Genomic DNA, 56,312 nt, shown 5'->3' on the forward strand with positions numbered 1-56,312 from the left:
TGCGCTCAGGATCTACGAACAGGCCCTATGAACCAGCAGACTGCGAAAGACCCGAAGACGGAAACCCGCGCCGATTATCGCCACAGCCTGATGATTCCGGTGCGGCTCGGCGATGTCGACGTCTACCAGCATGTCAACAACGTGATCTACTACTCGTATTTCGACACGCTGGTGAACGACTACATGATCCGCTTCGGCGGCCTCGACATGGTGAACGATCCGGTGATCGGCCTGGTGGTCGAGACCGCCTGCCGCTTCCACCAGTCGATCAATTTCCCCGAAACCGTCGAGGCCTGCCTGCGCACCGCGAAGCTCGGCAATTCCTCGGTGCGGCACGAGATCGGCCTGTTCCGCGACGGCCAGCAGCATCCCGCCGCCACCGGGCATTTCGTGCATGTCTTCGTCGCGCGCGGCGTACAGAAGCCGGTACCGATCCCGCCTGCCATCCGTGCCGCGCTGGAGAAGCTGCTGGTCTAGGGGCGGCCTGGGGCCTGCGTCACCGGCCTGCGTCTATTCTTCGCGACATTCGTTGCTCCAGTTGTAGATGACCGGATACTGCTTGCCGCGAAAGACCTCGTATTCGCCCTGCGTGACAACGCGCAGGCATTGCTTGCCGCGGCGATAATAGAATTCGCAGTAACAGGCCCCCTGGGTGCAGAGGCCGACTTCGACATAGCCTGCCTCGTACAGCACATGGGCTTCGCTGTAGTAACCCATGGATGTGTTGTCGTTCATGTCTTCATGTGTGGGGTCCAGCTTCCATCCTTGCCGGAGCAATTCGGGCCGGACTTTCGAGAATTCCCGCCCCTTTACGAGGGAACTTTTCTTCGTCGGCGCCGCCATCGCCTGCTGCTGTGTGAGCAGGCAGGCCAGCAGTAGCAGTATCGCGGCAGTGATGCGGCGCATGTCGAACATGCTGGTCTTCCTGCAGTTTCGTTGCATCAGCGCAGCTCCTGGAGCCTTTTGTTGTACTGATCGACAATCGGTTGCAGCGGGCGGGTATGACTGGTCATGCTTTCCCCGTTTGCTCTCTTTGGAAAGGCATCCCACTGATTGCCGGCAACCAGTATAGCGCCTTCGATGTCGCCACGCTGCAATCGCGCGATTGCATTTGTGTCTTTCATGCCGTTCAGGTCGGTCGTTCTCAGCAGATGCAAGGCGGCCATATCCTGTGAGGCAGGCGAGAAATCCGGCAGGCCGAGTTCCCTGGCCATCCTGGCCCAGGTCTCGGGGATAAACTGGTATGCGCCGGCGGCCTTGCTGTCACTGCCGCTGACATTCGGGTGCTGCGTATAGTCGTCGAACCGCTGGCCGCCGTTGATGACATTGTATCGGCCGCTGCTTTCCCGGCTGGCCAGCGTATCGAGGAAGGCCTGCACGCGGGGATCATCCAGCAGGTCGCCAACGATGGCGCGGTTCTGCGCAATCTGCGCCTCGCTGGGTCGTTTCGTGCCGGCGGCCGGTCGAGTGCCGGCCGGTGCGCCGGTGCGGGCCTGGTCGGCCAGGGTGACGATGCCGGATGACGAGGCCGCGGATTCATCGCCGGCCCGCTGTCCGTGTTGGGCATGGAAGCGATCGACCTCCTCTGGCGTTGCCGCGGCATGGCCGTCGAAGCGCGGCCCAATGGCATCCTTCAGGTGCCGCATTGTCTCACCTTCGCCATTCGCGCCGATGCCGCTGTCCGGCAAGGGCAGCAGGATGCCATCGGCCGCGAGGCCATTGTCCTTCTGCAGGCGGGTGATGCCGGCGAAAAGATCGGAACTGGGCCAGCCGGTCGGCACACCGGGTGCGGGCAGGTCGAGATAGCCGGTGTTGGCCAGCAGGGTCTGGGCCTTGATGACGTCGGCGCGATCATTGGCTCCGTTGCGGCCGACGGGGCCGGACAGCCAAAAGAGATCGGACTCTTCCGACGCGCGGGCGTTTTCCATGACGGATTCTCGATGGGGAAGGGCTTGATTTTATGTACACTATTTGTTCTCTTACGTCAAGAGTGATTCCGGTGCGGAACTGGCAGGCCGGTTGTGACGGGGAGGCCTACGGCTGCAGGCGGTAGCCACGGCGCAGCAGGGCGTAGGTCAGCAGCCAGAGCGCCGCCGCGGTCACCGCCAGCACGGCGGCGCCGAGCAGCGGATTGCCGTCGGTATGGCCGATCATGCCGAAGCGGATGCCGTCGATCATGTAGAAGAACGGATCGGCATGGGCGACACCGTACCAGAAGGGCGGCAGGCGCTGCACTGAGTAGAAGGTGCCCGACAGGAAGGCGAGCGGGGTGACGACGAAATTGGTCACCGCCGCCAGATGGTCGAATTTTTCGCTCCACAGGCCGGCGAGGATGCCGGTCAGGCTGAGGATCAGCGAGCCGCAGAGCACGAAGTAGATCGTCGCCACCCAGGACTGCACGCCGAAATCGGCGAACGGCCACATGGCGAGGCCGACAGCGGTCGCCACCACCACGCCGCGGGTCACCCCGGCCATGGCATAGGCGAACAGGAATTCGCCGGCCGAGATCGGCGGCATCAGCATGTCGATGATGTTGCCCTGGATCTTCGAGATCATGATCGAGGACGAGGTATTGGCGAAGGCATTCTGCGTGGTGGCCATCATGATCAGGCCCGGCGCCAGGAAGGTGATGAAAGGCAGGTCGTCGACATGCCGGGTATTGCCGCCGAGCGCCAGCGCGAAGACGGCAAAGAACAGCAGGGTGGTCACCACCGGCGCCAGCACGGTCTGGGTGATCACCTTCAGGAAGCGCTGGACCTCCTTGTGGTACAGCGTCCACAGGCCGAGCCAGTTGACCGGGCCATACTGCCGCAACGCGACCGGGGCATGGCCGCTCTCGGCGGGACGGATGGCATTGTTCTGCATGGGAAATTCCGGTTCCGGCGCCGCAGGGCGGCTTGTTTGGGCGTCTACATAGCGCGTAAGCTGCCGGAATGCAAAATCCCACCGCCGATTCCGTGACGGCCGCCGCGCCGGACTGGCTGCAGGCTCTGCTGGCCGGCGAGCGGGCGGCGCTGGCCCGCGCCATCACGGCGGTAGAAAACGAGACGCCGGAGGCGCGCGCCGTGCTGCAGGGCATCCGTGGCCGGCTTGGCCGGGCGCTGGTGGTCGGTTTCACCGGTGCGCCTGGCGCGGGCAAGTCGACGCTGGTCTCGGCCTATGTCGATGTGCTGCGCCGGCGCGATCTCACTGTTGGTGTCGTCGCCGTCGATCCCTCCAGTCCGCTCACCGGCGGCGCCATCCTCGGCGACCGCATCCGCATGACGCGGCATTCCGGCGATGCCGGCGTGTTCATCCGCAGCCTTGCCAGCCGCGGCCATCTCGGCGGCCTGTCGCGCACGGCGGCCCGCGTGATCGACGTCTTCGACGCCTCGGGCCGCGACGTGGTGGTGGTCGAGACGGTCGGCACCGGCCAGTCGGAGGTCGAGGTGGCGGAGATCGCCGATGTCCGCGTGGTGGTGAACGCGCCGGGACTGGGCGACGACGTGCAGGCGATCAAGGCCGGTATCCTCGAGATCGCCGACGTGCTGGTGATCAACAAGGCCGACCTGCCGTTTGCCGAACGTTCGGCGCGCCAGCTCGCCGCCATGTCGGCCCAGCGCAGCGGCCAGCCGGTGCCGGTGCTGCAGACGAGCGCCAGTTCCGGCCAGGGCGTCGAGGAGCTGGCCGACGCCATCGCCGCCATCGGCCGGCGCAAGCGGCCGGACCCGCGCGCCCGCACCCGCCGGCTGCTGCAGACCCTGGCGCTGGATGCCGTCCGCCGCCGGCTGGCCGGCCTGCCCGACGCGGCCGTCGACGCGCTGGCCGACGATGTGCTATCCGGCGCCCTGGATACCGAAACCGCGCTGCGGCGCATGATGGACCTGCTTCAGGAAGACCCGTCCCGATGAGCGAAGTTCTTAAGCGCGAAGCCCGCATCTGCCAGCCGATCCTCGACCTGCCCGGGTCGCGCATCCGCGTCGTCACCCGCGCCTCGGCCGATATTCCGGACATGATCAAGCTGTGGTTTGGCGAGGGCGACGAGCCGACGCCGGAATTTATCCGTGAGGGTGCCAAGGCTGCGCTCGATCGGGGTGAGACTTTTTATGCCGCCAATCGCGGCATACCGCCGCTGATGAAGGCAATCCACGATTATATGCTGCGGGCCTACGGCGCCGAGATCGGCCCCGACCGCATCGTGACAACCGCCTCGGGCATGAACGCCATCATGATCACCGTGCAATGCCTGATCGAGCCGGGCGACAGCGCCGTGGTGATCGGCCCGATCTGGCCGAACGGCCGCTCGGCGATCCGCGCCATGGGTGGCGAGCCGCGCGACGTCTTCCTGCAGCCGCAGGAAGACGGGCGCTGGACGCTCGACATGCAGCAGCTGTTCGATGCCTGCGACGACACCACCCGGCTGATCATGATCAACAGCCCCGGCAATCCGACCGGCTGGGTCGCCAGCGCCGAGGAGCTGAAGACGATCCTCGATTTCGCCCGCGAGCGCGGCATCTGGATCCTGTCCGACGAAGTCTACGGCCGCATTATCTATGGTCCGGCCACCCATGCGCCGAGTTATTACACGCTGGCCCAGCCGGAAGATCCGGTGGTGATCATCAATTCGTTTTCCAAAAGCTGGTCGATGACCGGTTGGCGGCTCGGCTGGATCGTGGCGCCGCCGCGGCTGTGTGCCGCGGTCGAAAAGATGACCGAGTTCAATATCTCGCACCCGACTACCTTCGTGCAGTGGGGCGGTGTGACCGCGCTGAACGATGGCGATGCCTATATAGAGGGGCTGGTCGAGCGTTACGAGCGCGCCGCCGATCTGGTCTACCAGGCGCTGGCGCCGTTGCCACGCGTGCGGCTGGCCAAGCCGGAGGGTGCCTTCTACGCCTTCTTCTCGCTGGATGGCGTGACCGACAGCCTGCAGACCTGCATCGACCTCGCCCGCAAGGCGCGGGTCGGCATGGCGCCGGGCATTGCCTTCGGCCCTGCTGGCGAGGGTCGCATCCGGCTGTGCTACGCGGCTTCGCTGCCCAAACTGTCGGAAGCCATGGAGCGCCTGATTCCGCATCTGAAATAGAAAACGAAAACATCCGGGAGGAAAATTGAGAACCATATACGAGACGGACGAGCATGTGGCGCTGCGCGAGCAGGTCGCCCGCTTCGTCGACAACGAGGTCCGCCCGCATGGGGCCGCCTGGGAAGAAACCGGCATGGTGCCGCGCGCCGTGCTGCGCCAGATGGGCGCACTTGGCTTTTTCGGCATCCGCTATCCGGAAACCTATGGCGGCAGCGAGCAGGGCCAGATCGCGTCCGCGATCCTGGCCGAGGAATGCGGCCTGTCCGGCTTCGGTGGCTTTTCTGCCACCGTGCTGGTGCATACCGACATGGCCTCGCCGCATCTCGCTCATGCCGGCAATGCGCAGCAGCTCGACCGCTGGTTCGCCAAGGTCATCGCCGGTGAACTGATCACTGCCGTGGCCGTCACCGAACCCGATGCCGGCTCGGACGTGGCCGCCATTCGCACCCGGGCGCGCCGCGACGGCGATGCCTATGTGCTGAACGGCAGCAAGATGTTCATTACCAACGGCGTGCATGCCGACCTGTATTTCGTGGCGGCCAAGACCGACCCGGAAGCGAAAGGCTCGCGGGCGATCTCGATCTTTGCCGTCGAGAAAGGCACGCCGGGGTTCAGCGTCGGCCGCAGCCTGAAGAAGCATGGCTGGCTGTGCTCGGACACGGCGGAGCTGGTGTTCGACAATTGCCGCGTGCCGGCAGAGAACCGCCTCGGCGACGAGAATCGCGGCTTCTACGCCATCATGCGCAATTTCCAGAACGAGCGCCTCGTGCTGGGCGCCATGGCAGTCGGCGAATGCCGCCGCGCGCTGCAGATCACCCGCGAATACGTGACGACCCGCAAGGCCTTCGGCGGCGTACTGGCCGACAAGCAGGCAATCCGCCAGCGCCTGTCGATGCTGGAAGCGCGCACCGAGGCCGCCCGCCAGCTCGTCTACCACGCCGCCTGGCTGGCCGAGCAGGGGGGAGACGCCGTCCGCGAGGTCTCGATGGTCAAGGCGCTCTGCGGCGAACTGGTCAATGCCGTCACCTATGACTGCGTGCAGTTCCATGGCGGTGCCGGTTATCTGCGTGACAGCGAGATCGAGCGCATGGCCCGCGACGCCCGTATCCATCCGATCGGCGGCGGCGCCACCGAGGTCATGCTGGAGGAAATCGCCAAGCGCTGGCCGGCCTGAAATCGCAGCCTGACGTTTACGGCAGGCTGCCGTTACGGAAGGCCGCTGCGGAAGGTTTGCGCCGCAAAATATTTGGCGCTAGCGTGCCGGCCAGACCGGTATAACGGAGGAAACCAGAATGCGTGAAGCCGTCATCGTCTCCACCGCCCGCACCCCGATCGGCAAGGCCTATCGCGGCGCTTTCAACAACACCGACGCCGCCAGCCTTGGCGGCCATGCGATCCGCGAAGCGGTGAAGCGCGCCGGCGTCGAGCCGGGCGAGATCGATGATGTGGTGATGGGCGCCGCCCTGCAGCAGGGCGCCACCGCGAGCAACATCGCGCGCAACTGCGCCGTGGCCGCCGGCCTGCCGGTATCGGTCGCCGGCATGAGCGTCGACCGCCAGTGCGCCTCGGGCCTGATGGCGATTGCCACCGCGGCCAAGCAGGTGATCCATGACAATGTACCTGTGGCAGTGGGGGGTGGCCTCGAATCGATCTCGCTGGTGCAGAACGAGTATATGAACACCTTCCGCGCCCGCGATGCTTGGCTGATGGAACACAAGCCGGACATCTACATGGCGATGATCGACACCGCCGAGGTGGTGGCCAAGCGCTATGGCATCAGCCGCGAGGCGCAGGACGAATATGCGCTCGAAAGCCAGAAGCGCACCGCCATCGCCCAGCAGGCCGGCAAGTTCGACGACGAGATCGTGCCGATGCCGACCAAGATGGCGGTGGTCAACAAGGAGACCAAGGAGGTCTCCTACAAGGACATCGCGCTCGTCAAGGACGAGGGCAACCGGCCGGAAACCAATGCGGAAGGTCTCGCGTCGCTGCAGCCGGTGCGCGGTCCCGGCAAGTTCATCACCGCCGGCAACGCCAGCCAGCTTTCCGATGGCGCCTCGGCCAGCGTGGTGATGGAAGCCAGGCTCGCCGAGAAGCGTGGCCTGCAGCCGCTCGGCTATTACCGCGGCATGGCGGTGGCGGGCTGCGAGCCCGACGAGATGGGCATCGGTCCGATCTACGCCGTGCCCAAGCTGCTGCAGCGCTTCGGGCTCAAGATGGACGACATCGGCCTGTGGGAGCTGAACGAGGCTTTCGCCGTGCAGGTGCTGTACTGCCGCGACAAGCTCGGCATCCCGAATGAACTGCTCAACGTCAACGGCGGCGCCATCTCGATCGGCCATCCTTACGGCATGTCGGGCGCGCGCATGACCGGCCATGCCCTGATCGAGGGCAAGCGCCGCGGCGCCAAGTATGTGGTGGTGACCATGTGCATCGGTGGCGGCCAGGGCGGCGCCGGCCTCTTTGAAGTGGCTTAACGCTGCGAGGTCGCCTGACGCCTCAGCGCCGGGCGAGCCGGGTCAGCAACAGGTCCGCTGTCTCGCCGCGCCGGTAGCAGACCACGGCATACTGGCCATACGTCTCGCCGAGACGTATGGCCTTTTCCGTTTCGAGGTCGAGTACCGCGAAGCCCGGTTCCGGCTGCCAGTGCGGATTGTCGGGGATGCCGGTATGGGCGAGCGCGTGCAGGCCGCGGGCGGCGAGATCGCGCTTCAGCCGCAGGTGCGCCGCCATGTTGCGGGCGGCCGGCAGGCGGCGGCTCAGCGGGTTCCAGGCATTCAGGCAGCACAGTGACGCGGCGCCGAGCTGCCGCAGCAGGCGGTCGGTCGCAGGGCTGTGGCTGCCCAGCCGCAGGCCGAGCAGCGTGCCGTCGGGCCCCGTCACGCCATAGGTGGTCGCCGCATAGCCGCGCAGCGTCGCATTGGAAATCATGCGGCGGTGATTACGGCATCTCGGCCGCGGCCAGCGCCTGGCGCAGTTCCAGCGTGCCGCGGTTGGAGACGGCATTCTCGTAAAGGATGGCGCGCGGATGCGCCTGCTTGCCGTAATAGGCTGCATTGCGGCTGTGCCGCGCGCTGATCACCGCGCCCTCGATGGAGATGCCGGCGGCGAGGCCCTTGACCTTTGAATAGGACAAGATGTCGGCGCCGAGATTGGTGGTGGTCGCCGCCTCGATGCCGGCACCGACCGGTCCGGCCGCGACCGAGGCGTCGGCGCCGAGCTTGAACTCGTTGCGCAGGATCGCCTCCACGGCCTTGTCGGACATCAGCAGCAGCATCACTTCGGACGCCTCGCCGCCGATTTGCAGGCCGATCGAGCCGGCGCCCATGGTGTAGATGGCGGGTTCGCTCCAGCCGGTCTGCGTCTTGGCCAGCAGGACGCCCGAGCCGCCTTCGCCGCCGATGATGAAACTGGCTTTCAGCAGTTGCGGCACGATGAACACGCCCTTGGCGCGGGCCAGCTTGCGGCGCATGTCGGTAAACTGGGTGTCACCGGTGAAATCCTGCACGGTGATGCGGGCCTCGTCGACCAGGCCCTGATCGCTGGTTGCGGCCAGGGCGGTGGCGTTCGGGGTGGCGAGGCCCAGCAGGGCGATGCTGGAACCGGCGGCGGCAGTCAGGAGCAGGCTGCGACGGGTATGCATGGCGATCTCCGGGCGGGCTGGTTGGCAAAGTCTCAACAGCAAGATATTGCTTCCCGCCTCCGCATGCAGCATCTACATGCGGGGCAGGGCGGGTTGTCGGCAGTCCAGCCAACCCTTAAACTGTGGCGGCTTTGTGAAACGGAGGCGGCATGTCGAAGTCGAAGGAGACGGCCGAAGGCGCGGCAGAGGCGATTCCGGCCGATATTGCGGCGATGAGCTTCGAGGCCGCGCTGAAGGCGCTGGACGAAATCGTCTCCAAGCTGGAAAGCGGCCGCGTCGACCTTGAGGAATCGATCGCCCTCTATGGTCGCGGCGCCCTGCTGCGGCGCCATTGCGAGGCCAAGCTGAAGGCGGCCGAGGAAAAGATCGAGAAAATCGTCGTCGGCGCCGACGGCCAGCCCGCCACCCAGCCCTTCAAGGCGGCCGACTGACATGACCGAATCGTCGCCCGCGCTGGCGGCAGCGAGGGACGAGGTGGCGGCGGCCGTCGAGACCATGCTCGACCGCCTGCTGCCGCAGCCCGAAGGCTCTACTGCCAGGCTCGACGAGGCCATGCGCTATGCCTGCCTTGGCGGCGGCAAGCGCTTCCGGCCCTTCCTGACGGTCGCCTGCGGCGACCTGTTCGGCGTACCGCGCCCCCGCAGCCTGCGCGCCGGGGCCGCCATCGAGATGCTGCACGGCTATTCGCTGGTGCATGACGACCTGCCCTGCATGGACGACGACGACCTGCGCCGCGGCCGGCCGACCGTGCACCGCGCCTTCGACGAGGCGACCGCCGTGCTGGCCGGCGACGGGCTGCAGGCCGAGGCTTTTGCCGTGCTGGCCGATCCGGCGACCCACCCGGACCCGGGTGTGCGGGCCGAACTGGTGGCCGGATTGGCCGCTGCGGCCGGGGCCCGGGGCATGGTCGGCGGCCAGGCCATCGATCTGGCCGCCGAGGTGCGGACCGCCGCCGGCCGGCCGCTGGATTACGCCGAGATTGCCGGCCTGCAGGCACTGAAAACCGGTGCCCTGATCCGCTTTGCTGCCGAGGCCGGGGCGGTTCTCGGCCAGGCACTCCTCGAAGAAAAGGCGGTTTTGCGCGATTATGCCGCCGAAATGGGGCTTGCTTTCCAGATCGCCGACGACATCCTTGACCATGAGGGCACGGTCGCCGAACTCGGCAAGGCGATCGGCAAGGATGCCGGTGCCGGCAAGGCCACCTTCGTCAGCCTGCTGGGGCTGGAGGAGGCCCGGGCCAAGGCACGGGCGTTAACCACTTCGGCCCAGGCCCGGCTGGACCGTTTTGGCCCCCCGGCGGCTGTTTTGCAGGCGCTGGCAGAGTTTGTTATAACCCGCCGCTCGTGAGACGATCGGGTCTGAAATGATCAGTAACCGCACACCCCTGCTGGACACGGTGCGGACGCCGGCGGATATCCGGCAGTTCGATATCGACCAGCTCAAACAGCTCGCTGACGAAGTGCGTCGCGAGATGATCGATGCCGTGTCGGTGACCGGCGGTCATCTCGGCGCCGGCCTCGGCGTGGTCGAGCTGACGGTGGCGGTGCATCACGTCTTCGCCACGCCGGACGACAGGCTGATCTGGGATGTCGGCCACCAGGCCTATCCGCACAAGATCCTGACCGGCCGGCGCGACCGCATGCGCACCCTGCGGCAGGGCGGCGGCCTCAGCGGCTTCACCCGGCGCAGCGAAAGCGAATACGACCCCTTCGGCGCCGCGCATTCCTCGACCTCGATTTCCGCCGGCCTCGGCATGGCGGTGGCCCGCGACCTCAAGGGCGGCACGAACAACGTCATCTGCGTGATCGGCGACGGCGCCATGTCGGCCGGCATGGCCTATGAGGCCATGAACAACGCCGGCTCGACCGATTCGCGGCTGATCGTCATCCTCAACGACAACGATATGTCGATTGCGCCGCCGGTTGGCGCCATGAGCGCCTATCTGTCGCGGCTGCTGTCCTCGCGCTCCTATATGGGGCTGCGCCAGCTCGCCAAGCAGCTCGGCCAGAAGATCCTGCCGCGCGGCCTCGCCTCGGCGGCCGAGAAGGCCGAGGAATATGCCCGCGGCATGGTCACCGGCGGCACCCTGTTCGAGGAGCTCGGCTTCTATTACGTCGGCCCGGTCGACGGCCACAACCTCGAACATCTCGTGCCGGTGCTGAAGAACATCCGCGACAACGACAAGTCCGGCCCGGTGCTGATCCATGCCGTCACCCAAAAAGGCAAAGGCTACGCGCCGGCTGAGGCGGCCGACGACAAGTATCACGGCGTCGCCAAGTTCGATGTGGTCACCGGCGCCCAGGCCAAGCCGAAAGCCGGACCGCCGAGCTACACCAAGGTGTTCGCCCAGAGCCTGATCGCCGAGGCCGAACATGACGACAAGATCGTCGCCATCACCGCCGCGATGCCGTCGGGCACCGGGCTCGATCTGTTCGCCAGGCGCTTCCCGGATCGCTGTTTCGACGTCGGCATCGCCGAGCAGCATGCGGTGACCTTTGCCGCCGGCATGGCCTGCGAGGGCTACAAGCCGTTTGCCGCGATCTATTCGACCTTCCTGCAGCGCGCCTATGACCAGGTCGTGCATGACGTGGCGATCCAGAAGCTGCCGGTGCGCTTCGCCATCGACCGCGCCGGTCTGGTCGGTGCCGACGGCGCCACCCATGCCGGCAGTTTCGACATCGCCTATCTCGGCTGCCTGCCCGATATGGTGCTGATGGCGGCCGCCGACGAGGTCGAACTGATGCATATGGTGGCGACCGCCGCCGCCATCGACGACCGGCCCTCGGCCTTCCGCTATCCGCGCGGCGAGGGGCTCGGCCTTGTGCTGCCCGAACGGGGCAGCGTGCTGCCGCTCGGCAAGGGCCGCATCCTGCGCGAGGGCGGTTCGATCGCCATCCTGTCATTCGGCGCGCGGCTGGCCGAGGCGCTCAAGGCCGCCGAGGATCTCGGCGCCCATGGCCTGCCGGCAACGGTGGCCGATGCGCGGTTTGCAAAACCGCTCGATACCGATCTGATCCGCCAGCTGGCCCGCCACCACGAGGTGCTGATCACCATCGAGGAAGGCTCGGTCGGCGGCTTCGGCAGCCAGGTGATGCAGTTCCTCGCCATGGAAGGTCTGCTCGATCACGGGCTGAAGGTGCGGCCGATGGTGCTGCCCGACAGCTTCATCGACCATGACAGCCCGGCGAAGCAGTATGATGTGGCGGGGTTGAACGCACCGCAGATCGTCGCCATGGCAATGTCGGCACTCGGCCGCGCCCACGAACTCACCGCCCGCGCCTAAGCAGGACAGATCCGATGATCCTCCAGGAAGCGCGGGCAACGCTCACGCTGGCGCTGCCCATTGTTGGCACCCATCTGGCGCAGGTGGCGGTGCATACCACCGACGTGCTGATGCTGGCGCGACTGTCGGACCATGCGCTTGGGGCCGGCGCGTTGGCATTCTCGCTGTTCTCGTTCTTCTGGATGCTCGGTATCGGGCTCGGTATCGCCGTTGCCGCCCTGGTCGCGCAGGCGGTCGGCCGCGATGCGAAGGACCATGCCAGCGTGCGCGCGGCGGTGCATGACGGCCTGATCGTCACTGGCCTCGGCTTCGCGGTCAGCCTGGCCATTCTGGCGCCGGCACGTCCCCTCCTCGTGTGGTTCGGCCAGCCGCCGGAACTGGTTGCCGATACCGTGCTGTTCCTGCACCTGCTGATGATCGGCTACCTGCCCTCGGTGTGGTTCTCGGTGCTGCGCGCCTTCTCGGCGGCGCTCAGCCGGCCGCGGCCGGCGCTGGTGTTCATGATCCTCGCCGTGTTGCTCAATGCCATCGCCGTCTACGGGCTCACCTTCGTCGCCGGCCTCGGCATTGTCGGTGCCGGTCTCGGCTCGGCGCTGTCGAACTGGCTGCTGTTCCTCGGTTTTGCGGTCTACATGACCCGCGACCCGGGCTTCGCCCGCTATCGCCTGTGGGCATCGAACTGGTGGGCCTCGGACTGGCATAGTTCGTGGTGGCGGCTGCGCGGTTATCTGCGGATCGGCGGGCCGATTGCGCTGACGCTGGCGTCCGAGGTCGGGCTGTTCTCGCTGGCGGTGCAGCTGATGGGGCGGCTCGGTGCCGACGCGGTGGCGGCGCATCAGATCGCCCTGCAATGGGCCACCATCGCCTTCATGGTGCCGACCGGCCTGTCGCAGGCCGCTACCGTGCGGGTTGGACTCGCCGCCGGTGCCCGCGATGCCGAGGGGCTGGTCCGCGCCGGCTGGATCTCCGTCATCATGGCCATCTGTTTTGGCACCTGCTCGGGCAGCCTGTTCTGGCTGCTGGCGCCGCAGCTGATCGGCCTGTTCGTGCCCGATGCGGCCTCGCCGGTCTTTGCCCTGGCGGTGTCCTATCTGGCCATGGCGGCGCTGTTCCAGATCGTCGATGGCGCCCAGGCGGTGACCAACGGCGTGCTGCGCGGCCTGCGGGATACCGCCGTACCGATGCTCTGCGCCGCCGTCGGCTACTGGCTCTGCGGCCTGCCGGCGGCGCTGTGGTTCGGTTTCCACAGCACCCTGCGTGGCCAGGGCGTCTGGCTCGGCCTCGTGGTCGGGCTGGCCGTCGCCGCGGTCATGCTGGTCTGGCGCTTCATCTGGTGGACGCGTAGGCTGCGACCCGACCCGCAGCAGGAGCGGCCGGCATGAAAACAGCGAAACTCCGTCTCGACCAGGCGCTGGTGGAGCGCGGGCTGGCGGAAAGCCGGGCCAAGGCGCAGGCGGCGATCATGGCTGGCCTGGTCTTCTCCGGCGAGAAAAGGCTCGACAAGCCGGGCCATACCATTGCCGCCGATGCGCCGCTTGAACTGCGCGGCAAGCCGCATCCCTGGGTCAGCCGCGGCGGCGTCAAGCTGGCCCATGCCATCACGCATTTCGGCCTGTCGCCGGAGGGCCGCATCGCCATCGATGTCGGTGCCTCGACCGGCGGTTTCACCGACGTGCTGCTGCAGCATGGCGCGGCGAAGGTCTATGCCGTCGATGTCGGCGAGGGCCAGCTCGACTGGCGTTTGCGCAATGACGACCGCGTCGTGGTGCTGGAAAAAACCAATGCCCGGCATCTGACGGCGGAACAGGTGCCGGACCCGATCACCTGTGTCGTCTGCGATGCCAGCTTCATCGGCCTGCAGACGGTACTGCCGGCGGCTCTGGCGCTGGCGCAGCCGGGCACCTGGGCGGTGGCGCTGATCAAGCCGCAGTTCGAGGTCGGCCGCGAGCGGGTCGGCAAGGGCGGCGTGGTGCGCGACGCCGCCCTGCATGATGAGGTCTGCACCCGCATCGGCGACTGGTGGGCCGGGTTGCCGGGCTGGCAGGTGCGCGGCATCGAGCCGAGCCCGATCCTCGGGCCGGAAGGCAATCGCGAGTTTCTCATAGCGGCGGATTATAACGATGCGTGATGTTGAAGGCGTGATTGCCCGCATGGGCGGACAGGGCCATGGCGTGCTCGACAAGGATGGCGAGCGCTTCTATGTGCCGTTCACCGTGCCGGGCGACCGCGTCTCCGCCAAGGTCGGCGAGGAGCGCGGCGACGGCTTTGCCGCCCAGCTCAGCGTGCTGGAAGACGCTGGCCCCGATCGCGTCGAGCCGCCCTGCCGGCATTTCCAGGCCTGCGGCGGCTGTGCCCTGCAGCATTGGGCCGATGCGCCCTATCGCGACTGGAAGCGCGACCGGCTGGTCAGCGCCCTGCAGCGCCGCGACTTCACCGATCCGCCTGCTGCCGATCTGGTCGATGATCTGGTGGAGGTGCCGGACCGCAGCCGGCGCCGTGCCGAATTCGTCGCCCGCCGGGTCAAGAACCGCGTGCTGATGGGCTTCCATGAAGCGGCCAGCCGCAAGATTGTCGATCTCGAAGACTGTGTCGTGTTGCGGCCGGCGCTGTTTGCGGTGCTGCCGGCCCTGCGTGCCATGATCATCGAGGTGCTGGGCGACGGCTGGGCGGTCGACCTGCGGGTGACCGAAACCCTGACCGGCCTCGATGTGGTGATCATCGGCAAGCTGAAGATGCGGGTGCAGGAACGCATCGCGCTCAGCCGCGCCGCCAAGGCCGCCGCCCTCGCGCGACTGAGCTGGCGTTTCGATATGAGCAGCGAACCGGAAATGCTCTATCAGGGCGAGGCGGCCCCGCTGGTGAAATTCGGCGATACGGTCGTGACGCTGGCACCGGGCGGCTTCCTGCAGGCCACGGCGGAAGCCGAACAGGCGATGGCCGATCTGGCGCTCGATGCCCTGAAGGACGCCAAACGCGTGGCCGACCTGTTCTCGGGCTGCGGTGCCTTCGCGCTGCGGCTCGCCGCTGCCGGCAAGAGCGTGCTGGCCGCCGATGCCGACCGGCCGGCGATTGCGGCCCTGACCGCGGCGGCCAAGGCCGCCGGCCTGGGCGGACGGCTGACCGCCGAGATGCGCGACCTGGAGCGCCGGCCGCTGACCCGCCAGGAGTTCAAGAAGCTCGATGCCATCCTGCTCGATCCGCCGCGCGCCGGCGCCCGGGCCCAGGTGCAGCAGATCGCCGAGGCGACCCAGGCCGGCGCCGGCGGCGGCGATACGGCCCCGCCGCTGGTGGTGATGGCCGCCTGCGACCCCAATTCCTTCGCCCGCGATGCCCGGGTGCTGGTGGATGCCGGCTACCGGCTGGAGCGGGCCACGCCGATCGACCAGTTCCGCTGGTCGCCGCATCTGGAAATGCTCGGTATTTTCAGGCGTTAACCCGGACCGGGGTTAGGGGTTGCAAAGCCCGGACGGGCGGGCTATATCCCGGCCCCGATCCCTGCTGGGGGATCGTCTAACGGTAGGACCCCAGACTCTGACTCTGGTTGTCTAGGTTCGAATCCTAGTCCCCCAGCCAATCCCCTCGATATTAGGTAGCAAACGCACCTATGTCAGATATGTCGGTTACCGAAGAAGTTGGCAATTTCTCCGATTGGCCGGCAATTTCGACCATACATTCTGACAATTGGTGAGTCTCGCTGCCGCGCTTCGCGCTAGGGCGCGCGGGATAGCGTGGTAAAATCCTTTTTGCATCGCAGGCAGGGTTTGGCTGCCAGCACGCGGTCCGAAAGGATCCCAGGATGTACTTGCCGCGGACTTGGCCCGTCGGCATCCCGCTACAGACCGATGAGAGTTTTTCGTCCTGGTTTGCTCGCATCGCTTGGGCGCATGGTGCCACGCCATCGGAGCTCTACCGTATAGCCCTGCCCGGTGGGCGAATCGGCGGGATCGATCTCGATCGCCATGCCTGTGACGACCTGATCCTTAACCTCTCTCGGGACGCCGGCGTCCCGGCCGGCGACCTGGAGGCTGCCACGCTGAGGCGGTGGCGCGGCTCGGTCTATGATCGGGATGACGGTAAGGCCCACATTGCCTGGTTGCCACCCGCCGGCCGGGCCTATGGTCGGAGCTCGTTCGGGCAGCAGGTTTGTCCGTCCTGCCTCGCGGAAGACGCGGAGCCGTACTTCCGAACCACCTGGCGTCTCAGCTTCTATAGCGTCTGCTTCCGGCATCGGCAGATTATGGTCGACCGCTGCCCCGGCTGCTCCAGCCCAATCCATCTGCCGAACGTGGCTATGGGGGCATCGCTGGCCCGATGCGGTTCATGTGATTTTGACCTCCGCTCGATAGCGGCTCCGAAGGTGATAGATCGCGATCTCACCACCCAGAAAAGGCTCATGAGGATCGCTGGCGGCGATTGGCAGTCCATGGGTGCCTACGGCTATATGCATCCGGTGCTGTTTTTCAAACTATTCGCATTGCTCTACCGGCTGCTCGCATCAGGCCGGCGGGCTCTGCCGCTCAGGCGAGCACTGCTATCGGAGCGAAGCGAATTGCGGGTGGAGGCTATTCCACGTATCCGAGAGATACATCGGCACACCGCTAGGGTTCGTCACATTCTGGTTGGAATGACCTGGCAGCTTGTTCAGGATTGGCCTGTTCGATTCGTGGAGGTGTGCGACGAAGTAGGATTGCATCGTTGGCTCTTGGTCAGAGAACCGGACAACGTCCCCTTCGTGTATGCGGACACTGTATTGCGGCACTTGGTAAGGCAGATGCACCACGTCGGGGTGGAGGAAATCGATACTGTGTCGCGGCATCTTTCGACTTCCGGCCAAGTGCCGACTTACGAAGCATTGAAGGGCATCCTTGGGGTCAAATTCCATGCCGCTCGCAAGCTTTCTGCTCCCGTGAGGCCGCATAAAGCTTATGGCACTCATCGGTACTGGAAACTCGATGGGGTCTCACCGGCTACCCGTGCTGCCGTAAAGAAGGCTGCTCACAGGGCAGGCGAGAGCGTCGGGTCGTGGGTGGACCTGGCGCTACAGACTGCCCTGAAGCCCAAAGCGAAAGGCAAATAGCAATGCCTGTTCGCCGTATCCGGGGCAATCCGCGCAGCGTCACCGGCGCCGTCACAGGAGCCGATGGCAACTACATCGATTTTGAGTCTCTGCTGGAGCGGGACTACCTCATCCTGACGCGCTTCTGGCACCCGAGCGCCAAAATCGAAGAACAGCCGGTCAAGATCCCCTATGTCACCGACCGCGGACGGGCGAGCAACTACACACCAGATTTTCTGGTGGATTTCGGAACGGGTACCAGTGATCTGGTAGAGGTAAAGCCTGCCGAGGTGCTGATCGAAGAGAAGGAAAAGTTCCGCGCGCGATTCGCGGCTGCTGCGGACTTCGCGTCGGACAAAGGCTGGAGATTTGTCATCAAGTCAGAGATAGACATAAGGCTCCCGGTTCTGCCGAATGCCCATTTCCTGCTGCATTACCGGACACTCAAGCCTAAGCCAGACCTCTGTGCTCGACTGATGCGCGCGGCGGAGAGCGGTCCCAAGTCAGTCGGAGACCTGATAGCGGCCACGATTCGTGAACCCTCGGAACGGTACGCAGCCATACCGCAAGTCTGGCATATGCTTGCGACCGGTATACTCGATACAGATTTGAACACTCCTCTGAACCAATCTTCTTTTGTTTGGGCAGCAATGAGGTAGTTCAGGTGAAACGGCTATCGACATTCCGCAAGGGGACATATGCATATCTGCACGGACGGCGGTGTACCATCATTGGGACTGCCGGAGCGAAATCAGTGCGTGTTGTCTTCCTGGACGGAGGGGAGACCGTCCAGACAGATATCGAAAATCTATGGGAAGATATTTCTCCGGATGCCTGCGCCGCCGATATCTCGATCGACATTCTCCATCCTGAAGACCTCGAGATCGCTCGTGAGCGGCTCGCGGCCATTGAGCCAATCGTCGCGCTACTCGACAAGCCGGTTAAGGAGGAGGCGTTCAAAACGCTATACAAGACAGTTAGTCAAGGCACCGGCCATAGCGTGCGTACCTTATACCGCTGGGTCTCCGATTATACAGCGCGGAATATGCTGACGGATCTCGCGCCGCGCCGTCGACGGCGTCATAAGCGGCGCCTGGACAGCAGGTCGGAAGAGATCATTCAGGATGCCCTGAAAAAGTACTTAAGCGAGCGAAGGCCGTCGATTAAGGCAATCCATAAGCATGTCGCTCAGTTGTGCAGGAATATTGGCACCGAGGTGCCGCATATCAACACAATCCGCAGACGAGTTAAGGAACTTCCGCCGAAGGAAATCGTAGCGGCACGTATTGGGCCGAAAGCAGCCAGAGATTTGTATGAACAGATACGTGGGCATTATCCAGGCGCCGACTACCCGCTTGCCTATGTCCAGATCGATCACACATTGCTGGACATCCAGGCGGTAAGTGCGGGGGATCGCCTTGCTATCGGCAAGGTATGGCTGACTTTGGCAATCGACGTGTATAGCCGGATGATTGTCGGCTTTTACATCACCATCGAAGCGCCAAGTGCCTTCTCTACCTGCATGTGCATTCGAAATGCGGTCTTGCCGAAGGAAAGCTTCCTGCTCGGACTGGATGTCAAAGGTGAATGGCCTGTATGGGGCTTCATGCGCCACCTGCATGCCGACAATGGCCCTGACTTCCGCAGTGAAGTGTATAAGGCGAATCTCCAGCAATATGGCTGCTGGCCGCTATGGCGAAAACTTCGGAAGCCTCATTACGGCGCCCATATCGAGCGCCTCATCGGGACCATAAATCGTGATTTTCACGATCTGCCGGGAACCACATTTTCCAACCCCAGAGAGCGTGCGACTTACGATTCGGAGGGCAATGCGGTCTTCACGATCGACGAGCTGGAGCAGGTCGTCGCTCACTGGGTGGTAAATATTTACCACAAGTCCTTTCACGAAGGCATTGGATGCACGCCGCTGGAAAAGTGGGAGGCCGGCATTCTGGGTACCGATGGCTCGCCGGGCGTCGGCCTGCAGGATCGAGTTGAAGACCCGGAGCGCGTGGCACTCGATCTTCTGCCGTTTACTGAGCGCACCGTCCAGCGGGACGGCATCTCCTGGGACAGTATTACCTACATCTCAGAAGCGCTGATTCCCTGGATCAAGGCCGACGAGGGACGCAGTCGCAAGAAGTTCAAAGTGCGGCGAGATCCGCGCGACATTACCTGCATCTGGTTCCTCGATCCAAAGTCAGGAGCCTATCATCGCATTCCGGAAGAAACCCGGCAGATGAAGCCGATCTCGATCTGGGACCATAGATTGGCCCGCAGGATTGCCGCTGCACGTGGCAGCAGGACGGCAAGCACTCTGGATACACTCGACGCGCATCGCGATCTTGAACGTATGGTGCAAGCAGCTGAAGAGCAGACGATGACAGCTAAGAGTGCGCGCAAGAGCACAAGGCGCAGAGCTGAACGTCAGCGTCGAAACCAGAAGACACTCGAAGGAGAAGCTTACACTGGGAAGGCGTCTGAATCATCAGCGTCATCTGCGGGCAAGGTGTCGACGCGGCCGCGGCTGATTGTCGACAATGAAAAGCCAAATAAGAAGCCGGCACGTCAAATCAATGAGGACAATGATCTCGATCTTTCGATTGATGACCTGACGCCACGTGCGGAGGAGCTATGACGGAACTCAATGCGGCCATTGATCCTATAAATGGAAATAGCGCCGGCTTGCTCATAGAGGATCTGAACGATCTGCGTCGGCCTTGCTGGATACCGTATCCACGTGCAGAGCAGGGTTTTCAGAAGCTTCTCGACCTATTGCGTTCGCCGCCGAGTCATCGACCGGGCGGTATGCTTTTGTACGGGGATTCGAATAGTGGGAAGACAACACTGACCCGTTACTTCCAAGCTCATATGGCGAAGGTAGGTAAGGTCGGTGACGCAGACTTCTCCTTCAGGGGACCAAATTACATTCTAACAGTACAATGCCCACCATATTCATCAACTGGTGCACTCCTATCTGGAACCTTGAGGACTCTCAAAGCGCCGCACCAGGATTCGTGGCACTGGGAAAAGAAACTGGGGGCAACGGTTTCAATTCTGTCGAAAACCAATGTTCGTATGGTGATCATTGATGAAATCCATAACGCGCTGACAGGATCTCACGACAAACGCGTCCACTTCCTGAACACGATAAAGTACCTCTCCAATGAGCTGTGCGTCCCAGTTGTTGCTGTTGGGACGAGTTTGGCGCTGACCACAATTCAAACCGACCAGCAACTTGGAAGCCGTCTAGAGCCTTTCAAACTACCGAAATGGGATGCCGACAAAGAGTTTGCGCAGTTTCTCGGACGAATTTTCCTGCACCTGAAGGTCAAGCCAGTGCCTGCAGTGAACTCACGGAAGTTCCGTGAAAGGTTTGTGCATATGACTGACGGCTTGACGGGCGAAGTCTGGAGCTTGGCGCTGAAAGTAGCGGAGGGCATGCATGCCAAAGGGCAGGAAATCGTAGACGAGGATATCGTGGTCGAGACACCCTGGGTGCGACCTCAGGATCGACGTAGTGAGAGGTAACTGTGGCGCTCCAGGGCCTTGTATTTGCCGACATTGAAACTTCGGGGCTTCAATACTTGAGCTTTCCGATAGAGTTTGGCTGGGCGTGGATTGAAAATGACCATGTTGAAGCCCGGAGTATCCTGATTAAGCCAACTGATGAATGGATGAGTTGGGAATCAGGTTGGAGCGAAGAGGCCGAACAGGTCCACGGCATTTCTCTCGAACAACTCCTAATGACCGGTGTTGAGCCTTCTGATGCCTGCGAAATGCTCAACCGGGAACTACGGGAGGCAGAAATCGCCTTCGATACTGGCCCATCTGCACATGATGCTCGGTGGCTATCGATCCTATACAAAGCGGCATCAGTAGAACCGTCCTTTGCTCTGGCGAAGCTTTCTTCAGATCTTTTGATACTTGGCTACGCGGGAATGGCGAGGGTGCCAGATGCCGTTGTTCTGAAGCTTGAGAGATTGGCGCCGAAGGTTACGCACAGGGCGGCAAATGATGCCGCTCATTGGGCATGGCAGCGGCTAGCGTTGCGGATGATCGGGGAAGCCGGCATCCAAAACCCGGATGACGTTTCCGGGCTAGTATCGTCGATCGCCATAAAATACAGGTGACCCGCTCAACTCTGTCCATGTATGCGTGGATGGAATGGCCTAGATGCATGGCATTGATTGAGGGGAGGCGGTAATGACTTGGTCGATCGTCACCCGAGGCACTAAAGCTGCAACCACGTTGTCAGGTAGGCACGTGCCATCAAGGACCGGCGTCCCCGACAGGATTTTTGGGTCAGAAACGATGTGTTGTTCGTAACAAGGGGATCAGTCATTTCTGCAGGATACCCCTAAAATGGGCTTATCCTCATATAGGGAGGGGCGATTTAGGCGGAAATCGGACTAAATGCATTATTATAAACGGGGGTATTCGTGTTTTCGGCCGCAAAATTAACTCGCTCTTAGGACTAAGAACGCATGGTGATTCTGGACACGATTCGCTATGATTCGCTCGGCAGATTCGGGAAATAAGATGGCGCGCGGCGAATTAATGAAAAAGTTGCTCGCGAGCTACGGGCGCGATGAAGAATTCCGCGCAGTAGCAGAGCAAATTATTGTCGAAGAAGAGCAGAAGAATAACCGAGTCCTGGCGCGCAGCCTTCGCAAAACTCTGGATAATTCTGCTCCATCTACTGGTGCGCCGAAGGCGCTGGCCCCTCTCATCCCGTTCCCAGACGCTGCAGGCGACTTTGTAGAGCGCATTGAGCCAGTACATACAAAGAATGACATCATTCTTAGCGCATCTAATATCAATGTTTTCCAAGGTTTGATTCAGGAATTCAAACGCGGGGAAGACATTCGTCGGCATGGATTGGCGGTAAGGTCAAAGCTGCTTTTCTGTGGTCCACCAGGCTGCGGTAAAACGCTCTGCGCTGAGGTATTCGCAAACGAGCTTGGGCTTCCAATGTTCGTAGTGAAAATTGATAGGGTGATTTCATCGTATCTAGGTGAAACCGCCGCGAATGTCCGGAAGGTGTTTGAGTTCGCCAGGAAACAGCCATGCGTGCTTTTCCTTGATGAGTTTGACGCTTTGGCTCGATCACGCGAGGACAGCACAGAACATAATGAGCTGCGGCGTGTCGTGAACAGTTTGCTCATTTTTATCGATCGTATTCGACCCAAAGGCTTTCTTGTCGCCGCGACGAACTTGGATCAAACACTCGATCCTGCTGTTTGGCGCAGGTTTGATGAGGTTATTTGGTTCGACAAGCCAAATGCGGCAATGATTGATCGCTACCTGAAACTCAATTTCAGGAACATCGAAATTGATTTCGATCTGCACAAATATGCCTCCCATCTAGAGGGATATTCCTATGCAGAAATCGAACGTATAAGCACGCAAGCCATAAAATCGTCGATTATAGATCGTCGTAAAAAAGTAAGTGGGGACGATTTTAAACAGGCACTCAATGACGAAGTTCGTCGGCGGTCCGGGCTTGCGAGGTTGAACCAAGCGGATTAGCGACGTGAGATATGCCGCAATATGAACACCTGCGGCTTGTCCGCCTTCCCGAGCGATTCGAACGGCGCAAAACAGGGGGCGGCGGCCCTCCTCCAACACGGAATTATGGAGCGCATAGTCGCAAGTTGGGCGACGAGCTCACTAATGCGATAGCGGCCCAGCGTCAACGGCGCGTTCCCAGCTATGTGAATCCAGCGCTGATCCTCCGCGTCCACATGACTGGCGCCCTGCAAGAAGATCAGTGGGAGAGTCTTGGGCTTACGCTACTGTCGAGTGATGAAGATCGGACGCTGGTCCTGTTCTCCACCACAGAGGACATGCAAGGATTTCGAGAACGTCTGGCGGCTTATGCTGGTGGACCTCGCGCCAATCATAAAAGTGCACCCTATGCGGGTTTTCTTAGCAATATCGAAGAGATTGGAGATGTTCGCCCTCAGGATCGGATTGGGATTCGCCTAAGAGAGGACGGCGTGACAAATCCCGCTGATTTTCAAGACGCTACCAGCTATTTACTCGATGTTGAGCTCTGGGAGCTAGGAGGTCGGCAAGCTCGAAGCCAAAAAGCCGATCAAATAGCCGAGTACATTGAAGCGATGAACGGCCAAGTATTTGACCGATACGTTGGGCCTTCTATTACGATGGTTCGAGCTCGTGTAGGCGGTGCTCTAGCAAGAACGCTCCTCAATATCGAGGACGTTTCCAATATTGACAGGCCGCCGCAACCAGATTTTTCAACGGCCGACATTCTCGATGCTACTCTGCCAGAATTGCCCGAGCTGACCCAGGCATCCGAGAATCTTCCGGTGATCGGGGTAATTGACAGCGGCGTCAATGCGCATCCGCTTATCGATGACATAGTCGTAGGATCAATAGCAATTCCGGCCCGACTCGGGATTGCTGATGGTCACGGCCATGGAACTAGAACCGCCGGTTTTGCTGTATTCGGAGACCTGCGCGGGCAATTCGCAGCCGGTACTATGACGCGTTATGCCCGCATCGCCTCCGCTAAGGTCTTGGATGACACGGGCAATTTTGACGAAATGCGGCTCGTTCCAAAGCAGATGCGAGAAGCGCTGACGGAGTTGTCACAGTCGTACGGCTGCAGAGTATTCGTCATCTCTCTGGCGGATACCCATCAGCGGCATCAGGGCGCAAAAGTCGGCGCTTGGGCGGCTACCCTCGATGAACTCGCGCGGGAATTAAATGCGGTGATAATTGTCGCTGCCGGCAACAGGCAGCCGCGACCTCAGGCACGATTGGAGGAGACAATTACCGCGTACCCCGGATACCTGACCGAGCCTCGCAATAGACTTTGTGAGCCGGCCGGCGGCCTTAATCTGATTAGTGTCGGATCCTTGTCTCACGGCTCAGGAATAGGCCCTGAGGATATCGAGAATGCTCACTTGAGGGCGGTTACAGCCGCCAATGAGCCATCCCCATTTACAGCAATTGGGCCTGGCGTTGGTGGTGCAACAAAGCCGGATCTCGTCGACATCGGCGGCACTTTCGTTTTTGACGCGGTGGCTGCAAGACTCCGCCGAGGAGCTGACTACCCTAGTGCTGGCATTGTAACCCTGCATAACTCGCCGCGAACTCGGCTATTTGCATCTTCATCCGGCACTTCATGTGCGGCGCCAATAGTGGCGAATAAAGCTGCTCGAATCCTCGCTAGATTCCCAAATGCATCAGCCAATTTGGTTCGGGCGCTACTTGTCGGATCAGCGCATATCCCAGACGAAGCAGCCTTGAGGCTTCAGCCTCTCGGGGATGTAAACACTCGTCTGATTTGCGGTAATGGCGTGGCAGATCCTGAGCGTGCATCGTATTCCGACGATGACAGGGTAATCCTATATGCAGAAGACAATCTGCAGATCGATCATTTTGCGGTATACCACGTACCCGTGCCGCCGGAATTCCAAACCGGCGGAAAGCGTTCCATTAGAGTTTCGCTGGCCTTTGACCCGCCAGTGAGGCACACCCGCTTTGATTATGCTGGTGTTGGAATGAGCTTCCGGCTCTTGCGTGGCTGCTCCTCAGATCTAATTTTTGAACATTACAGATCCAGGACGCAGGCGGATGGTCCTGTGCCGGCGATACTAGGTCGATACGATTGTAAGCTTCAACCTGGCTCAAGAGAGCGCGAAAAAAACAGCGTTCAAACTGCCGCGATCACGTTCACTAACGACACCACCGAGTACGGAAACGATTACTATTTGGTTGTTCGTTGCGAAGGTGGGTGGGCGGCTGGGACGGAGGCCAGCCAGAACTTTGCCCTGTTGGTTGAGATGGCGCATCAGCCGGCGACGCAATTGTACGCAAGACTGCGTGCACGCATTCGCGTGTGATCTGCACTCTCTGAATCCGGTAAGCGTTATTAGGTCAGGGATCTTTCCGAGCCCCTTGGAGCCCTGCATGTTGACCCAGCCATAGGTCAGGAAGAAGGAGGGCGGGAAGGGGTCAAAGCCGAGGCAGCCGCCAGGGACCACCGGAGGGAGCTCCTGAACCAACGACCATTGGTTCCACCCGACGACCGCAGGAGGCCATCCAGCGGCCACGGGAGTCACACCGGAGCCGGTGGAGCCGCCGGGTCTGGGACCTGCTTGTCCTTGGTGCGGTACTTAATCGTCAGAGTCACCCAAAGGAGATTGGACGCGACGGCGAAGACGCAGATCGACCTGCTCAGCCATGGATCGATGGCTGGCCCATTCCAGATTGTGTAGATGACGAAACCCATCAGCCCGACATTGGCGACAACGAAGCATCCCAGGCAGAACAGGGCGACCAATGCTATGATGATGGCGCGCCATCTGTTCCAACCTGAGTCCAGCTCCGGCATCAGCAGGCTGTGGGCTGGAAGATGCTGCATGTATGTGTCCATGTGCCTCAATCCGATGGCCTCACGGATGCGTTCTTGGAAGAGGGCATCGGTGAAGGGCCCCTCGTCGACCGTCAGCCTGATCCGGGCGTTAAGCATTGACTTCATCAGCAGGACGTCGTTGTGGATCAGCGCCAGGAAGGTGGAGATCACGGTGGCGATGAACAGGAGAAGCTCCCGGGCCAGATCGACATTCACGGTCACCCCGAACTGCGACACCTCGGGCTTGAGACCGAACGCTGACATCGCGAGGATGATCATGAGCGCCGTGTATGCGATCATCAGCTTCGTCATGACGGCGAACTTCGCCTCGTACCGCCTCTCGACAGCAGAAAAGTAGGCGTCATCGAATGGGTTGTGTGCACCCGAATCCCGGTACTGCATCAGGATCGTCTGGTACTTGATCTGCGCCCATGTCTGCCTGTCGAACTTCGTCATCTCGTCCCCCGCAGAGTCGTCCCCATCCCCAATCTGTCACGGATCGACCGCACATCCCAAGCACTCCGCGCGACGAGCCGCTCCTCTCCATCCGTCGACCGGCCGATTCAACCTTCTCCCGAAACTGCCCCTCCGTGCCTGCCCCCACGTCCGGACGCTCGCGTACCCGTCCGCGACCATCTCGTGCCACCCAGCGCCACCCGATTCCATCCCGTAACCATGACTACCATGGCATTCACCACGGCTAAGCCCATGCGGCATCCTTACAGTCTGTCCAATCTGTAACGATGCCGTCCGGTCCCGAGGGACCAAGCCATTGATCCGCCATCGGTCGGCCATGGTCCACCGGTCGGGCTGATCGGTACCGGCCCGGGGGGCACGAGCGGGACACGAGCGCTGGCCGCAGGGCCACCCCGAAAAAGTGCGGCGGCTCGTCTTCTTCCAGGTTGCGCTGTAAGTGCGGGCGGCTTTTCTGGAAATCCGCACCGTCCTTCTGGCAGACTTGCGCCGGCTTCTGGGAGGGCATCATCGTGTCGCAGATCATCGTCATCGTCGTCATCATCGTCGCGCCGTTCGTGGCGGCCTGGCTCGGCGCCCTCATGGAGCGGTCCGGTATCAGCATCGCCCGGCCTGCATACCTGCTTAGGCTGGTGGTCCTTTGGGTCGTCGTGTACGGCGTCAGCTACTATGGCGGGGCCCACTTGTTCGCCCTCGGCATGGGCGGTTGGCATCCCGGCACCTTGGCGGCGACGGTCGGCCTAGTCGTCTTCCAGTGCGTCGCCTTCTGGTACACGGGCCTGCTGATGGCCAGGAGGCTCAACGACATCGGCACTCCCCGGTACCGGTGGCTGGCCGTGCTGACCGGCTTCCCGATCATCGGCCTGCTCGTGGCGCTGGTGCTCGGGTTCCTGCCGCCGGCTGGTCGAGGAAAGCCACTGGCCGAGGTCGGTTAGGACGTTCTTGTTCGGGCTGGATGCGGGCGGCTTTCTGGACCTCGTCCCGACCGGCTACACTCCGCCCCACGAATCGACGGGGGAAGATACATGGACAGACGAAAGTTCGAGCTAGCCATCGACAGGAAGCTGGAGGCCATCGAGGACGATCAGGTCCAGTTCGAGTACGACTACATCGCGCTGAGGCTGGCGTACTTCTTCGTGGCCAAGGGGAAGGTCCATGGCAAGAGGGTGGCCCACTACGGCTATCTAGAGGACGACTTCGACTCGGAGGTGGTTGAGGAGTGGATCGACGCGGTCCGGGAGCAGTTCTTCCAGCCCGGGCGGCTGAACTTCGTCATCCTGGACAACAAGCAGCCCGACTGGCTTCTGGAGGACTGCGAGCAGGTAATCAGCACCCTGGATGGATTTAAGGTTGTCCGTCCGGCTAATCCTACCGGAAGATGATCGTGGACTGGGGCGGCTTCGGTCAATTCATTGCATCCGCGCTCGGTGGCGCCACCATCCTCGGCGCATCCAAGTTCTGGTACGATTACAGGAGGGAGCAGACTCTCAGATCAGAGAGGCAGAGGTTCCTTGCCGTCCAGATCGTGTATCAGCTTGAAGACTACGCCATGGTCTGCGTGGATGCCCTCACCACCCACGACCTGTGGGAGGGTTCAGGTGGAAATGCAGGTAGCATGATATCTGGCGTCCCCGACCTTCCGGACCGCCCTCCATCCGATCACTACTCGCTGTTGGACCTCCAGCTGGTCGAGCGTCTCTACACCCTACCCCAGCAGGTGAGGGCGGCCAAAGGGTACGTGTCGTTCGACTATGAAGTGAACGCAGACCCTGAACCGGATGGCGAGGTCGCCGAGGACAAGACCTACCTCATGGCCGATCTAGCGGCGAAGTTGGCCAGGGATTTTCGCCTGAGGTATGGCATGACCAAGCAGAGGCTTGGATTCGGAAGCTGGGACGTGATGGCCTACATCGCCAAGGGTGCCCGGCACGCCGAGGACAAGCGGAGCTCCCGGGAGTAAATACCCCAGCCCCAGCGGCCACCCATAGTGCCGCATGGGACGACTCATAGAGTGGTTGCGTTGGCCTGGATGTGAGGGTCAGTGTCCGGCTCTTCATCGTCTCAGAGCCCATGCTGGTCAAGGAACGCCGGCCACCAGTTCACCGTTCGCCTTAGCACTTCGACGAGGCCGATGCTGCCCAGACCTGATGGATCGGGTGCCTCCACCAGCAGCCAATCGGGCTCCTTTCCTATGACACCGAGCGGTGCGATGCCGACGGGATGGGCCATTCCTGGATCATAGAAGATTCCCTTGATCAGCTCGACCGAGTGGTACCCATCATCCCTTGTAAGGAAGTGCTTCGTCCCATTCGCAAGGCTATTGAGTACATCCAGTTCCGGACACTGCCGTTTGATGTATGTCAGGAACCGCTCCTTCGGCCGGCTTCCCTTGCAGCCGTCGGTGAGTGGTGACCAGTACGCGGGCCGATCACGCCAGACCCAGTCGGATAGGTGCCAGCAGGCGATGACCGCGTTGAGGCCAAGCCGCGCATCGTCAGTCTTCGACATGTAGTCGGTGAAGTTCGGCAGCACGAACTGCTCATAGAACTTCCTCGGCGTCTCCAGGAAGGCCATGGATATAGTCCTCACCGACTCACTGAGCCCTGCTTCCCTTCACGTTCCAGTCAGGTTGGATCATCTCTATCAGAGCGGACTCTAGCCCTGGCGACAGGTCCACCGGAAGCCCGCTCCATTCTGTCTTACCGGGTGTGGCGAACATCATCGAGACCCTGCGATCTGATAGCAGCGCATCCCGGATCAGGTCCTTGACCCTCTGGCTGGTCTTCTGCTTCTGGTGTCCCACCCAGTAATCGACCATTCGGCGCCACAGATTAACGCTGACACCGACGTAGACCACGAAGCCATCCAGGACGATGGCGTACACGCCCATCTCCTTGGATGCCTTGGTCGAGATCGAGATGCTGTCCCCGTCGATCTGCCAGTCTCCGCCGTAGTGGAAGCCGGCTTCTGAGAGCCTCTTAGCCGGAAACGGCCTAACGCGCCTGTGCTTTGCCTTTACCGTCAGCTCAAGCGGCTCCGTCTCCAGATCGACCTTGCGTGTCGGCTTGCGGGTAGGGTCGAGGCCCGTCGTGATCCCCGCGTCAATCAGTACCTTCCTTACGTGCTGGTACCTCTTGTCGACGATCTTCGCAATCTCGGTCCGGGTATAGCCGTGTCTTGCAAGTCGTCTGATCTTTTCCGAGGGACCGTGTGCCCCCGCGATGATCTCTTTTGGTGGTAGCCTGGCCATCCCCCGTCCCTTCATTTTTTTTGTATGGGGATCATCTCCGACATCACCACGCCGGTAAATAACTCATCAACTGAGGTTCGACCGGATGATCCTAAGCATGCCCACGTCTGTCGTAGAGGTGGCGACAGCGGAGGTTCCGGCGGCGATGCCGGTGCGATCGGACAGGCCCAGTTTGAGTCTCACCCAGAGCCATATATCTCTGAGCCGAAACCTTTCTGGTGATTGGGAAAACCTAGGTATTCGACGGTGGTAAGGGGGCGGCTGAAGCTTCTGGAATATTTTGCCAACAGGTCTGAGTTATCCGAAGGATGTTGCCAAAATCTCTGGTAATTTATTGCCATCGACTCGGATTCGAATCGTCTGAATCGGGCCTAAAATTGCCGATTACTCTGGTTTCCGACAAGATACCCGGTCTTTTGAGAATTTCTCAGCTCTTTTGAGAAATCGGACCAACTTCCCTGAGAATCGGTGAGTCTTGCTGCCGCGCTTCGCGCTAGGGCCCGCGGGATAGCGTGGTAAAATCCATCCGGATTGCCGGCAGAAATTTTGGCTGCCGGCGAGCGATCCGAAAGGGTCCAATATGTATTTGCCGCGGACATGGTCCGTCGACATCCCGCTCCTGACCGATGAGAGTTTTTCATCCTGGTTATTGAACGGCAATAGGCGCATGAAGGACAAATGAGCCCTGCCGGTCGCGCTTGAGACGGCGGTCTGTTCTTTCTGCACCCGATGGGCCTTCTAGAAATTATAGCGCAGGGCGAAGATCAGCTCGGCGCCACGGACATTCTTCGTGCTCAGATCGGGCGCGCCGCCGGTGATCCCCCAGTCGGCCTTGCCGAGATCGACGTACCGCAGCTCGATGTCGTTGACGACATGGTTGCCGAGATAGAAGGAGGCGCCGGTGCCGATGCTCCAGGCCGGCGCATAGCTGGTCTTGTCGATATGCTGCACCACGCCGCTGCCGGTGGTGGTCAGGTCGCCCTTCACGGCATTGCGCGACAGGCCGATACCCCCGGAAATGAAGGGCGACCAGACCTCCGGGTTGCCGGACCGGAAATACCAGTAGCCCTTCAGCATCAGCGAGACATTCTGCACCGTGCTCGACAGCGCGTAATTGGTGCCGCTGCCCGTCAGCAGCGGCGCACCATCGAAGGTGACTTCCGTGCGGTTCATCAGTTCAAGCTCCGTGCGCAGCGGCAGGCCCTCGTGCAGCCAGGTATAGCCGCCGGCCATGCCGAAGGCGCCGATCATGTTGCGGCCATTGTCGTCGACCAGCCCGGCGCCGGTACTGCTCTTCACGGTGCCGGTCTCGACCAGGCTGGGGCCGCCCTTGCCGGCGAAGTAGAAGCCCGAGGGTTGCTGCGCATCGCCGGCCATCGCCGGCGCGGCGGCGGAGATGGCAAGGGTCGACAGCAGGAACGCGGTTGCGGTTTTAGGAAAGTGCGGCATGGTTCGATCCTGACGATGCGCGTGTAGTCAGCGGGCAGCGAAACGGCGGTATTTCCCGATCAGCGCCCGGTCGACCAGCTGCGGCAGTAAACGCTGCATCAGCACGAACAGGCGTTCGGCACCACGGGCATAGATGCGGTCGCGGTCCTGTGCGACGGCGGCAACGATCTGGGCGGCGATCGTTTCCGGCATGTCCATGGCCATGTCGAAGGGCTGCATCAGATCGGCAAAGCCATCGGCGGCGGCCGTTCGCGTGGCGCGCGGCGCGGCATAGGTAACGCCGATACCGACGGCGGCCAGTTCGCGTCGCAGCGCATCCGACAGGCCACGGAGGGCAAACTTGCTGGCGCAGTAGCCGGCGAACAGCGGGTGGCCGATATCACCGAACACCGAACCGATATTGACGATGCGCGCCTGCGACGACAGTTGCAGCAGCGGCAGCAGTTGTCGGGTCAGCGCCATCGGCGCGATCACGTTGGTGGCGAACAGGCGGCTCATGTCGGCATCCGTCAGATCGGCAAACCGGCCGCTGATGACCACACCGGCATTGTTGACCAGCAGGTCGAGGCCGCCCGGTGTGGTGCAGGCCTGAAACAATGCATCGCGGCCAGCGGCGGTGGTGATGTCCGCGGCAACGATGACGGCATTGGCCGGGATCGGCAGCAGGGCCTGAGTGGCCGCCAGTGCGGCTTCCCGCCGGCCATTCAGCACGAGCCGGGCGCCGCGGGCGGCAAGGGCGATGGCCAGGGCACGGCCGATGCCGCTGCCCGCGCCGGTGACGAGGACGCGGGCGCCGTCAAGCCGCATGGGAAACCCCGGCGAAACCGGCATCGATGCCACGGAAGATATCGCCATACAGGCGATAGACGATGCAGGCGGTGTCGATGATCGCCTGTTCGGCGGCCGCATCACCCAGACCGTCGACCAGGTCACGGAAAAATCCGACATGCTCCTGGTCAAGGCTGCCATGCGAGCTGAGATAGCTGAAACCGCGACCGCTGCCTTGCCTGTCAGCAGGCACCAGCGCCGCCTGCAGGCTTGCGGTGGCGGCGGTCGCCATTGCCGCCGACATACCCTCCAGAACATGGACCATGCCGAGCATGGCATAGGGGCTGACGTGCTCGATGGCGTAATAGACATAGGCGACCAGCAGGCGGCAGGGCAGTTCGGGCTGGCTGTTGCGGACCGCGTCGGCATCGCCGCCAAGTGCATCGATGTCGTCGAGAATCCATTCCTCGTGGCCGCGCTCTTCGCCGATATATTCCAGCAGCGCGGTGATGTAGCGCGCATCGGCATCGGTGCAGCGCGCAGCGGCGCTGGCCAGCAGGCGGCAGGTATGGCGGACATGGTGGTAGGCCTGGCCGAGGAAGGCGAGATACATCTCTATCGGCACGCCATGGCGCAGGGCACGCTGTATCACCGGAATGGCGATGAAGGCCTCGCGTTCCGTGCGGGTCTCGCCGATCAGGCGTTCAAAGAAAGACATGCTGTTGCTCCGTTTCGGGGGTGAGGCTGGCGAAGATGTCGGCATACCGGGTGACGATGTCGCGGCGGCGCGGCCGGCCGTTGCCGGTCAGCAGGCCGGCCGCGGCCAGACTGTCGGGCGGCAGCACCATCAGATGACGTGGCCGCGCATAGGCCGGCGCCGCGGCGACCAGCCCGTCGATCAGGGCATGGCGCTTCGCAGCGTCGGCGCGGTCAAACCAGACGGCACCGAAAGCCGAAGCTTCGATGATGGCGCCGAGCTGGCCGTCGGCGGCGGGCAGCACCACGCAGCGGCCGATGCGCGGGTCGGCCTGCAGCATGGTCTCGATCCATTCCGGTGCGATGTTGCGGCCGTTCGCGGCGACGATCAGGTTGTCGCGGCGACCCAACACATGCAGGAAGCCGTCCTCGTCGAGGCGGCCGAGATCGCCGGTATGCCACAGGCCGGCCGGATCGGTGGCCACACCGTTGTGATAGCCAAGGCAGACCGAAGGGCTGCGCACGATGATCTCGCCATCGGCCGCAATGCTGATCTCGCTGCCGGGCAGCGGCCGGCCGACGCTGCCGGCACGGCGCCAGCCCGGCCGGTTGACGGCAACCACCGAGCCGCATTCGGTCAGGCCATAGCCCTCATGCACCGGGATGCCGAGCGACCAGGCCTGCTCGGCCAGCGGCGGCGGCACGGCTGCGCCACCCACGGCGACGAAGCGCAGGCTGTCTGGAATGCTGACGCGACCGACCTGTGCTGCCATGACGAGGCCCTGCAGCAGCTGCGGCACCAGCACCGTGGTGGTGGGGCGGAAGCGGTCCAGTACCTCGCCGAGCTGCACGGGGATATCGGCGCCGCTGGCCGCGGCGACATTGGCGGCGATATGGCAGCGCCCGCCGGCCAGAAGCGGCAGGTAGATGCCGCAGATCGCTTCGAGCAGCAGGGCATAGGGCAGGACCGAGAGATGGCGGTCGTCCGCCAGTGCACTGGCGGCATGCAGCAGGGCCGTACAGGTATGTATGATCTGCGCGGCACCGAGTCGTGCGCCTTTCGGCCGACCGGTCGAGCCCGAGGTATAGACGATGCGTTCCCCGGCCATCGTTGCGGCTTGCCACGGCCGTTCCGTGTGTGGCGGTGCGATGACGCGGGCACCGAGCCGCGCGGCGCGCGACGCCTGCCGGGCGTCGGCAATCACCGTGGCGATGCCGGCATCGGCAAGGATATGCGCGAGCTGCGCGTCCGAGAAGAAATGCGGCAGCGGCACGATGGTGGTGCCGTAAAGCCAGCCGGCGAGGTCGCAGACCAGCCAGTCGATGCTGCTCTCGCCCAGCAGGCCGACCGGCCCGGTGGCGGGCGAGATTTCGGCAGCGGCGCCGGCGACGCGACGGGCCAGCTGGGCGAAGGTGATGTCGCCGGTGGTGTCGGAAAAGGCCAGGGCTTCGCCCTGTACCGCCGACCAGCGGCCGAGTGCCGCGAGTATGTCGAACGTCATGGCGCGATGGCAGCGGTGGCGATCTGCGGCAGACCTGCGGTCAGTATCGGACCGGCCGGTGCGGCAGGCATGTCCTTCCGGTGGTCGAGCTGCCCGAGAGTACTCAGTCCATCGACGGCGCAGACGCGCGGCGCGCATTCGTAATAGCGGCCCCAGGCAGCAGGGTCGGGAACACGTGCGGCCTCGGCCGGGCCAAGATCGAGCAGCGGGATGGCGAGGCGGTCGGCAAAGCACCGCAGCCGGCGGCTTGCGGTGAACAGGCCCCAGCGATGGCCGCTGGCGAGGCCAAGGGTGGCGAAGCCGGCCAGCAGGATCAGCAGGGCGCCGGGCCGGGCTGCCGCCAGCGATCCGAGTTCGAGAATCGCGTCGCGCCGCACCGACTGGCCGCTGGCCGCAGCGATTGCCGCCTCGACCGGTTCGTCGAGATACTGTTCGGAGAACAGGCCGCCAGCATGGTTACGCAGGCTGGCGGCGCAGACCGGATGGTCGCTGTCATCGAGGACCGCCACCATGATATCGGGAAAGCGGCTGACCATCGCGCCGTATTCGTCGAGGAAGACGGCGCTCACCATTTGCTCGACGGCGATGCGGCGCTCGCTGTGCTGCGGCACGACAATAAACTGCATATCCGGCTCCGGGCGGTTGCTGACCGGATCATCCGTACAGGAACCGGCTTACCGGCGGCTGACTGGCGCCTTACGGCAGGCTTACAGCGGCAGTTTTAATGTTTCTGTTCTGCCGGCAGCAGCGGCAGCCGCAGGGTGAATTCGGCGCCGCCTTCGGGCAGGTTGTGCATGGAGACACTGCCGCCATGCGCCCGCATGGTCTCGGCGACAATGGAAAGGCCGAGGCCGGCACCGTGGTGGCGTGGCTGCTGGCCGCGCGAAAAAGGCTCGAAAATCCGCGCCTGCCAGGCCTCCGCCACACCGGGGCCATGATCGCGGACGGCCAAGCTGCCATCTGCCCTGACACTGATGGTAACTTCCGTTCCAGGCGGCGTGTGGGTCATTGCGTTCTCGACCAGATTACGCAGCGCATCCTCCAGCGCCATCACCGAGGCCTGGACCAGCACGGGTGCCGCCGTCCGGTTGAGTGCAAGGCTGCGACCGCGGGCGATTGCCAGCGGTGCGAGGTAGGCGACCACCTTCGCCGCCAGACTGTTGAGATCGACGGCCTCGTCCAGTGACAGAGTGGTCGCCTGCAGCCGCGAAACCTGCAGCAGCTGGCCGACCAGGCGGTTCATGCGGGCAATGTCCTCGCCGAGCTGGGTAACAGCCTCGCCGGATCCCAGTTCACTCAGGCGTGCGGTCAGCACAGCCAGCGGCGTACGCAGTTCGTGGGCGGCATTGGCGGTGAAGCGGCGCTGTGCCTGAAAGCCGTATTCGAGCCGGTCCAGCGCGCTGTTGACGGACCGGATCAGCGGACGGATCTCTTCCGGCAGCTCGGTTTCCGGCAGCCGCATGCCGCTGGTATTGGGGCCGATCCGCAGGGCACGGGCCGAAAGCGCCTTCAGCGGCCGCAGGCTCGACCGGATAGTCCAGACCGAAATGGCCAGTGCCACGACCAGCACGACGGGGAAGACCCAGCCCATATGCTCGGCAAACTCGCCGAGCACGGATTCAATATAGGCCTCCCAGTGCAGATAGCCCTGGGCCACCATTATGCGCAGCTCCGGATGGCCCGGAACCATGGTCACCAATGCAAAATACGGCGTTTCCTGGCCATTGCTGTCGAGCAGGCGGATATAGGACTGCTTCGCCCGGATCTGCGCTACCGGCAGCGCCGTCATGAAATCCCGTGCCTTGCGGCTGGAGGCATCGAGTATCTGGCCGTCGGCGGTCAGCAGGGCATAGAGATAGCCGTCGCCGGATTCGCGGTAGGATTTCTGCAGATCGTCCGGCATGTCGAGGCGCGGCGGCGTGGCATCCGCATCGATATGACGGGTGATCTGTTCGGATTGCACGCGCAGGCTGACATCGTCGAGGTCATCGACCGAGATCCAGATATACTGGGTCACCGCACCGGCGAGGAACAGCATGCAGCCGAGCAGTACCGCGCTCAACCGCCATGCCAGGCGGGCCTGCAGGGACCAGGGCTTTTGCGCCAGCTCGCTCAGCTCTGCGCCTCCGCCAGCATGTAGCCGACACCGCGCACCGTATGGATGCGGCCGGAAAAGCCGTTGCTGTCGAGTTTCTTGCGCAGGCGGTGCAGCAGAACCTCCAGCGAGTTGGAACTGACCTCGTCGTCAAAACCGTAGATGCGTTCCTCGAGATGGTCCTTCGGCACCACCTGGCCGGCGCGACGGATCAGGTTCTCCAGCAGGGTCAGCTCGCGCGGAGTCAGTGCCAGCGGGCGGGTGTCCACGGTGAGCGCCCGATTGATGGTGTCAAAACGGATGTTGCCCAGTTCCAGCACGACGCCGAGTGCCCCCGAGGGTCGGCGCAGCAGCGCCTTGATCCGTGCGATCAGCTCGGGTACCGCGAAAGGCTTGAGCAGGTAGTCGTCGGCACCGGCATTGAGGCCTTCGACCCGGTCGTCGACACCATCGCGCGCGGTCAGGACCAGGGTCGGCGTCATGTTGCGGGCGGCGCGCATGTCGCGCAGCAGGGCCAGGCCATCCTCGTCCGGCAGGCCGAGATCGAGGATGATGGCGTCGTAGCTGGTGGTGGCGATGGCGGCGCGTGCTTCGTCGACGGTGCCGACGGCATCGGCGGCGAAACCGGCCCGCTCGAGACTGCGGCCGACCAGCTCGCGCAGGCGGTCTTCGTCCTCGACGATCAGGATGCGCATGATGAATGCCGCAGACGGAAGCGGTCAGTCCGGCATGTATTCGATGGTCGAGCCATCCTTGGCCTTGAAGCGTATCCTGACCAGGACATGGCTGGAATCATACCACAACTCGCGCTGCAGATCGCCGGTAATCGCATAATGGTGCGCGGCTTCCTTGCTGCCCTTGACGAACACCGTGTCGGGGCCGAGGTCGGCGACCTGGATCGCCATGCGGCTGCCGTCCAGCGTATTGAGAATGCGTCCACCTTGCAGGATGCCGTCGTTCCACAGGCTGGCCGGAATGATGGTGGCCGGTGCATCGGCGTCATGGCCATCGGCATGGATTTCCAGTCCGGCATTGGCGGCTTCGGCATCCAGCACGTGATGGGTGCCGTCGTCGTTGGTCTTCGACCACAACCGCACCAGCCGGTCGCCATGCCAGACCTCGTGGCCTTCATGCTCGAAGCGATAGGCGGTGATGAAGGCGACCTTGACGGCAATCCTGGTGTTGATGTCGACGGCGAGATTGCCGTCCTGTTTGTGGAACGTCAGCTGGTGCTCACCGACCTGGCTGCCGTTGCGGAAGACCGCGAAGCTGAGCCGGCCGTTCGGCGGCACCGCGGCGCTGGCCGGTGCGGCCAGTGGCAGCAGGGCGAGGATGGCGGCTAAGGCGAGGGGCAGGCGAAAGGCGTTGCGGCGCGACATGGCGGTATCCGTGACCAGTGAAGATGGTGCCAAGCTATACGCTGCGGGGCTTACAGCCGGCTTACTGCCGCCGCCGGTGCGACGTCGCGCGCTGCCCAGGCCTCTTCGTAGAGTTGTTCGAGGTGTCGCACGGTTTTCTGGGTGTCGAACAATGCACTCTGCCGCGCCGTCAGTACCGCATGGCGCAGGGTATCGCGCCGTGCTGCATCGTGGCCAAGGTCGACGGCGAGCCGGCAATAGGCGTCCCAGTCGGCGCAGACCAGCCCGGGCAGGCCTGCCGCCTGCAGCAGGCTGGCGCCGACGCGGGCCGGAAAGCCGTCGCCACAGACCGTGATCAGCGGCACCCCGGCCCAGAGGGCATCGCTGCCGGTGGTATGCGCGCCATAGGTGCCGGTATCGAAATGCAGGTCGGCAAGGGCGAGCCGCGCCAGATGCTCGGGCTTCGGCAGCCAGCCGGCAAAGATAAGGCGGTGTGCCGCGACACCAGCGGCCTCGGCCGCCGCACGCAGGTTTGCCTGCAGTATCGGCGCGCCGCCCAGCAGCCACAGCATGGAATCCGGCACCGCGCGCAGCACCGCCATCCAGGTCGCAAAGACGGCGCGCTCAATCTTGTCGGCCGAACAGAAGCAGGCATAGACGACGCCATTCTCGGGCAGGCCGGCCTGCCGGCGGGTCACCGGCGCGCCGATGGCCTGGTCGCAGTCGTTGATCTGGTAACTGCCGGGCAGGCGCAGCACGGTTTCGGCATAATCACTGTCATGCTCGGGCGGCGTGACCACCGCATCACCGATCAGGCAGTCATGCAGCTTGCCGCCCATCGTGCCGGCAAAACCCAGATACAGCATCTGCAGCGGTGCCGGCCGCCAGGCGAGGATGCCCGGTCGCATCAGGCGGTTCGGGCCGGACAGGTCGACCAGGATATCGACGCCATCGGCACGGATCTGCGCCGCGGCGGCACGGTCGTCCAGGCCGTCCAGCCCGGTCACGCGGTCGCAGCCGTCCTGCAGGATGCGCGCGGCTTCGGCATCCGGCCGGTTCACCGGATAGGCATGGATGCGGAACCGGTTGCGGTCATGCCGCTTGAACAGGCCGGCGGCCAGATGCATCAGCGGATGGGGGCGGAAATCACCGGAGATGTAACCGATCGTCAGGCGCCCGTCGGCCGGCCCGGTCAGCGATGGCGGCGGCAGGGCATCCGGCCGGGCAACGGCCAGATAAGACCGCGCGGCAGTGGCCGCAATGGTCAGCCGCTGCCTGCGGCCAAGCGGCAGGCGCAGCGACAGCCATGGCGTGATGGCGCAGGGCTGGCCCGCCTCAGCTCTGGCGGTTTCCGTCGCCAGGAGTGGCGTGGCCGCCTCGACGCGTGCCCAGTCGCAGACGCCCTGTGCCGCCTGCGCCAGCAGTACGGCGGTGCGGGCATGGTCGGGCCGTGCCGCCGCCGCGCCTTCCAGATGCGCGATGGCGCGTTCATGCAGGCCGGCGGCCAGAAACGTGGCGCCGAGATTAAAATGCGCGTCGAACAGGCCGGGCTGTGCAGCCAGCGCAGCCTCGAAACTGGCTATAGCTTCGACAACCTGTCCCGCCGCCCGCTGGGCGAGGCCGATATTGATGGTGAACGTGGCCGACATGTCCGGATGGCGGGCCTGCAGGTTGCGCCACAGGTTGATTGCCGCGTCAGTACGCCCGGTTCTGTTCAGGAGGACCGCCTTGCCGTTCATGATTGCGGCATCGCCCGGGAAGGCCTGTTCCAGCCCGGTGTAGACGGCTTCCGCCTCGGCGAAGCGCTGCATTCGCAGCAGGTGTTCGGCCTGCCGCAGCAGCGCCCTGGCATTGATGGGTGACGAGAATGTCGACATCGGGGGCGGAAGAATCCGAGGGCACTGCGTGGGGGCCAGTTTCTGGCAATCTGCGGTGCCACTCTGGCGCCGTCGTCGGCTCTTCTAGCGGGCCTGACTGACAGTCGGCTTACAAACGTAATTGCTGTTTCCGCGCCACGGCGCGGGCTGTGGCTCTGCTTCGATGACTGATCGCGGCACGCCTGCATTGCCTGCGCCAGTGGAACGGCAACACCTTGTCGAGGTGTACGACACGGTATACGGAAGCCCCTTAGAGCAGCGCAAAGGATAACATAAAATCAATTGGTTATGGGGCGTGCCCGACTGGGGAATTAGCACCCCCTGGGAGGTGCGCGCTCCAATCCCGCAATACGTCCAATCTGACCGCTAAAGCGTTGATCCGCATTATTCAACATTATTTACATGTAAATTATAGCATCCCAGCAAATCGCCCGTTTCTTCGTGACTTAAGTGCTGTAACTATCAGAAAGCATGGTTATTTTTGTGGTGTCTCCTCAAAAAAGAGACGTATTTCTTATCAATATTCTTGGTTCGACTTGGCTGAACCGGCCGTTTTGTTATCAATTAAGCTGGCATCTGACATGAGACTGCGCTGTTGCGGTCGGCGCTATTGCTTGCGCCGCTGATACTGGTCGAAGCCGACGGCGGCGAGCAGCACCAGCCCCTTGATCACCTGCTGGTAGTCGATGCCGATGCCGAGAATCGACATGCCGTTGTTCATCACCCCCATGATCAGCGCGCCGACCACGGCGCCGGTCACCCGGCCGACGCCGCCCGATGCAGAGGCGCCGCCGATGAAGCAGGCGGCAATCACGTCGAGCTCGAACCCGAGGCCGGCCTTCGGTGTCGCGGTATTCAGTCGCGCGGCGAAGATCAGGCCGGCCAGCGCGGCCAGAACCCCCATGTTGACAAAGGTGTAGAAGGTCAGCCGTTCGGTCTTGATGCCGGACAGCTTGGCCGCCTTGATATTGCCGCCGAGCGCGTAGATGCGCCGGCCAATCACTGTGCGGTTGGTGACGAAGCGGTAGAACATGATCAGGGCGAACATGATGACCAGAACGTTCGGCAGGCCGCGATAGGTGGCGAGCAGATAGCTGAAAGCCACGATCAGCGCCGAAGCCAGACCGGTCTTGGCGGCAAAGGCTGCGATCGAATCGCCCTCGATGCCCTCGCGCACCTGGATCATGCGCTGCCGCCAGTTCAGAACCACCAGGATCGCAGCCAGAATCACGCCAACGAACAGCGAGGTCAGCCGGATCGAATCGCCGGGAATGATATCGGGGATGAAGCCCGAGCTCAGTTTCTGGAAAGTTGGCGAAAACGGGCCCACCGACTGGCCCTGCAGCACAGCCAGCGACAGGCCGCGAAAGACCAGCATGCCGGCCAGTGTGACGATGAAAGACGGAATCCGGATATAGGCGATCCAGTAACCCTGGATGGCGCCGATGATGGCGCCCGCCAGAAGGCAGAGCAGCGCCGCCGGAATGAAATGGATGTTGAACTGCACCATCAGGACCGCCGCGAGGGCACCGATGAAGCCGACGATCGAGCCGACCGACAGGTCGATATGGCCGGCAACGATCACCAGCAGCATGCCGAGCGCCATCACCACGATATAGCTGTTCTGCAGCACCAGGTTGGTCAGGTTCAGCGGGCGCAGCAGCGTGCCGTCGGTGACAAACTGGAAGAACACCACGATGGCGAACAGGCAGAAGATCATGCCGTATTCGCGCAGACCGCTCAGAAAGCTGCCGCCCGCTTTCTGCGGCGCCGTGGTCTGCCGGTGCGATACGATCTCACTCATTCAGTTCACTCCGCCTGACTTCACGATGGCGCGCATGATCGCTTCCTGCGAGGCTTCAGCCGCGGAAAACTCGGCCACGATGCGGCCGCGGTTCATCACGTAAATGCGATCACACATGCCGAGCAGTTCCGGCATTTCCGACGAAATCATCAGAACACCTTTCCCGTTCTGCGCCAGCTCGTTGATGATGGTGTAAATCTCGTATTTAGCACCGACGTCGATCCCGCGGGTCGGCTCATCGAGAATCAGGATGTCCGGCGTGGCAAACAGCCATTTGCTGAGCACCACTTTCTGCTGGTTCCCGCCCGAAAGATTGACCGTCTGCTGTCCAACGCCGGCGCAGCGGATATTGAGGCGGCTGCGGTAATGCTCGGCCGCCTTCCGCTCGCGGGCGGCATCAATCACGCCCCAGTCGGCCACCCCGTGCAGATTCGCCAGCGTGATATTGGACCGCACATCCTCCTGCAGAACCAGCCCGTACTCCTTGCGGTCCTCGGTGGCATAGGCGAGCGCGGCGTCGATAGCTTGCGGTACCGACGACAGGTGGACCGGCCGGCCATTGATCCTGGCCCTGCCGTTGATGCCCTGGCCATAGGATCGGCCGAACAGGCTCATGGCGAATTCGGTGCGGCCTGCGCCGAGCAGGCCGGCGATGCCGACCACTTCGCCGCCCCGCACGGTGAGGCTGATATCCTCCACCACGATACGCTGGGCGTGGATCGGGTGACGCACGGTCCATCCCTCGACTTCGAGCAGCGGCTCGCCGATCGCCACGTCACCACGCGGCGGGTAGCGATGCGCCATGTCGCGGCCAACCATGCCCTTGATGATGCGGTCCTCATCCATCTCACCGTCCGGTGCGATGATATCCTCGCGGTCGAGGGTCTCGACCGTCGTCCCGTCCCGCAGGATCGTTACCGTGTCGGCAACCCTGGCAATCTCGTTCAGCTTGTGGGAGATCAGGATCGAGGTGATGCCCTGCTGCTTGAACGAGACCAGAAGATCCAGCAGTGCGTTGCTGTCGCTTTCGTTCAGCGAAGCGGTCGGCTCGTCGAGAATTAGCAGGCGCACCCGTTTGGACAAGGCCTTGGCGATCTCGACCAGTTGCTGCTTGCCGACGCCGATGTTGGTCACCAGCGTCTCCGGCGGCTCGTCCAGCCCGACCATGTCAAGCAGCTTGCGTGTGCGTGCCATGGCCAGCGGCCAGTCGATGATGCCGTAATGCGACACTTCGTTGCCGAGAAAAATATTCTCGGCGATCGACAGCAGCGGCACGAGGGCCAGCTCCTGGTGGATGATAATGATGCCCTGTCGTTCGCTGTCGTGGATGCCGGAAAATCGTTCCTCGGCGCCGTCGAACATGATCTGGCCGTCGAAGGTGCCGTGCGGATAGACACCGCTCAGCACCTTCATCAGTGTCGACTTGCCAGCGCCGTTTTCGCCAACCAGGGCGTGAATCTCGCCGGTACGGACAGTGAGGTTGACGTTGTTCAGGGCCTTCACGCCGGGGAAGGTCTTGGTGATGCCGCACATCTCCAGAAGAGCTGTCATCAGGAATCCATTCGGTTGCGGGCCGGGGCGGCAGGCGCCGCCCCGGCAGATCGCAGGACGAGGTTACTTGATCTGGCTTTCCTTGTAGTAACCGCTGTCGACCAGAACCGCTTTCCAGTTGCTCTTGTCGACCACGACCGGCTTGAGCAGATAGGACGGCACCACCTTGACGCCGTTGTTGTAGGTCTTGGCGTCGTTGACCTCGACCTTGCCGCCGGACATCAGCGCATCGATCATGCCGGCGGTGACCTTGGCGAGGTCGCGGGTATCCTTGAAGATCGACGAGGTCTGGTCACCGCGCAGGATTGCCTTCACCGACGGGACCTCGCAGTCCTGACCGGTGATGACAGGCATCGGCTGGCTGCCACTGCCGTATCCGACGCCTTTCAGCGACGAGATGATGCCGATGCTGAGGCCATCGTAGGGCGAGAGCACGGCATCGACCCGCTTGTTCGTGTAATAGGCGCTCAGCAGGTTATCCATGCGGGACTGGGCCGTGGCGCCATCCCAGCGTAGCGTCGAGACCTTGTCCATGCCGAACTGCTTGCTCTGTATGACGAGCTTGCCCTTGTCGATGTAGGGTTGCAGCACCGACATGGCGCCGTTGTAGAAAAAATAGGCGTTGTTGTCGTCGGGTGAGCCGCCGAACAGTTCGATGTTGAACGGGCCCTTGCCATCTTTCAGGCCAAGCGCCTTTTCGATGTAGCCGCCCTGCAGCACGCCGACCTGGAAGTTGTCGAAGGTGGTGTAATAGTCGACGTTCGGCGAATTGCGGATCAGCCGGTCGTAGGCGATCACCTTGATGCCGCTGTCATGTGCCTGTTTCAGGGCGTTCGACAGGGTGGTGCCATCGATTGCCGCGATCACCAGGATCTTGGAGCCCTTGGTGATCATGTTCTCGACCTGGGCAAGCTGGTTCGGGATGTCGTCGTCGGCATATTGCAGATCGGTTTTGTAGCCTTTCTGCTCCAGCGATTTGACCAGATTGGCGCCATCGGCGATCCAACGTGCGGATGATTTCGTTGGCATCGAAATGCCGATCAAGCCTTTCGACGCGGCCATCGCGGTGCCGCCAAGCATGATGGCGGCTGCAAGGGTGCTGCTGCAGACGAGCGCTGCTAATCTTTTCATGTTTCCTCCCAATATAAGCTTTACCGCGTCACTGACGCGGGCCGGTTTGCTGGTGGCTAGACCCAACCTCCATCGACCACGTAATGCTGGTTGGTGCATCCACTTGCCTCATCGGAGGCGAGGAAGAGTGCGACCCTGGCGATGTCGATCGGGTAGAGCTTGCGTTTCAGGCACTGTCGCTCGTAGATCTCCTTCTCGGTTTCCGGGGTCACCCACAGGGCGAGCTGGCGTTCGGTCATGATCCAGCCCGGCGCCAGGGCATTTACTCTGATGCCGTGCGGACCGTAGTCGCGGGCAAGCGAACGGGTCAGGCCGATCACGGCGGACTTGCAGGCGGTGTAGGCGGCCATGCCGCCCTGGCCGATCATCCATGAGACCGAACCGAAATTGAGGATGGCGCCGGCTTTTTTCGCCTTCATGTCAGGCAGCACGGCCTGGGCGGCGAAGAACTGGTGCTTGAGATTGACGGCGATGCGGCCGTCCCAATAGGCCTCGGTCACCTCTTCGGTGGCGTGGCGTTCGTCATGGGCGGCATTGTTCATCAGCACATCGACCGGGCCAAAGGCGTCGCGGATGCGACCGATCGCCGCCTTCAGGGCCGGAATATCGGTCAAATCCGCCGCCTCGTAACGGACAGCGGCCCCGCCGGGTTCCAGTTCCGCCACCAGAGAGCGCGACGGGCCCTCGGCGATATCGATAAAGCCGACCCGGCATTTCTGGCGGGCAAACTGCCGCACCAATTCGGCGCCGATGCCTGAGCCGCCGCCGGTGACGACGACTGTTTTGCCGGCGAGGTCTGGGTAAATGGCCGCCACGGCATACTCCTCGTTCGCTCTCCCAAAAATCATTTAATATGATTAATACGACTATTCAGATTTCCCGCAATATGGCAAGTTGGAAATGCACACAACAAAAAGCGCCACCAGAGCGTGTCATCTAGGGAGAATAAGTCCAATGAAAACGACTCTTTCCTTGCTTGCCGCAACCGCCCTTGCGTTTTGCTGGGGCGCGAACACCACTTACGCGGCCGACCATATGACGGTCGGCTTTTCGCAGATCGGCTCGGAATCGGGCTGGCGCGCGGCCGAGACCACGGTGACCAAGCGGGAAGCCGAGAAGCGCCACATCAATCTGAAATTCTCCGACGCCCAGCAGAAACAGGAGAACCAGATCCGCGCCATCCGCTCGTTCATCGCCCAGGGCGTCGACGCCATCTTGGTCGCGCCGGTGGTCGAGACCGGCTGGGATGCCGTGCTGCAGGAAGCCAAGGACGCCAAGATTCCGGTCGTCCTGCTCGACCGCAATATCCGCACCGAAAAGAAGGACCTCTACCTGACCGCGGTGACCTCCGACCAGGTGCATGAAGGCAAAGTGGCGGGCGACTGGCTGGTGAAGGCGGTCGGCAGCAAGGCCTGCAATGTCGTCGAACTGCAGGGCACCACCGGCTCGAGCCCGGCGATCAACCGCAAGAAGGGTTTTGACGAGGCGATCAGCGCTGCAAAGAACATCAAGATCATCCGCAGCCAGACCGGCGACTTCACCCGTGCCAAGGGCAAAGAAGTCATGGAAAGCTTCATCAAAGCCGAGAATGGCGGCAAGGGCATCTGCGCCGTCTATGCCCATAACGACGACATGATGATCGGCGCCATCCAGGCAATGAAAGAGGCCGGCCTGAAGCCCGGCAAGGATATCCTGACCATCTCGATCGACGCGGTCCCCGATATCTTCAAGGCGATGGCGGCCGGCGAGGCCAATGCCACCGTCGAGCTGACGCCGGACATGGCCGGCCCGGCCTTCGACGCCCTGGCGGCCTACAAGGCCAAGGGCACTATGCCGAAGCCGTGGATCCAGACGGAATCCAAACTCTACACGGCCAAGGACGACCCGATGAAGGTCTACGAATCGAAGAAGGACCTCGGCTACTGAGGCTGCGTCGGGCGGCGGCCGGACCGGCTGCCGCCCGCTGTCCCTGCCATTGCTGCGGAACCCGACAATGAATGCCGTTGCGTCCCATGCGCTGCTCGAGATCCGGGGGCTGTCGAAGACATTCCCCGGTGTGAAGGCGCTCGATGGCGTCGACTTCACCCTGCAGGCCGGTGAAATCCATGGCCTGCTCGGCGAAAATGGTGCCGGCAAATCCACCCTGATCAAGGCGGTGACCGGTGCCCAGCCGGCCAGCGGCGGCACAATCCGGCTGAACGGCTTGCCGGTGGCGCCGCGCAGCACTGCGGCGGCCCAGCAGGCCGGCATTGCCGCCGTCTATCAGGAGGTCAACCTGCTGCCCAACCTGACGGTGGCGGAAAACCTGTTTCTCGGTCGCCAGCCCACCCGCTGCGGCTGGGTCAACGGACGCCGCATGAACCGCGAGGCGGCGGCCTTGCTGCGGACCTTCGATATCGACATCGATGTATCGCGTCCGCTCGGCGAGTTTTCGGTCGCGGTGCAGCACCTGACGGCAATTGCCCGTGCCGTCGACCTGTCGGCGCGCGTCCTGGTACTCGATGAGCCTACCGCCAGCCTGGACGTGCACGAGGTCGCAAAGCTGTTCGCAGTGATGCGCCGGCTCAGCTCGCGCGGGATCGGCATTGTTTTTGTCACCCATTTCCTCGACCAGGTCTACGCCATCTGCGATTCCATTACTGTGCTGCGCAACGGCCGGCTGGTCGGCGAACGCCGGATCGGCGACTTGCCGCGGCTCGAGCTGATTTCCATGATGCTGGGCCGCGAGCTGCAATCGGAAACCTGCGACAGTCGCGGTCAGGGCATTTCCGGCGCACCGTTCATCCGCTTCCGCAGTCTCGGCAAGAACCGTTACCTGCAGCCCTTCGATCTCGACATCCGCTCGGGCGAGGCGATCGGCATCGCCGGCCTGCTCGGGTCCGGCCGCACCGAAACCACCCGTCTCGTCTTCGGTGCCGAGCGGCGCGATTGCGGCGTTGTCGAGATCGATGGTCGCGCCATCCGGCTGGCGTCGCCACGCGATGCCATCGCCCATGGCTTCGGTTACTGCCCGGAAGAGCGTAAGACAGAGGGCATCGTCGGTGATCTGTCGATCCGCGAGAACATCATCCTTGCCCTGCAGGCCCGCCGCGGCTGGTTGCGGCCGCTGCGGCTGGCCGAACAGTCGCGCATCGCCCAACGCTTCGTCGACCTGCTTGACATCCGCACGCCGGATACTGACCGGCCGATCGGCCTGCTGTCCGGGGGCAATCAGCAGAAGGCACTGCTGGCGCGCTGGCTGGCGATCCGGCCGCGCATGCTGATCCTCGATGAGCCGACCCGCGGCATCGATGTCGGCGCGCATGCCGAGATCATGCGGCTGATCCGCGAACTCTGCGCCGATGGCCTCGCGGTGCTGGTGGCATCCTCCGAACTCGAGGAAGTTACCGCCTATGCCGATCGCGTGGTGGTGCTGCGCGACCGTGCCCATGTCGGCATGATCGAAGGCGAGGCGATCACGGTGTCGGCAATCATGCGCATCATCGCCGCCGACCAGCACGCGCCGGCCGATGCGGTGGCGGTAGCGGCATCATGACCCGGCTGCTGCTGAAGAAAGGCCTGCCGCAATGCGGCGCGCTGCTGGTCATGCTGCTGGCCTGCTGGCTGGTCTCGCCGCAGTTTTTCGACATCCGCCTGCAGGACGGCCGCCTGTTCGGCAGCCTGGTCGACGTGCTGAACCGTGGCGCGCCGGTTGCCATCCTGGCAGTGGGCATGACCCTGGTGATCGCCACGGGCGGCATCGACCTGTCGGTCGGGGCCGTCATGGCAATCAGCGGTGCTGTCGCCGCATCGCTGGCCGACAGCCAGCCGATAGCCGTCGCCCTGCTGGCCGCTCTCGCCGTCGGCGTCGCCTGTGGCCTGTGGAACGCCCTGCTGATTGCCCTGTTCAGAATCCAGCCGATCGTCGCCACCCTGATCCTGATGGTGGCCGGTCGCGGCATCGCCCAGCTGATCACCCAGGGCAAGATCGTTACCTTTGCCTCGCCGGACCTCGCCTTCATGGGCAACGGCGCCTTCCTGACCGTGCCGATGCCGATCCTGCTGGTGGCGGCAATGCTGCTGGTCACCGGCCTGCTGGTGCGGCAGACTGCGCTCGGCCTGATGATCGAAGCGACCGGCGCGAATGCGCGCGCCGCCTGGCTGGCCGGCATCCGCACCCGGGCGATTACCGCTATCGCTTATGTCTGGTCGGGCTTCGCTGCCGCGCTGGCCGGTGTGATCGCCGCGGCCAATATCCTCGGTGCCGATGCCAACAATGCCGGCCTGTGGCTCGAACTCGACGCCATCCTGGCGGTGGTCATCGGCGGCACGTCACTGCTCGGTGGCCGGTTCAGCCTGTCCCTGTCGGTGGTCGGCGCGCTGATCATCCAGGCGATGAACACCGGCATCCTGCTGTCGGGTATCCGGCCGGAATTCAACCTCGTGATGAAGGCCGCCATCGTGCTGTCGGTTCTATTCCTGCAATCCCGGCTGTTCCACCGGGCGGTGGCGCATCTGCGTCCGCAGCCGGTGGAGCCGCCGCTGGCGAAGGAGGTCCGCTCCTGATGAACCGCATGCTCTCCCTGCTGATGACCGCCGGTGTTTTCTGCATCGGATACCTGCTGTGCGTCTATCAGTTCCCCAGCTTCCTGTCGTTGCGGGTCGCCGCCAACCTGTTCAATGACAATGCCTTCCTCGGCATCACCGCAGTGGGTATGACGTTTGTCATCATCGCCGGCGGTATCGACCTGTCGGTCGGTTCGGTGATCGGTTTCACCACGGTCTTTGTCGCCGTTGCCATCGGCCACTGGGGCTGGCCACCCTTCGTGGCTTTCGCCGTCATCCTTGCGATCTGCGGGCTGTTCGGTGCGGCCATGGGCTGGCTGATCCACCGGGTGGAGATTCCGGCCTTCATCGTCACGCTGGCCGGCCTGTTCCTCGCCCGCGGCGGTGCCTTCCTGGTCAGCACCCAGTCAGTGCCGATCGAGGCTCCGTTCTATGCCGACTTGCCGGCCTATGCCCTGGTGCTGCCCGGCGGTAGCCGGCTTTCGCTGTCGGCCATGATCATGATTGCCGTCTTCATCGTCGCCGGCATCGTCCTGCATCGCACCCGCTTCGGTGCCAATGTCTACGCGCTGGGCGGCGACCGCCAGTCAGCCGCGCTGATGGGGGTGCCGATCGGCCGCACGACGATGGCGATTTATACCATCTCCAGCCTGCTCGCCGGCCTGGCCGGCATCGTGTTCTCATTCTACACCTCGGCCGGCTACTCCCTGTCGGCAGTCGGCATCGAACTCGACACCATTGCGGCCGTGGTGATCGGCGGCACCCTGCTCAGCGGCGGCCATGGCCTGATGGCCGGGACCCTGCTGGGAGTGTTGATCCAGGGCCTGATCCAGACCTACATCGTTTTCGATGGTACCCTGTCAAGCTGGTGGGCCAAGATCGTCATCGGCGGCTTGCTCTTTGCCTTCATTGCCATTCAGCAGATACTGGTTTCAGTCGCGGCATACCGGCAACAGCGCCGGCCGGCTGCCGCCTTGCAGGGGAGACATGCATGAACCAGCCACTGGTCAACATCCAGGGCGCCCAGATCACTTCCAGCCACGGCCAGGTCGCCCATGCGCTGGGCCGCGGCATCGTGCTCGGTCGCCATCGCGAGGGCGAGTTGCTGCCGGCGGAGGCCGATCTGATGAAGCAGTTCGGCACCTCGCGCACCGTGCTGCGCGAGGCCATCAAGATGCTGGCCGCCAAGGGCATGGTGGTGTCGCGATCCAAGGTTGGCACCCGGGTGCGCGAGCGGTCGGCGTGGAACATGTTCGATACCGAGGTGCTGCGCTGGTACCTTGAAGGTGGCGTCGATCGGCGCTTTCTGCGCGACCTGGCCGAAATCCGCCTGGCGGTCGAGCCGGCCGCCGCGGCCCTGGCCGCCGTCCGGCGCAGCGAACAGGACCTGGCAGCGATGGACGCCGCCATCACGACGATGCGCGATGCCAATGCCCTCAATGCCGGTTATGCCGATGCAGATCTCGCCCTGCACCTGGCACTTGCCGATGCCTGCGGCAACGTGTTCATGCGTTCCATCGGCGCCGTGATCGAGGCGGCGCTGCGGGTGTCTTTCCAGCTCAGCTCGCCGCCCGATCCCGTCGAACATGAGCGGTCCTGGAAAGCCCATGCCGATATCGTCGAGGCGATCCGCCGGGGCGATGCAGATGCCGCTGCCAGGGCGACGGAGCGGGTGATCTACCACGGGCTGGAACGCCATGGCGTTCTGGCCGGCGAGGTCGCCGGCTGATGACCACCGCCGGCGCCCGGAGCCACCAGCCCGACAGCGAGGCCGTCGCCCGGATCGGCCTGTCCGGCGGCGGACTGGAAGCCGAGATTCTGAGTTTCGGTGCCGCGATCCGTGCCCTGCATTTTGCAGGGCAACCGGTCGTCCTGTCGCTGGACGGCGTCGACGATTACGTCGCGGGTCGGACCTATTTCGGCGCCGTCGCCGGCCGCTTTGCCAACCGCATTGCCGGCGGTCGCTTCATCCTCGACGGGACCCCTTACCGGTTACCGTGCAATGAGGCCGGGCGGACCCACCTGCATGGCGGCCTGCGCGGTTTTTCCCACCGCAACTGGCAGGTCCGGTCAGTCGGGCCGGCGTCGGTCACACTGGCCTACGATGCCGCCGATGGCGAAGAAGGCTATCCGGGCGCGATGGCCGTGTCGTGCACGTATGCCATCGCGGGCGAGGGCATGCTCAACATAACGCTGACGGCAACCTGCGACCGTCCGACCATCGTCAACCTGGCGACCCATTCCTATTTCAACCTTGACGGCGGCGGTACCATCGTCGATCACCGGCTCGAAATTCCGGCCGACCGCTATCTTCCGGTCGATGGCGACAAGATACCGACCGGCGAACAGGCCGCGGTCGCCGGCACGCCCTTCGATTTCCGCAGCCCACGCCCGATTGGTGATTTCCCCTATGACCATGCCTTTGTGCTGCCGGCCGCGGCCGAAGGCGATATACGGCCGGTTGCGCGGCTGACCGGTCCGCGGTCCGGCATCACGCTGGAGGTCGCGTCGACCGAACCGGCCCTGCAATTCTATGACGGACACATGCTCGATGTCGGGCAATACGGTTCCCGCGCCGGGCTATGCCTCGAACCCCAGCGCTTCCCCGACGCGCCGAACCACGCGGACTTCCCCAGCGCGGTGCTGCGGCCCGGCGACGTCTATCGGCAGGTCACCCAGTATCGCTTCCGCCGCAGCGGATAACGCAGAGCGACAGTTGCAGGAATGACAGAGCAGAGCAAAATACCACCCCGGAAACCCCTGCGCAGCCAGGCATGGTTCGGCCGCCAGGACAAGATGGGATTCTATTACCGGTCTTTCCTCAAGAATACCGGCACCCCGCAGGACCAGTTCGACGGTCGCCCGGTGATCGGCATCTGCAATACATGGTCGGAACTGACCCCCTGCAACGTGCATTTCCGTGACCTCGCCGCCCATGTCCGCGACGGCGTGCTGGAGGGTGGCGGCTATCCGCTGGAATTCCCGGTTTCCTCGCTCGGCGAGGTGACGATGCGGCCGACCGCCATGCTGTTCCGCAATCTGGCGGCGATGGATGTCGAGGAGGCGATCCGTGCCCATCCGCTCGATGGCGTGGTGCTGCTGATGGGTTGCGACAAGACGACGCCGGCCCTGCTGATGGGGGCGGCCAGCGCCAACCTGCCGACCATTGGCGTCTCCGGCGGACCGCAGCTGCGCGGCGTCTATCGCGGAACCTATATCGGCTCCGGCACCAACATCATCTCGATGAGCGAGCAGTTGCGCTCCGGCGAGATCACGGTGGAGGAATTCCACGAAGCCGAGGCCGGCATGAACCGGTCGATCGGCTCCTGCATGACCATGGGCACGGCCTCCAGCATGGCCTCGATGGTCGAGGCGCTCGGCGTCGGCCTGCCGGAGAATGCCGCCGTGCCGGCGGCCGATGCCCGGCGCAATCACCTGGCCCGCATGGCCGGCCGGCGCATCGTCGAGATGGTGCACGAAGACCTGGTATTGTCGAAAATTCTCACTCGCGAGGCCTTCGAGAATGCAATCCGCACGCTCGCGGCCATCGGCGGTTCGACCAATGCCGTGGTGCATCTGCTCGCCATCGCCGGCCGCATCGGTGTGCCGCTCAGCCTTGACGACTTCGACCGGCTGGGCCGCGACGTACATTGTCTGGTCGACATCATGCCGTCGGGACGCTTCCTGATGGAGGATTTCCACTATGCCGGCGGCCTGCCGGCGGTGCTGCGGGAGCTGGGCAGCCGCGGCCTGCTGCATGCCGATGCCCTGACCGTTACCGGGTGCAGCCTGTGGGACAACGTATCCGCGGCCCCCTGTTACAATCGCGAGGTGATCACGCCGTTTGATGCGCCATTCAAGGCCGGCGCCGGCATTGCCATCCTACGCGGCAATCTGGCGCCCGACGGTGCCGTGATCAAACCGTCGGCAGCCTCACCCGAACTGATGCAGCACACCGGTCGTGCGGTGGTGTTCGAATCGGTCGAGGAGATGCACGCGGGGGTGAACGACGACAGCCTCGATATCGATGCCGGCTCGATCATGGTGCTGAAGAACTGCGGACCCAGGGGATACCCGGGCATGGCCGAGGTCGGCAACATGCCGATCCCGGCCAAGCTGCTGCGCCAGGGCGTGCGGGACATGGTGCGCATCTCCGATGCCCGCATGTCAGGTACCGCTTATGGCACCATCGTGCTGCACGTGGCGCCGGAGGCGGCGGCAGGCGGCAATCTGGCGCTGGTGCGCACCGGCGACCTGATCACGCTGGATGTCGAGGCGCGCCGCCTGCACCTGCATGTGGACGACGCCGAGCTGGAAAAGCGGCGCGCCACATGGGTGCCGCCCGACCATGCGGCGGCGCGCGGCTACCTGAAACTCTATCTCGATCATGTGCTGCAGGCCGACCGCGGTGCCGATCTCGATTTCCTGGTCGGCTGCAGCGACGCGCCTGTCGGGCGGGACAATCACTAGGGGATCGTTTCATGGCCATTTCCACCCGGCGCCCCTATCGCGGCGTCTTCCCGGTCGCGCCGACCATCTTCCACGACAACGGCACCCTTGATCTCGATGGTCAGCGTCGCGCCATCGACTTCATGATCGACGCCGGTTCCCAGGGCATCTGTATCCTGGCCAATTTTTCCGAACAGTTTTCGCTGGCCGACGATGAGCGCGACCAAGTCATGCAGGCCGTGCTGCGGCATGTCGACGACCGGGTGCCGGTGATCGTCACCACCACACATCTGAGCACCGATCTCTGCATTGCCCGCTCGCGGGCGGCGCAGGCCGCCGGCGCCGCCATGGTGATGGTGATGCCGCCCTATCACGGCGCCACGGTGCGTGTCGGCGAGGCCGGGATCATGGAATTCTTCCGCCGCCTGTCGGACGCGATCTCGATTCCGGTCATGATCCAGGACGCGCCGGTCTCCGGCACCATGCTGACGGCACCGTTTCTGGCCAGACTGGCGCGGGATATTGAGCAGGTTCGCTACTTCAAGATCGAATCGGCCCAGGCAGCGGCCAAGCTGCGCAACCTGATCGAGCTCGGCGGCGATGCCATTGAGGGGCCCTGGGACGGCGAGGAAGGCATCACCCTGCTGGCCGATTTCGATGCCGGCGCCACCGGTGCAATGACCGGCGCCGGCTATCCGGACGGCATGCGCCAGATCGCCGACGCCTATCTGGCCGGCCGGCGCGACGAAGCGGTTGCCGCTTACGAGCGCTGGCTGCCGCTGATCAATTACGAGAACCGGCAATGCGGTCTCAGCGCCGCCAAGATGTTGATGAAGGCGGGCGGCATCATTGCCTCTGATGCGCTGCGCCATCCGCTCGAACTGCCGCATCCGCAGACCAGGGCGGGCCTGATCGAGATCGCGCGCCGGCTTGATGCCATAGTGCTGCGCTGGGGCCGGTGACGTAACGGTGATGGGCGGGACGACCAGCATCTTCAGCGACACGGTCTGCGCCCTGGGCGAGGGCCCGGCGGCGCATCCGGCGCTCGGCCGGCTGTTCTGGTTCGACATCCTCGGCCGTCGCCTGCTGGAACAGCCGTTCGCGAGTGGCCATACAACAGTGCATGACCTGCCGGTGATGGCGTCGGTCATGGCCGTGGTCGATGACCACACCCAGCTGATCGCGGCCGAGAACGGACTTTACTTGCGCGATGTGGCAAGCGGTCGCCTGTCCCTTCATGCCGCGCTCGAGGCCGATAATCCGGCGACACGCTCCAATGACGGTCGCGTGCATCCCTGCGGCGCGCTGTGGATCGGCACCATGGGCAAGCGGGCCGAGACGGGCGCCGGTGCGCTCTACTGGTTCTTTCGCGGCGAGTTGCGCCGGCTGTTCAGTGACATCTCGATCATCAACTCGATCGCCTTCTCGCCGGATGGCAGCGCCGCCTGGTTCGCCGATACGGCGCTCGGCATCATCTGGCGCATCGCCACCGATCCGGTGACCGGGCTGCCGCAGGGCGAGCGGCAGGTCTTTGCCACCATTCCCGCCGGCGAGGGTGGTCCTGACGGTTCGGTGATGGATGCTGACGGGCTGTTGTGGAATGCCCGCTGGGGTGGCGGCTGCCTCGACGTCTATGCACCGGACGGCCGGCGGATCCGCTCGGTCTCGATTCCGACCCGACAGCCGAGCTGCCCGGCCTTCATCGGCCCGAACGCGGACCGCATGGCCGTCACCACGGCAACCGAGGGATATGACAATGCGGCGCTGGCGGCAGATCCGCAGGCCGGCCGCACCTTTCTGCTGACAGAAACAGTCAGGGGCCGCTTCGATCCGCCGGTCCGCCTGGCATAAATCCCGGTACATCCTTGGCGTCGTGGGTCAGGAGGCGGGGATTCCTGGACGGCTGCAATCCGCCGATTTTGTAAAGCGAATTCGAATTTCCTGAATCGCAGGCTGTCTCAGGCACCCTTCAGAGGGGTCTCAAAACACTTGCTTGCTGCGCCGGTGCGATTTGAGCTGCTTGGTCGGCATCGGGGTCTCCGTTTCGGCTGTGGAACGACTTCTTCCCCTTATCTGACATGGTGTCGTCTTTGTTCTGCTGCAAGGCCGGTCGCGCGTCGCGCCCTTACGCTGGACGACTGCATCACAGGTGCAGGCCACTGCCGAGTCGCCGGCCAGAGTTCACCGCCGGGTCACGCAGCCGTCACCGTTGCGTCACGGAGCATTCCTAGCGTCTCCGACCAGTCGCCACCCCGCTGACTGGAGGGAAATCATGCTGATCCATCGCCGCAACTTTCTGATCGGAACCGGCGTCGCCGCCGGCAGCCTGGCGCTGCCGCGCTTCGCCATTGCCCAGGGCGACCAGCGCCCGAGCATCACCATCGCCGTGCAGCAGATCTCCAACAGCGCCTCGCTGGAGCCGCTGCGCGAGCAGTCGAATGTCGGTGAGCGCACCTTCTCCTTCCTCTACGAAGGCCTGATCATGCGCAACCTGCAGGGCCAGATGGAGCAGGTCCCGGGCCTGGCGACCAGCTGGAAGCGCATCAACGAGCGCACCGTCGAACTGACCCTGCGTCCGGGCGTGAAGTTCCATAACGGCGACGAGATGACCGCCGACGACGTGGCCTTCACCTTCAGTCGCGAGCGTATGTTCGGTCCCGATTACGACATCACCAGCAACAAGACGCTGTTCGCCAATGTCATGGTGCGCGACAGCGTTCAGGGCAAGGCCCTGCCGCCCGAAGTGATGGCGGTGGCCAAGCGCAGCTGGCCGGCGCTGGAGAAGGTCGAGGCGGTCGACAAATACACCGTGCGCTTTGTCAACCGCACGCCGGACGTCACCATGGAGGGCCGCATCGCCCGCTACGGCAGCGAGATCATCTCGCGCCGCGGCTACGAGGAAGCCAAGACCTGGATCGACTGGGCGCGCGCGCCGGTCACCACCGGCCCTTACAAGGTGCGCAGCTTCTCGCCCGACCAGGAGCTGATCCTCGACGCGCATGAGGATTACTGGGGCGGCCGTCCGCCGCTGAAGAGCGTACGCCTGGTCGTGGTCCCCGAGATCGCCAGCCGCGTCAACGGCCTGTTTTCGGGCCAGTTCGACTTCATCTGCGACATGCCGCCGGACCAGATTCCCGGTATCGAGAAGAATGCCAAGTTCGAGGTGCAGGGCGGCCTGATCGCCAACCATCGCCTGACCGTATTCGACAAGCATCATCCGCAGCTGGTCGATCCGCGCATCCGCCAGGCGGTGACCCATGCGATCGACCGCCAGGCCATCGTCGACAGCCTGTGGGCGGGCCGCACCCGGGTGCCGGCCGGCCTGCAGTGGGAATTCTACGGTCCGATGTTCGTCGAAGGCTGGACGGTGCCGGAATTCAACCTGCAGAAGGCCAAGGATCTGGTGAAGGCCGCCGGCTACAAGGGCGACCCGATCCCGTTCCGCGTGCTCAACAATTACTACACCAATCAGGTTTCCACCGCGCAGATCCTGGTCGAGATGTGGCGTCAGGCCGGCCTGAACGTGCAGATCGAGATGAAGGAAAACTGGCAGCAGATCTTCGAGAATAACGGTCAGCGCGCGATCCGCGACTGGTCGAACAGCGCGCCGTTCACCGATCCGATCTCGTCGATCGTCAACCAGCACGGCCCCAATGGTCAGCAGCAGCAGACCAAGGAATGGGAAAACGACGAGATGAACCGCCTGTCGGTCGCCATGGAGACCGAGACGGACATGCCGAAGCGCAAGGCGATGTTCAAGCGCATGCTGGAAATCTGCGAGCGCGAGGACCCGGCCTATACCGTGCTGCACCAGAACGCGACGTTTACCGGCAAGCGCAAGGACATCCAGTGGAAGTCGGCGCCGGCCTTCGCGATGGACTTTCGCGGCCACAACTTCCGGATCGCCTGATCGCGGATCTGGCGGCG

Annotated in this window: 53 protein-coding genes and 1 tRNA gene (1 of these 54 cut by a window edge); 33 read left to right on the top strand and 21 right to left on the bottom strand. The window is 63.3% G+C overall.

Annotation, left to right across the window (positions count from 1 at the left end):
• Positions 1-31: the end of an iron-containing alcohol dehydrogenase gene (locus ACFOOQ_RS11665; protein WP_379726378.1), read on the top strand. The gene continues 1,136 nt to the left of window position 1, outside the view; 31 of the gene's 1,167 nt are visible here — the last part of the coding sequence; its start codon lies beyond the left edge, outside the window; it ends in the stop codon at positions 29-31.
• On the top strand, positions 28-477 hold the full coding sequence (locus tag ACFOOQ_RS11670) for an acyl-CoA thioesterase (protein WP_379726381.1): 450 nt from the start codon (positions 28-30) through the stop codon (positions 475-477). Before ACFOOQ_RS11665 ends, ACFOOQ_RS11670 begins: the two co-directional genes overlap by 4 nt.
• Positions 478-510: 33 nt before the next feature.
• Here ACFOOQ_RS11670 and ACFOOQ_RS11675 read toward each other — a convergent pair whose 3' ends face one another.
• The 3 genes from ACFOOQ_RS11675 to ACFOOQ_RS11685 form a co-directional block, all read right to left on the bottom strand.
• Complete coding sequence (locus ACFOOQ_RS11675; RefSeq protein WP_379726384.1) at positions 511-915, bottom strand: hypothetical protein; 405 nt, start codon at positions 913-915, stop codon at positions 511-513.
• Positions 916-941: 26 nt separating this feature from the next.
• Entirely contained in the window at positions 942-1,928 is a 987-nt protein-coding gene (locus tag ACFOOQ_RS11680) for a peptidoglycan-binding protein (RefSeq protein ID WP_379726387.1), read from the bottom strand.
• 106 nt (positions 1,929-2,034) lie between these two features.
• Positions 2,035-2,865, bottom strand: a complete 831-nt coding sequence (locus ACFOOQ_RS11685; RefSeq protein ID WP_379726390.1) for an ABC transporter permease — start codon at positions 2,863-2,865, stop codon at positions 2,035-2,037.
• A 68-nt stretch (positions 2,866-2,933) separates the two neighbouring features.
• On the opposite strand from ACFOOQ_RS11685, the gene meaB reads away from it, so the two are divergent.
• From meaB to ACFOOQ_RS11705, 4 genes are all read left to right on the top strand, one after another.
• A complete protein-coding gene (meaB, locus tag ACFOOQ_RS11690; protein WP_379726393.1) occupies positions 2,934-3,890 on the top strand; it encodes a methylmalonyl Co-A mutase-associated GTPase MeaB in 957 nt (318 codons plus the stop codon).
• Complete coding sequence (locus tag ACFOOQ_RS11695; protein WP_379726396.1) at positions 3,887-5,065, top strand: pyridoxal phosphate-dependent aminotransferase; 1,179 nt, start codon at positions 3,887-3,889, stop codon at positions 5,063-5,065. The genes meaB and ACFOOQ_RS11695 overlap by 4 nt, the downstream gene beginning before the upstream one ends.
• Before the next feature lie 25 nt (positions 5,066-5,090).
• Positions 5,091-6,239 (top strand): acyl-CoA dehydrogenase family protein, encoded by a 1,149-nt coding sequence (locus tag ACFOOQ_RS11700; protein ID WP_379726399.1) that lies wholly within the window; start codon positions 5,091-5,093, stop codon positions 6,237-6,239.
• A 118-nt stretch (positions 6,240-6,357) separates the two neighbouring features.
• Entirely contained in the window at positions 6,358-7,542 is a 1,185-nt protein-coding gene (locus ACFOOQ_RS11705) for an acetyl-CoA C-acyltransferase (RefSeq protein WP_379726402.1), read from the top strand.
• 22 nt (positions 7,543-7,564) lie between these two features.
• Here the strand turns inward: ACFOOQ_RS11705 and ACFOOQ_RS11710 are convergent, their stop codons facing one another.
• Together ACFOOQ_RS11710 and ACFOOQ_RS11715 are read right to left on the bottom strand one after the other, a co-directional pair.
• On the bottom strand, positions 7,565-7,996 hold the full coding sequence (locus tag ACFOOQ_RS11710) for a DUF3293 domain-containing protein (protein WP_379726405.1): 432 nt from the start codon (positions 7,994-7,996) through the stop codon (positions 7,565-7,567).
• 10 nt (positions 7,997-8,006) lie between these two features.
• Positions 8,007-8,708 carry a lipid-binding SYLF domain-containing protein gene (locus ACFOOQ_RS11715; protein ID WP_379726408.1) on the bottom strand — a complete coding sequence of 234 codons (702 nt, stop codon included), beginning with the start codon at positions 8,706-8,708 and terminating at the stop codon, positions 8,007-8,009.
• Positions 8,709-8,857: 149 nt separating this feature from the next.
• Between ACFOOQ_RS11715 and ACFOOQ_RS11720 the strand changes: the two genes are divergently transcribed.
• The 14 genes from ACFOOQ_RS11720 to ACFOOQ_RS11785 all read left to right on the top strand — a co-directional run bounded on the left by ACFOOQ_RS11720 (position 8,858) and on the right by ACFOOQ_RS11785 (position 24,924).
• Positions 8,858-9,139, top strand: coding sequence for an exodeoxyribonuclease VII small subunit (locus ACFOOQ_RS11720; protein WP_379726411.1), 282 nt, complete (start codon positions 8,858-8,860; stop codon positions 9,137-9,139).
• A 1-nt stretch (position 9,140) separates the two neighbouring features.
• Entirely contained in the window at positions 9,141-10,055 is a 915-nt protein-coding gene (locus ACFOOQ_RS11725) for a polyprenyl synthetase family protein (RefSeq protein ID WP_379726414.1), read from the top strand.
• A 16-nt stretch (positions 10,056-10,071) separates the two neighbouring features.
• Positions 10,072-11,991: a 1-deoxy-D-xylulose-5-phosphate synthase gene (gene dxs, locus ACFOOQ_RS11730; RefSeq protein ID WP_379726417.1), complete on the top strand. Its 1,920-nt coding sequence runs from the start codon at positions 10,072-10,074 to the stop codon at positions 11,989-11,991.
• A gap of 14 nt (positions 11,992-12,005) precedes the next feature.
• On the top strand, positions 12,006-13,373 hold the full coding sequence (locus tag ACFOOQ_RS11735; RefSeq protein ID WP_379726420.1) for an MATE family efflux transporter: 1,368 nt from the start codon (positions 12,006-12,008) through the stop codon (positions 13,371-13,373).
• On the top strand, positions 13,370-14,119 hold the full coding sequence (locus ACFOOQ_RS11740) for a TlyA family RNA methyltransferase (protein WP_379726423.1): 750 nt from the start codon (positions 13,370-13,372) through the stop codon (positions 14,117-14,119). The genes ACFOOQ_RS11735 and ACFOOQ_RS11740 overlap by 4 nt, the downstream gene beginning before the upstream one ends.
• Positions 14,112-15,425, top strand: a complete 1,314-nt coding sequence (locus tag ACFOOQ_RS11745) for a class I SAM-dependent RNA methyltransferase (RefSeq protein WP_379726426.1) — start codon at positions 14,112-14,114, stop codon at positions 15,423-15,425. Before ACFOOQ_RS11740 ends, ACFOOQ_RS11745 begins: the two co-directional genes overlap by 8 nt.
• 65 nt (positions 15,426-15,490) lie before the next feature.
• A tRNA-Gln gene (locus ACFOOQ_RS11750) sits at positions 15,491-15,564 on the top strand.
• A 223-nt stretch (positions 15,565-15,787) separates the two neighbouring features.
• Positions 15,788-17,068 (top strand): TniQ family protein, encoded by a 1,281-nt coding sequence (locus tag ACFOOQ_RS11755; protein WP_379726429.1) that lies wholly within the window; start codon positions 15,788-15,790, stop codon positions 17,066-17,068.
• A gap of 2 nt (positions 17,069-17,070) precedes the next feature.
• Complete coding sequence (locus tag ACFOOQ_RS11760) at positions 17,071-17,706, top strand: TnsA endonuclease N-terminal domain-containing protein (protein WP_379726432.1); 636 nt, start codon at positions 17,071-17,073, stop codon at positions 17,704-17,706.
• Between the two features lie 95 nt (positions 17,707-17,801).
• Positions 17,802-19,685 carry a Mu transposase C-terminal domain-containing protein gene (locus ACFOOQ_RS11765; protein ID WP_379726435.1) on the top strand — a complete coding sequence of 628 codons (1,884 nt, stop codon included), beginning with the start codon at positions 17,802-17,804 and terminating at the stop codon, positions 19,683-19,685.
• A complete protein-coding gene (locus tag ACFOOQ_RS11770; protein ID WP_379726438.1) occupies positions 19,682-20,578 on the top strand; it encodes a TniB family NTP-binding protein in 897 nt (298 codons plus the stop codon). Before ACFOOQ_RS11765 ends, ACFOOQ_RS11770 begins: the two co-directional genes overlap by 4 nt.
• A gap of 2 nt (positions 20,579-20,580) precedes the next feature.
• Complete coding sequence (locus ACFOOQ_RS11775) at positions 20,581-21,180, top strand: hypothetical protein (protein ID WP_379726441.1); 600 nt, start codon at positions 20,581-20,583, stop codon at positions 21,178-21,180.
• A gap of 409 nt (positions 21,181-21,589) precedes the next feature.
• Positions 21,590-22,579, top strand: coding sequence for an AAA family ATPase (locus ACFOOQ_RS11780; RefSeq protein ID WP_379726444.1), 990 nt, complete (start codon positions 21,590-21,592; stop codon positions 22,577-22,579).
• A 215-nt stretch (positions 22,580-22,794) separates the two neighbouring features.
• Positions 22,795-24,924: a S8 family peptidase gene (locus ACFOOQ_RS11785; RefSeq protein WP_379726447.1), complete on the top strand. Its 2,130-nt coding sequence runs from the start codon at positions 22,795-22,797 to the stop codon at positions 24,922-24,924.
• A gap of 215 nt (positions 24,925-25,139) precedes the next feature.
• On the opposite strand, the gene ACFOOQ_RS11790 is transcribed toward ACFOOQ_RS11785, so the two are convergent.
• On the bottom strand, positions 25,140-25,892 hold the full coding sequence (locus ACFOOQ_RS11790) for a hypothetical protein (RefSeq protein ID WP_379726449.1): 753 nt from the start codon (positions 25,890-25,892) through the stop codon (positions 25,140-25,142).
• Between the two features lie 530 nt (positions 25,893-26,422).
• On the opposite strand from ACFOOQ_RS11790, the gene ACFOOQ_RS11795 reads away from it, so the two are divergent.
• The 3 genes from ACFOOQ_RS11795 to ACFOOQ_RS11805 all read left to right on the top strand — a co-directional run bounded on the left by ACFOOQ_RS11795 (position 26,423) and on the right by ACFOOQ_RS11805 (position 27,870).
• Complete coding sequence (locus tag ACFOOQ_RS11795) at positions 26,423-26,845, top strand: DUF805 domain-containing protein (RefSeq protein ID WP_379726452.1); 423 nt, start codon at positions 26,423-26,425, stop codon at positions 26,843-26,845.
• Positions 26,846-26,935: 90 nt separating this feature from the next.
• Positions 26,936-27,292, top strand: coding sequence for a hypothetical protein (locus tag ACFOOQ_RS11800; protein ID WP_379726455.1), 357 nt, complete (start codon positions 26,936-26,938; stop codon positions 27,290-27,292).
• Positions 27,289-27,870, top strand: coding sequence for a hypothetical protein (locus tag ACFOOQ_RS11805; protein WP_379726458.1), 582 nt, complete (start codon positions 27,289-27,291; stop codon positions 27,868-27,870). Before ACFOOQ_RS11800 ends, ACFOOQ_RS11805 begins: the two co-directional genes overlap by 4 nt.
• Positions 27,871-27,971: 101 nt before the next feature.
• Here the strand turns inward: ACFOOQ_RS11805 and ACFOOQ_RS11810 are convergent, their stop codons facing one another.
• The 15 genes from ACFOOQ_RS11810 to ACFOOQ_RS11880 form a co-directional block, all read right to left on the bottom strand.
• Entirely contained in the window at positions 27,972-28,484 is a 513-nt protein-coding gene (locus ACFOOQ_RS11810) for a hypothetical protein (protein ID WP_379726461.1), read from the bottom strand.
• A 19-nt stretch (positions 28,485-28,503) separates the two neighbouring features.
• Positions 28,504-29,160 (bottom strand): GIY-YIG nuclease family protein, encoded by a 657-nt coding sequence (locus ACFOOQ_RS11815; protein ID WP_379726464.1) that lies wholly within the window; start codon positions 29,158-29,160, stop codon positions 28,504-28,506.
• 738 nt (positions 29,161-29,898) lie between these two features.
• Complete coding sequence (locus ACFOOQ_RS11820; RefSeq protein ID WP_379726467.1) at positions 29,899-30,609, bottom strand: outer membrane protein; 711 nt, start codon at positions 30,607-30,609, stop codon at positions 29,899-29,901.
• A gap of 27 nt (positions 30,610-30,636) precedes the next feature.
• On the bottom strand, positions 30,637-31,416 hold the full coding sequence (locus tag ACFOOQ_RS11825; RefSeq protein ID WP_379726470.1) for an SDR family oxidoreductase: 780 nt from the start codon (positions 31,414-31,416) through the stop codon (positions 30,637-30,639).
• Positions 31,406-32,095 carry a TenA family transcriptional regulator gene (locus tag ACFOOQ_RS11830; protein ID WP_379726474.1) on the bottom strand — a complete coding sequence of 230 codons (690 nt, stop codon included), beginning with the start codon at positions 32,093-32,095 and terminating at the stop codon, positions 31,406-31,408. The genes ACFOOQ_RS11825 and ACFOOQ_RS11830 overlap by 11 nt, the downstream gene beginning before the upstream one ends.
• Complete coding sequence (locus ACFOOQ_RS11835) at positions 32,082-33,575, bottom strand: AMP-binding protein (RefSeq protein WP_379726477.1); 1,494 nt, start codon at positions 33,573-33,575, stop codon at positions 32,082-32,084. Before ACFOOQ_RS11835 ends, ACFOOQ_RS11830 begins: the two co-directional genes overlap by 14 nt.
• Positions 33,572-34,201 carry a thermostable hemolysin gene (locus tag ACFOOQ_RS11840; protein WP_379726480.1) on the bottom strand — a complete coding sequence of 210 codons (630 nt, stop codon included), beginning with the start codon at positions 34,199-34,201 and terminating at the stop codon, positions 33,572-33,574. Before ACFOOQ_RS11840 ends, ACFOOQ_RS11835 begins: the two co-directional genes overlap by 4 nt.
• A 95-nt stretch (positions 34,202-34,296) precedes the next feature.
• Complete coding sequence (locus ACFOOQ_RS11845; RefSeq protein ID WP_379726483.1) at positions 34,297-35,637, bottom strand: sensor histidine kinase; 1,341 nt, start codon at positions 35,635-35,637, stop codon at positions 34,297-34,299.
• A gap of 50 nt (positions 35,638-35,687) precedes the next feature.
• Positions 35,688-36,365: a response regulator gene (locus tag ACFOOQ_RS11850; protein ID WP_379726486.1), complete on the bottom strand. Its 678-nt coding sequence runs from the start codon at positions 36,363-36,365 to the stop codon at positions 35,688-35,690.
• A gap of 24 nt (positions 36,366-36,389) precedes the next feature.
• A complete protein-coding gene (locus tag ACFOOQ_RS11855) occupies positions 36,390-37,049 on the bottom strand; it encodes a DUF6134 family protein (protein ID WP_379726489.1) in 660 nt (219 codons plus the stop codon).
• Between the two features lie 50 nt (positions 37,050-37,099).
• The gene (locus tag ACFOOQ_RS11860) at positions 37,100-38,905 is read right to left on the bottom strand and encodes an O-linked N-acetylglucosamine transferase, SPINDLY family protein (protein WP_379726492.1); all 1,806 of its coding nucleotides are present in this window, start codon (positions 38,903-38,905) and stop codon (positions 37,100-37,102) included.
• Positions 38,906-39,512: 607 nt separating this feature from the next.
• Complete coding sequence (gene mmsB, locus ACFOOQ_RS11865) at positions 39,513-40,709, bottom strand: multiple monosaccharide ABC transporter permease (RefSeq protein WP_379726495.1); 1,197 nt, start codon at positions 40,707-40,709, stop codon at positions 39,513-39,515.
• Complete coding sequence (gene mmsA, locus ACFOOQ_RS11870; RefSeq protein WP_379726498.1) at positions 40,710-42,260, bottom strand: multiple monosaccharide ABC transporter ATP-binding protein; 1,551 nt, start codon at positions 42,258-42,260, stop codon at positions 40,710-40,712.
• Between the two features lie 63 nt (positions 42,261-42,323).
• Positions 42,324-43,391: a multiple monosaccharide ABC transporter substrate-binding protein gene (gene chvE / locus ACFOOQ_RS11875; RefSeq protein WP_379726501.1), complete on the bottom strand. Its 1,068-nt coding sequence runs from the start codon at positions 43,389-43,391 to the stop codon at positions 42,324-42,326.
• Between the two features lie 56 nt (positions 43,392-43,447).
• Positions 43,448-44,206, bottom strand: a complete 759-nt coding sequence (locus tag ACFOOQ_RS11880; RefSeq protein WP_379726504.1) for an SDR family NAD(P)-dependent oxidoreductase — start codon at positions 44,204-44,206, stop codon at positions 43,448-43,450.
• A gap of 139 nt (positions 44,207-44,345) precedes the next feature.
• On the opposite strand from ACFOOQ_RS11880, the gene ytfQ reads away from it, so the two are divergent.
• The 10 genes from ytfQ (at position 44,346) to ACFOOQ_RS11930 (ending at position 56,295) form a co-directional block, all read left to right on the top strand.
• Positions 44,346-45,317, top strand: a complete 972-nt coding sequence (ytfQ, locus tag ACFOOQ_RS11885) for a galactofuranose ABC transporter, galactofuranose-binding protein YtfQ (RefSeq protein WP_379726507.1) — start codon at positions 44,346-44,348, stop codon at positions 45,315-45,317.
• Positions 45,318-45,384: 67 nt separating this feature from the next.
• Positions 45,385-46,926, top strand: coding sequence for a sugar ABC transporter ATP-binding protein (locus tag ACFOOQ_RS11890; RefSeq protein WP_379726510.1), 1,542 nt, complete (start codon positions 45,385-45,387; stop codon positions 46,924-46,926).
• Positions 46,923-47,936 carry an ABC transporter permease gene (locus ACFOOQ_RS11895; RefSeq protein WP_379726512.1) on the top strand — a complete coding sequence of 338 codons (1,014 nt, stop codon included), beginning with the start codon at positions 46,923-46,925 and terminating at the stop codon, positions 47,934-47,936. Before ACFOOQ_RS11890 ends, ACFOOQ_RS11895 begins: the two co-directional genes overlap by 4 nt.
• Positions 47,936-48,931, top strand: a complete 996-nt coding sequence (yjfF, locus tag ACFOOQ_RS11900) for a galactofuranose ABC transporter, permease protein YjfF (protein ID WP_379726514.1) — start codon at positions 47,936-47,938, stop codon at positions 48,929-48,931. The genes ACFOOQ_RS11895 and yjfF overlap by 1 nt, the downstream gene beginning before the upstream one ends.
• Positions 48,928-49,665, top strand: coding sequence for a FadR/GntR family transcriptional regulator (locus tag ACFOOQ_RS11905; RefSeq protein WP_379726517.1), 738 nt, complete (start codon positions 48,928-48,930; stop codon positions 49,663-49,665). Before yjfF ends, ACFOOQ_RS11905 begins: the two co-directional genes overlap by 4 nt.
• Positions 49,665-50,639: an aldose epimerase family protein gene (locus tag ACFOOQ_RS11910; protein ID WP_379726520.1), complete on the top strand. Its 975-nt coding sequence runs from the start codon at positions 49,665-49,667 to the stop codon at positions 50,637-50,639. The genes ACFOOQ_RS11905 and ACFOOQ_RS11910 overlap by 1 nt, the downstream gene beginning before the upstream one ends.
• 21 nt (positions 50,640-50,660) lie before the next feature.
• Positions 50,661-52,406 carry an IlvD/Edd family dehydratase gene (locus ACFOOQ_RS11915; protein ID WP_379726523.1) on the top strand — a complete coding sequence of 582 codons (1,746 nt, stop codon included), beginning with the start codon at positions 50,661-50,663 and terminating at the stop codon, positions 52,404-52,406.
• Positions 52,407-52,417: 11 nt separating this feature from the next.
• Positions 52,418-53,347 (top strand): dihydrodipicolinate synthase family protein, encoded by a 930-nt coding sequence (locus tag ACFOOQ_RS11920; RefSeq protein WP_379726526.1) that lies wholly within the window; start codon positions 52,418-52,420, stop codon positions 53,345-53,347.
• Between the two features lie 10 nt (positions 53,348-53,357).
• Entirely contained in the window at positions 53,358-54,236 is an 879-nt protein-coding gene (locus tag ACFOOQ_RS11925; protein ID WP_379726529.1) for an SMP-30/gluconolactonase/LRE family protein, read from the top strand.
• A 421-nt stretch (positions 54,237-54,657) separates the two neighbouring features.
• Positions 54,658-56,295, top strand: a complete 1,638-nt coding sequence (locus ACFOOQ_RS11930) for an ABC transporter substrate-binding protein (RefSeq protein ID WP_379726532.1) — start codon at positions 54,658-54,660, stop codon at positions 56,293-56,295.
• Positions 56,296-56,312: the final 17 nt, after the last annotated feature.

The sequence above is a fragment of the Ferrovibrio xuzhouensis genome, assembly GCF_042648965.1.
GTDB classification, from domain to species: Bacteria; Pseudomonadota; Alphaproteobacteria; order Ferrovibrionales; family Ferrovibrionaceae; genus Ferrovibrio; species Ferrovibrio xuzhouensis.

Excerpts from the sequence above, each read along its gene's own strand:
- ACFOOQ_RS11670 (WP_379726381.1), top strand. The coding sequence starts at position 28 with ATGAACCAGCAGACTGCGAAAGACCCGAAGACGGAAACCCGCGCCGAT.
- ACFOOQ_RS11675 (WP_379726384.1), bottom strand. The coding sequence starts at position 915 with ATGTTCGACATGCGCCGCATCACTGCCGCGATACTGCTACTGCTGGCC.
- ACFOOQ_RS11680 (WP_379726387.1), bottom strand. The coding sequence starts at position 1,928 with ATGGAAAACGCCCGCGCGTCGGAAGAGTCCGATCTCTTTTGGCTGTCC.
- ACFOOQ_RS11685 (WP_379726390.1), bottom strand. The coding sequence starts at position 2,865 with ATGCAGAACAATGCCATCCGTCCCGCCGAGAGCGGCCATGCCCCGGTC.
- meaB (WP_379726393.1), top strand. The coding sequence starts at position 2,934 with ATGCAAAATCCCACCGCCGATTCCGTGACGGCCGCCGCGCCGGACTGG.
- ACFOOQ_RS11695 (WP_379726396.1), top strand. The coding sequence starts at position 3,887 with ATGAGCGAAGTTCTTAAGCGCGAAGCCCGCATCTGCCAGCCGATCCTC.
- ACFOOQ_RS11705 (WP_379726402.1), top strand. The coding sequence starts at position 6,358 with ATGCGTGAAGCCGTCATCGTCTCCACCGCCCGCACCCCGATCGGCAAG.
- ACFOOQ_RS11710 (WP_379726405.1), bottom strand. The coding sequence starts at position 7,996 with ATGATTTCCAATGCGACGCTGCGCGGCTATGCGGCGACCACCTATGGC.
- ACFOOQ_RS11715 (WP_379726408.1), bottom strand. The coding sequence starts at position 8,708 with ATGCATACCCGTCGCAGCCTGCTCCTGACTGCCGCCGCCGGTTCCAGC.
- ACFOOQ_RS11720 (WP_379726411.1), top strand. The coding sequence starts at position 8,858 with ATGTCGAAGTCGAAGGAGACGGCCGAAGGCGCGGCAGAGGCGATTCCG.
- ACFOOQ_RS11725 (WP_379726414.1), top strand. The coding sequence starts at position 9,141 with ATGACCGAATCGTCGCCCGCGCTGGCGGCAGCGAGGGACGAGGTGGCG.
- dxs (WP_379726417.1), top strand. The coding sequence starts at position 10,072 with ATGATCAGTAACCGCACACCCCTGCTGGACACGGTGCGGACGCCGGCG.
- ACFOOQ_RS11735 (WP_379726420.1), top strand. The coding sequence starts at position 12,006 with ATGATCCTCCAGGAAGCGCGGGCAACGCTCACGCTGGCGCTGCCCATT.
- ACFOOQ_RS11740 (WP_379726423.1), top strand. The coding sequence starts at position 13,370 with ATGAAAACAGCGAAACTCCGTCTCGACCAGGCGCTGGTGGAGCGCGGG.
- ACFOOQ_RS11745 (WP_379726426.1), top strand. The coding sequence starts at position 14,112 with ATGCGTGATGTTGAAGGCGTGATTGCCCGCATGGGCGGACAGGGCCAT.
- ACFOOQ_RS11755 (WP_379726429.1), top strand. The coding sequence starts at position 15,788 with ATGTACTTGCCGCGGACTTGGCCCGTCGGCATCCCGCTACAGACCGAT.
- ACFOOQ_RS11760 (WP_379726432.1), top strand. The coding sequence starts at position 17,071 with ATGCCTGTTCGCCGTATCCGGGGCAATCCGCGCAGCGTCACCGGCGCC.
- ACFOOQ_RS11770 (WP_379726438.1), top strand. The coding sequence starts at position 19,682 with ATGACGGAACTCAATGCGGCCATTGATCCTATAAATGGAAATAGCGCC.
- ACFOOQ_RS11780 (WP_379726444.1), top strand. The coding sequence starts at position 21,590 with ATGGCGCGCGGCGAATTAATGAAAAAGTTGCTCGCGAGCTACGGGCGC.
- ACFOOQ_RS11785 (WP_379726447.1), top strand. The coding sequence starts at position 22,795 with ATGACTGGCGCCCTGCAAGAAGATCAGTGGGAGAGTCTTGGGCTTACG.
- ACFOOQ_RS11790 (WP_379726449.1), bottom strand. The coding sequence starts at position 25,892 with ATGACGAAGTTCGACAGGCAGACATGGGCGCAGATCAAGTACCAGACG.
- ACFOOQ_RS11800 (WP_379726455.1), top strand. The coding sequence starts at position 26,936 with ATGGACAGACGAAAGTTCGAGCTAGCCATCGACAGGAAGCTGGAGGCC.
- ACFOOQ_RS11805 (WP_379726458.1), top strand. The coding sequence starts at position 27,289 with ATGATCGTGGACTGGGGCGGCTTCGGTCAATTCATTGCATCCGCGCTC.
- ACFOOQ_RS11810 (WP_379726461.1), bottom strand. The coding sequence starts at position 28,484 with ATGGCCTTCCTGGAGACGCCGAGGAAGTTCTATGAGCAGTTCGTGCTG.
- ACFOOQ_RS11815 (WP_379726464.1), bottom strand. The coding sequence starts at position 29,160 with ATGGCCAGGCTACCACCAAAAGAGATCATCGCGGGGGCACACGGTCCC.
- ACFOOQ_RS11820 (WP_379726467.1), bottom strand. The coding sequence starts at position 30,609 with ATGCCGCACTTTCCTAAAACCGCAACCGCGTTCCTGCTGTCGACCCTT.
- ACFOOQ_RS11825 (WP_379726470.1), bottom strand. The coding sequence starts at position 31,416 with ATGCGGCTTGACGGCGCCCGCGTCCTCGTCACCGGCGCGGGCAGCGGC.
- ACFOOQ_RS11830 (WP_379726474.1), bottom strand. The coding sequence starts at position 32,095 with ATGTCTTTCTTTGAACGCCTGATCGGCGAGACCCGCACGGAACGCGAG.
- ACFOOQ_RS11835 (WP_379726477.1), bottom strand. The coding sequence starts at position 33,575 with ATGACGTTCGACATACTCGCGGCACTCGGCCGCTGGTCGGCGGTACAG.
- ACFOOQ_RS11840 (WP_379726480.1), bottom strand. The coding sequence starts at position 34,201 with ATGCAGTTTATTGTCGTGCCGCAGCACAGCGAGCGCCGCATCGCCGTC.
- ACFOOQ_RS11850 (WP_379726486.1), bottom strand. The coding sequence starts at position 36,365 with ATGCGCATCCTGATCGTCGAGGACGAAGACCGCCTGCGCGAGCTGGTC.
- ACFOOQ_RS11855 (WP_379726489.1), bottom strand. The coding sequence starts at position 37,049 with ATGTCGCGCCGCAACGCCTTTCGCCTGCCCCTCGCCTTAGCCGCCATC.
- ACFOOQ_RS11860 (WP_379726492.1), bottom strand. The coding sequence starts at position 38,905 with ATGTCGACATTCTCGTCACCCATCAATGCCAGGGCGCTGCTGCGGCAG.
- mmsB (WP_379726495.1), bottom strand. The coding sequence starts at position 40,709 with ATGAGTGAGATCGTATCGCACCGGCAGACCACGGCGCCGCAGAAAGCG.
- mmsA (WP_379726498.1), bottom strand. The coding sequence starts at position 42,260 with ATGACAGCTCTTCTGGAGATGTGCGGCATCACCAAGACCTTCCCCGGC.
- chvE (WP_379726501.1), bottom strand. The coding sequence starts at position 43,391 with ATGAAAAGATTAGCAGCGCTCGTCTGCAGCAGCACCCTTGCAGCCGCC.
- ytfQ (WP_379726507.1), top strand. The coding sequence starts at position 44,346 with ATGAAAACGACTCTTTCCTTGCTTGCCGCAACCGCCCTTGCGTTTTGC.
- ACFOOQ_RS11890 (WP_379726510.1), top strand. The coding sequence starts at position 45,385 with ATGAATGCCGTTGCGTCCCATGCGCTGCTCGAGATCCGGGGGCTGTCG.
- ACFOOQ_RS11895 (WP_379726512.1), top strand. The coding sequence starts at position 46,923 with ATGACCCGGCTGCTGCTGAAGAAAGGCCTGCCGCAATGCGGCGCGCTG.
- yjfF (WP_379726514.1), top strand. The coding sequence starts at position 47,936 with ATGAACCGCATGCTCTCCCTGCTGATGACCGCCGGTGTTTTCTGCATC.
- ACFOOQ_RS11905 (WP_379726517.1), top strand. The coding sequence starts at position 48,928 with ATGAACCAGCCACTGGTCAACATCCAGGGCGCCCAGATCACTTCCAGC.
- ACFOOQ_RS11910 (WP_379726520.1), top strand. The coding sequence starts at position 49,665 with ATGACCACCGCCGGCGCCCGGAGCCACCAGCCCGACAGCGAGGCCGTC.
- ACFOOQ_RS11915 (WP_379726523.1), top strand. The coding sequence starts at position 50,661 with ATGACAGAGCAGAGCAAAATACCACCCCGGAAACCCCTGCGCAGCCAG.
- ACFOOQ_RS11920 (WP_379726526.1), top strand. The coding sequence starts at position 52,418 with ATGGCCATTTCCACCCGGCGCCCCTATCGCGGCGTCTTCCCGGTCGCG.
- ACFOOQ_RS11925 (WP_379726529.1), top strand. The coding sequence starts at position 53,358 with ATGGGCGGGACGACCAGCATCTTCAGCGACACGGTCTGCGCCCTGGGC.
- ACFOOQ_RS11930 (WP_379726532.1), top strand. The coding sequence starts at position 54,658 with ATGCTGATCCATCGCCGCAACTTTCTGATCGGAACCGGCGTCGCCGCC.